This window comes from Carboxylicivirga fragile (assembly GCF_050589805.1).
Lineage (GTDB): Bacteria > Bacteroidota > Bacteroidia > Bacteroidales > Marinilabiliaceae > Carboxylicivirga > Carboxylicivirga fragile.
The window spans coordinates 1-57,671 of record NZ_JBNGOY010000009.1; the positions used below are offsets into that span (position 1 = coordinate 1).

47 protein-coding genes (1 of these 47 running past the window's edge) are annotated in these 57,671 nt (G+C 37.5%); 30 read left to right on the forward strand and 17 right to left on the reverse strand.

Features of this window, described 5'->3' with window-relative positions:
- The first annotated feature begins 165 nt into the window (after positions 1–165).
- Together ACRD7B_RS05075 and ACRD7B_RS05080 are read left to right on the forward strand one after the other, a co-directional pair.
- A complete protein-coding gene (locus ACRD7B_RS05075) occupies positions 166–1,278 on the forward strand; it encodes a C1 family peptidase (RefSeq protein ID WP_430823392.1) in 1,113 nt (370 codons plus the stop codon).
- A gap of 205 nt (positions 1,279–1,483) precedes the next feature.
- The gene (locus ACRD7B_RS05080; RefSeq protein ID WP_430823393.1) at positions 1,484–1,936 is read left to right on the forward strand and encodes a GNAT family N-acetyltransferase; all 453 of its coding nucleotides are present in this window, start codon (positions 1,484–1,486) and stop codon (positions 1,934–1,936) included.
- Positions 1,937–1,942: 6 nt separating this feature from the next.
- Here the strand turns inward: ACRD7B_RS05080 and ACRD7B_RS05085 are convergent, their stop codons facing one another.
- Complete coding sequence (locus ACRD7B_RS05085; protein WP_430823394.1) at positions 1,943–3,895, reverse strand: hypothetical protein; 1,953 nt, start codon at positions 3,893–3,895, stop codon at positions 1,943–1,945.
- Positions 3,896–4,123: 228 nt separating this feature from the next.
- On the opposite strand from ACRD7B_RS05085, the gene ACRD7B_RS05090 reads away from it, so the two are divergent.
- The 4 genes from ACRD7B_RS05090 (at position 4,124) to ACRD7B_RS05105 (ending at position 7,115) form a co-directional block, all read left to right on the forward strand.
- Positions 4,124–4,504 carry a DUF4890 domain-containing protein gene (locus tag ACRD7B_RS05090; protein ID WP_430823395.1) on the forward strand — a complete coding sequence of 127 codons (381 nt, stop codon included), beginning with the start codon at positions 4,124–4,126 and terminating at the stop codon, positions 4,502–4,504.
- 200 nt (positions 4,505–4,704) lie between these two features.
- Positions 4,705–5,043, forward strand: coding sequence for a 30S ribosome-binding factor RbfA (gene rbfA / locus ACRD7B_RS05095; protein WP_430823396.1), 339 nt, complete (start codon positions 4,705–4,707; stop codon positions 5,041–5,043).
- A gap of 5 nt (positions 5,044–5,048) precedes the next feature.
- Positions 5,049–5,870 carry a class I SAM-dependent methyltransferase gene (locus ACRD7B_RS05100; RefSeq protein ID WP_430823397.1) on the forward strand — a complete coding sequence of 274 codons (822 nt, stop codon included), beginning with the start codon at positions 5,049–5,051 and terminating at the stop codon, positions 5,868–5,870.
- Between the two features lie 9 nt (positions 5,871–5,879).
- A complete protein-coding gene (locus ACRD7B_RS05105; protein WP_430823398.1) occupies positions 5,880–7,115 on the forward strand; it encodes an FtsX-like permease family protein in 1,236 nt (411 codons plus the stop codon).
- Here ACRD7B_RS05105 and dusB read toward each other — a convergent pair.
- Entirely contained in the window at positions 7,112–8,089 is a 978-nt protein-coding gene (gene dusB, locus ACRD7B_RS05110) for a tRNA dihydrouridine synthase DusB (RefSeq protein ID WP_430823399.1), read from the reverse strand. The genes ACRD7B_RS05105 and dusB overlap by 4 nt on opposite strands.
- Positions 8,090–8,232: 143 nt before the next feature.
- Here dusB and ACRD7B_RS05115 point away from each other — a divergent pair, with 143 nt between their 5' ends.
- The 8 genes from ACRD7B_RS05115 to ACRD7B_RS05150 all read left to right on the forward strand — a co-directional run bounded on the left by ACRD7B_RS05115 (position 8,233) and on the right by ACRD7B_RS05150 (position 19,169).
- Complete coding sequence (locus ACRD7B_RS05115) at positions 8,233–10,173, forward strand: tetratricopeptide repeat-containing sensor histidine kinase (RefSeq protein WP_430823400.1); 1,941 nt, start codon at positions 8,233–8,235, stop codon at positions 10,171–10,173.
- Positions 10,170–10,925, forward strand: coding sequence for a LytR/AlgR family response regulator transcription factor (locus tag ACRD7B_RS05120; protein WP_430823401.1), 756 nt, complete (start codon positions 10,170–10,172; stop codon positions 10,923–10,925). Before ACRD7B_RS05115 ends, ACRD7B_RS05120 begins: the two co-directional genes overlap by 4 nt.
- Before the next feature lie 126 nt (positions 10,926–11,051).
- A complete protein-coding gene (locus ACRD7B_RS05125; protein ID WP_430823402.1) occupies positions 11,052–12,182 on the forward strand; it encodes a hypothetical protein in 1,131 nt (376 codons plus the stop codon).
- A gap of 174 nt (positions 12,183–12,356) precedes the next feature.
- Positions 12,357–13,001, forward strand: a complete 645-nt coding sequence (locus ACRD7B_RS05130) for a class I SAM-dependent methyltransferase (protein WP_430823403.1) — start codon at positions 12,357–12,359, stop codon at positions 12,999–13,001.
- A 118-nt stretch (positions 13,002–13,119) separates the two neighbouring features.
- On the forward strand, positions 13,120–13,902 hold the full coding sequence (locus ACRD7B_RS05135; protein ID WP_430823404.1) for a DUF3592 domain-containing protein: 783 nt from the start codon (positions 13,120–13,122) through the stop codon (positions 13,900–13,902).
- A 13-nt stretch (positions 13,903–13,915) separates the two neighbouring features.
- Positions 13,916–14,659, forward strand: a complete 744-nt coding sequence (locus tag ACRD7B_RS05140) for a S1 family peptidase (RefSeq protein WP_430823405.1) — start codon at positions 13,916–13,918, stop codon at positions 14,657–14,659.
- 335 nt (positions 14,660–14,994) lie between these two features.
- Entirely contained in the window at positions 14,995–18,240 is a 3,246-nt protein-coding gene (locus ACRD7B_RS05145) for a S41 family peptidase (protein ID WP_430823406.1), read from the forward strand.
- A gap of 476 nt (positions 18,241–18,716) precedes the next feature.
- Positions 18,717–19,169 (forward strand): hypothetical protein, encoded by a 453-nt coding sequence (locus ACRD7B_RS05150; RefSeq protein WP_430823407.1) that lies wholly within the window; start codon positions 18,717–18,719, stop codon positions 19,167–19,169.
- Positions 19,170–19,212: 43 nt separating this feature from the next.
- Here ACRD7B_RS05150 and ACRD7B_RS05155 read toward each other — a convergent pair whose 3' ends face one another.
- Positions 19,213–20,052 (reverse strand): hypothetical protein, encoded by an 840-nt coding sequence (locus ACRD7B_RS05155; RefSeq protein ID WP_430823408.1) that lies wholly within the window; start codon positions 20,050–20,052, stop codon positions 19,213–19,215.
- A gap of 113 nt (positions 20,053–20,165) precedes the next feature.
- On the opposite strand from ACRD7B_RS05155, the gene ACRD7B_RS05160 reads away from it, so the two are divergent.
- From ACRD7B_RS05160 to ACRD7B_RS05175, 4 genes are all read left to right on the forward strand, one after another.
- Positions 20,166–20,609 carry a hypothetical protein gene (locus ACRD7B_RS05160; RefSeq protein WP_430823409.1) on the forward strand — a complete coding sequence of 148 codons (444 nt, stop codon included), beginning with the start codon at positions 20,166–20,168 and terminating at the stop codon, positions 20,607–20,609.
- 62 nt (positions 20,610–20,671) lie between these two features.
- The gene (locus ACRD7B_RS05165; protein WP_430823410.1) at positions 20,672–21,442 is read left to right on the forward strand and encodes an HD domain-containing protein; all 771 of its coding nucleotides are present in this window, start codon (positions 20,672–20,674) and stop codon (positions 21,440–21,442) included.
- Between the two features lie 150 nt (positions 21,443–21,592).
- On the forward strand, positions 21,593–23,986 hold the full coding sequence (locus tag ACRD7B_RS05170) for a penicillin-binding protein 1A (RefSeq protein WP_430823411.1): 2,394 nt from the start codon (positions 21,593–21,595) through the stop codon (positions 23,984–23,986).
- A 5-nt stretch (positions 23,987–23,991) separates the two neighbouring features.
- The gene (locus ACRD7B_RS05175; RefSeq protein ID WP_430823412.1) at positions 23,992–24,750 is read left to right on the forward strand and encodes a DUF4846 domain-containing protein; all 759 of its coding nucleotides are present in this window, start codon (positions 23,992–23,994) and stop codon (positions 24,748–24,750) included.
- Here the strand turns inward: ACRD7B_RS05175 and ACRD7B_RS05180 are convergent.
- From ACRD7B_RS05180 to ACRD7B_RS05205, 6 genes are all read right to left on the reverse strand, one after another.
- Positions 24,719–25,102 carry a septal ring lytic transglycosylase RlpA family protein gene (locus tag ACRD7B_RS05180; protein ID WP_430823413.1) on the reverse strand — a complete coding sequence of 128 codons (384 nt, stop codon included), beginning with the start codon at positions 25,100–25,102 and terminating at the stop codon, positions 24,719–24,721. The genes ACRD7B_RS05175 and ACRD7B_RS05180 overlap by 32 nt on opposite strands.
- Before the next feature lie 13 nt (positions 25,103–25,115).
- Positions 25,116–25,697 carry a DUF502 domain-containing protein gene (locus tag ACRD7B_RS05185; RefSeq protein WP_430823414.1) on the reverse strand — a complete coding sequence of 194 codons (582 nt, stop codon included), beginning with the start codon at positions 25,695–25,697 and terminating at the stop codon, positions 25,116–25,118.
- A gap of 61 nt (positions 25,698–25,758) precedes the next feature.
- Positions 25,759–26,283, reverse strand: coding sequence for a dihydrofolate reductase family protein (locus ACRD7B_RS05190; protein WP_430823415.1), 525 nt, complete (start codon positions 26,281–26,283; stop codon positions 25,759–25,761).
- Between the two features lie 12 nt (positions 26,284–26,295).
- A complete protein-coding gene (locus tag ACRD7B_RS05195; RefSeq protein WP_430823416.1) occupies positions 26,296–26,646 on the reverse strand; it encodes an MmcQ/YjbR family DNA-binding protein in 351 nt (116 codons plus the stop codon).
- Positions 26,647–26,703: 57 nt separating this feature from the next.
- Entirely contained in the window at positions 26,704–27,066 is a 363-nt protein-coding gene (locus ACRD7B_RS05200; RefSeq protein WP_430823417.1) for a YraN family protein, read from the reverse strand.
- The gene (locus tag ACRD7B_RS05205) at positions 27,067–27,969 is read right to left on the reverse strand and encodes a S66 peptidase family protein (protein WP_430823418.1); all 903 of its coding nucleotides are present in this window, start codon (positions 27,967–27,969) and stop codon (positions 27,067–27,069) included.
- A 348-nt stretch (positions 27,970–28,317) separates the two neighbouring features.
- Between ACRD7B_RS05205 and metG the strand changes: the two genes are divergently transcribed.
- Positions 28,318–30,357, forward strand: a complete 2,040-nt coding sequence (metG, locus tag ACRD7B_RS05210; RefSeq protein WP_430823419.1) for a methionine--tRNA ligase — start codon at positions 28,318–28,320, stop codon at positions 30,355–30,357.
- 208 nt (positions 30,358–30,565) lie between these two features.
- On the opposite strand, the gene ACRD7B_RS05215 is transcribed toward metG, so the two are convergent.
- On the reverse strand, positions 30,566–31,495 hold the full coding sequence (locus ACRD7B_RS05215; RefSeq protein WP_430823420.1) for an HU domain-containing protein: 930 nt from the start codon (positions 31,493–31,495) through the stop codon (positions 30,566–30,568).
- A 234-nt stretch (positions 31,496–31,729) separates the two neighbouring features.
- Between ACRD7B_RS05215 and galE the strand changes: the two genes are divergently transcribed.
- The 3 genes from galE (at position 31,730) to rfbB (ending at position 34,439) form a co-directional block, all read left to right on the forward strand.
- A complete protein-coding gene (gene galE, locus ACRD7B_RS05220) occupies positions 31,730–32,752 on the forward strand; it encodes a UDP-glucose 4-epimerase GalE (RefSeq protein WP_430823421.1) in 1,023 nt (340 codons plus the stop codon).
- Positions 32,753–32,889: 137 nt separating this feature from the next.
- A complete protein-coding gene (locus ACRD7B_RS05225; protein ID WP_430823422.1) occupies positions 32,890–33,240 on the forward strand; it encodes a DUF5684 domain-containing protein in 351 nt (116 codons plus the stop codon).
- A gap of 146 nt (positions 33,241–33,386) precedes the next feature.
- Positions 33,387–34,439, forward strand: coding sequence for a dTDP-glucose 4,6-dehydratase (gene rfbB, locus ACRD7B_RS05230; RefSeq protein ID WP_430823423.1), 1,053 nt, complete (start codon positions 33,387–33,389; stop codon positions 34,437–34,439).
- Between the two features lie 240 nt (positions 34,440–34,679).
- Here the strand turns inward: rfbB and glmS are convergent, their stop codons facing one another.
- From glmS to ACRD7B_RS05255, 5 genes are all read right to left on the reverse strand, one after another.
- Complete coding sequence (gene glmS / locus ACRD7B_RS05235; RefSeq protein ID WP_430823424.1) at positions 34,680–36,515, reverse strand: glutamine--fructose-6-phosphate transaminase (isomerizing); 1,836 nt, start codon at positions 36,513–36,515, stop codon at positions 34,680–34,682.
- 118 nt (positions 36,516–36,633) lie between these two features.
- Positions 36,634–37,440 carry a glucosamine-6-phosphate deaminase gene (nagB, locus tag ACRD7B_RS05240; RefSeq protein ID WP_430823425.1) on the reverse strand — a complete coding sequence of 269 codons (807 nt, stop codon included), beginning with the start codon at positions 37,438–37,440 and terminating at the stop codon, positions 36,634–36,636.
- Between the two features lie 11 nt (positions 37,441–37,451).
- Positions 37,452–39,455 (reverse strand): DUF4954 family protein, encoded by a 2,004-nt coding sequence (locus ACRD7B_RS05245; protein ID WP_430823426.1) that lies wholly within the window; start codon positions 39,453–39,455, stop codon positions 37,452–37,454.
- Positions 39,456–39,670: 215 nt separating this feature from the next.
- A complete protein-coding gene (locus ACRD7B_RS05250) occupies positions 39,671–41,491 on the reverse strand; it encodes a DUF4270 family protein (protein ID WP_430823427.1) in 1,821 nt (606 codons plus the stop codon).
- A gap of 15 nt (positions 41,492–41,506) precedes the next feature.
- Entirely contained in the window at positions 41,507–42,313 is an 807-nt protein-coding gene (locus ACRD7B_RS05255) for a glycogen/starch synthase (RefSeq protein ID WP_430823428.1), read from the reverse strand.
- 274 nt (positions 42,314–42,587) lie between these two features.
- On the opposite strand from ACRD7B_RS05255, the gene panC reads away from it, so the two are divergent.
- The 4 genes from panC (at position 42,588) to radA (ending at position 45,767) form a co-directional block, all read left to right on the forward strand.
- Positions 42,588–43,448, forward strand: a complete 861-nt coding sequence (gene panC / locus ACRD7B_RS05260; protein ID WP_430823429.1) for a pantoate--beta-alanine ligase — start codon at positions 42,588–42,590, stop codon at positions 43,446–43,448.
- Positions 43,438–43,788: an aspartate 1-decarboxylase gene (panD, locus tag ACRD7B_RS05265; RefSeq protein WP_430823430.1), complete on the forward strand. Its 351-nt coding sequence runs from the start codon at positions 43,438–43,440 to the stop codon at positions 43,786–43,788. The genes panC and panD overlap by 11 nt, the downstream gene beginning before the upstream one ends.
- A 112-nt stretch (positions 43,789–43,900) precedes the next feature.
- Positions 43,901–44,395, forward strand: a complete 495-nt coding sequence (gene rfaE2 / locus ACRD7B_RS05270) for a D-glycero-beta-D-manno-heptose 1-phosphate adenylyltransferase (RefSeq protein ID WP_430823431.1) — start codon at positions 43,901–43,903, stop codon at positions 44,393–44,395.
- 1 nt (position 44,396) lies between these two features.
- Positions 44,397–45,767, forward strand: a complete 1,371-nt coding sequence (gene radA / locus ACRD7B_RS05275; protein ID WP_430823432.1) for a DNA repair protein RadA — start codon at positions 44,397–44,399, stop codon at positions 45,765–45,767.
- A 5-nt stretch (positions 45,768–45,772) separates the two neighbouring features.
- Here radA and ACRD7B_RS05280 read toward each other — a convergent pair whose 3' ends face one another.
- Positions 45,773–49,123 (reverse strand): ligand-binding sensor domain-containing protein, encoded by a 3,351-nt coding sequence (locus ACRD7B_RS05280; RefSeq protein ID WP_430823433.1) that lies wholly within the window; start codon positions 49,121–49,123, stop codon positions 45,773–45,775.
- Positions 49,124–49,297: 174 nt separating this feature from the next.
- On the reverse strand, positions 49,298–51,664 hold the full coding sequence (locus ACRD7B_RS05285; protein ID WP_430823434.1) for a penicillin-binding protein 1A: 2,367 nt from the start codon (positions 51,662–51,664) through the stop codon (positions 49,298–49,300).
- A gap of 156 nt (positions 51,665–51,820) precedes the next feature.
- Here ACRD7B_RS05285 and topA point away from each other — a divergent pair, with 156 nt between their 5' ends.
- The 4 genes from topA to porK form a co-directional block, all read left to right on the forward strand.
- Complete coding sequence (gene topA / locus ACRD7B_RS05290; RefSeq protein WP_430823435.1) at positions 51,821–54,307, forward strand: type I DNA topoisomerase; 2,487 nt, start codon at positions 51,821–51,823, stop codon at positions 54,305–54,307.
- Between the two features lie 3 nt (positions 54,308–54,310).
- Entirely contained in the window at positions 54,311–55,468 is a 1,158-nt protein-coding gene (locus tag ACRD7B_RS05295) for an arginase family protein (RefSeq protein ID WP_430823436.1), read from the forward strand.
- A gap of 114 nt (positions 55,469–55,582) precedes the next feature.
- Entirely contained in the window at positions 55,583–56,620 is a 1,038-nt protein-coding gene (locus tag ACRD7B_RS05300; RefSeq protein WP_430823437.1) for a PorP/SprF family type IX secretion system membrane protein, read from the forward strand.
- A 33-nt stretch (positions 56,621–56,653) separates the two neighbouring features.
- Positions 56,654–57,671 carry the 5' portion of a T9SS ring complex lipoprotein PorK/GldK gene (gene porK / locus ACRD7B_RS05305; protein ID WP_430823438.1) on the forward strand. It continues 311 nt past the right edge of the window, so the window shows 1,018 of its 1,329 coding nt (coding positions 1–1,018); the start codon lies at positions 56,654–56,656; its stop codon lies beyond the right edge, outside the window.

Below are 57,671 nucleotides of genomic sequence, written 5' to 3' on the forward strand. Positions count from 1 at the left end.
GTTTTACCCCTCCAAACCTCCCCTAAAGTGGAGGCTTAAGTGCGATAGCTATCGCACCCCTTTAGGGGATTTAGGGGTAGTAAAAAAGGATATTTTATTACATATTAAAAGTAAGCTAATTGTGATTTTTACTTTTTGGACACCCTCTTTATTAAATAATTAACCATGAGAATAAGAAATATTGCACTCGCTCTTTTGTCAGTGGCTTTTATTGGAGTTAACGGACAAGAAAAAGAAAAGGAAAAAAGCACCATTGAATTCACGCCGGTTCACGACATTAAAACCACTGAGGTAAAAAGTCAGGACAGAACAGGAACCTGTTGGTCATATGCCACCACTTCATTCCTTGAAACAGAAGTAATTCGCTTAGGTGGGCCTGAATTAGATTTATCTGAAATGTATTTTGTGCGTTATGCATACCCTGAAAAAGCGCGTAAGTACATTATGGTACACGGCAAAGGTAACTTTAGCGAAGGTGGACAAGCGCATGATGTAACAAACGTATTGCGAGACTATGGTATGGCTACCGAAGAAGCTTTTCCTGGTCGCTGTTGTGCCAAAACACCGCATAACCATTCAGAGTTAGTTTCAACTCAAAAAGCCGTACTTGATAATTACATGGGGCTTCGTAAAACCTCACCAAAACCAATTTGGTATGATGTTCAAAACGCAATCTTAGACTTGTATTTAGGAGAAGTTCCTGAAAAAGTAGAAGGTAAAACACCACAAGAATTTGCCGCTGATATGAAAATCAATGCTGACAACTACGTCGAATTAACATCATACTCAAACTATCCTTGGTACGCTAATGTTGATTTAGAGATTCCTGATAACTGGTCGCACGATTTGTATTATAACCTTCCTTTGGACGAATTCATGGAAGTGATGAACAACGCTTTAGAGAATGGTTATTCTTTTGTTTACGATGGCGATGTAAGTGAAAAATTCTTTAGCCACGGACAAGGTGCTGCTATTGTTCCTGTTGATGTAGAAAAAGGATTTGCCCCACAGGAAGAAAAAGAAATCACACAAGAGCTTCGTCAAGATGCTTTCATGTCGTGGCAATCAACTGATGATCACCTAATGCACATTACAGGTTTATCAAAAGATCAGGAAGGAACAAAATATTATAAAACTAAAAATAGCTGGGGAACAAAGCGTAGCGATCATGGAGGTTACCTGCATATGTCAGAGAGCTACATGCGCCTGCATACGGTAGCTATTATGGTTCATAAAGATGCGATACCGAAAGCCATTGCGAAAAAGATTTTTAAATAGGACTGCACAAGTCTTTTAAAAAGAGCTATTCGATAAACCTTTGTTCACTGAGCGGAGTCGAAGTGATTACACCCTGAAAATCAGGCTTGTTATTATTTCATCTCGACTGCGCTAGATGAGCGAGTTAAGTTTTTGAACAGCTCTTTTTTATATTAAAACACATTAGAAGCTATTATCTTTAAGCAATATTTTAAATAAGCACCCGATGCAAACCATTATTAAATCGTTTGAAGAATTAACAACAACGGAGTTATATGAGTTATTAAAACTTAGGGCTGAAATATTTGTTGTTGAACAAGACTGTGTTTATAACGATTTAGATAATAATGATCAGATTGCCCATCACCTCATGATTATTGAGGACGATTTAATTGTTGGCTATGCGCGGATGCTTAATGTCGGCACACGTTTTCCTAAGGCCTCTATTGGTCGATTAGTGGTAGCAAAAGAAGCTCGATTTAAGGGAATAGCACGCAAAGTTATGACTGAAGCTGCTAATTGGATGAAAGAAAACTGGGAGCTTGATTCTATTCACATAAGTGCTCAAAAATACTTAAAAGCTTTTTATGGTAGCTTGGGTTATGAGATTGTTACTGAAGAATATCTGGAAGATGGCATTCCTCATCTAGGTATGGATTTGTACCTAGGGAACAAGTAGTTGTTTCTATTTAATTTTCAAATCCTCAACATCTTCAAGTGAACGAACAAAGGAATCTTTGTATTTATCCTGGCGCATAAGCCGTTCGCGAGCTAACATGGCTGCCTCCTTATTGTTAAACGCGCCATAAACATATCGTGTATAACCATCAATGCACCGATACATTTGAATATCATCTTGTTTAAGCCCTTTCAAATGAACAAAGGCAAATAAGGGTTTGTACTTTAAGGCAAGTATCTGAATTGTGTAATAAGTTTCTTCCTTGATATTTCGCATCTCTTCTACGATCATATCCTCAATTTCCTTATTCTCTGATTCAAATGTTTTAGACGCTATAATTTGCTGCAATGGCGGTTCCATCCGGATTTCTTCGAACGAATAAACAGGCTCATCCTCGGCAAATGCCATCTGAGGACTTACTTCTAGTTTTGATTCCCGCTTCAGTTCATCTGCCTTCTTTTCCTCAATTTTATACTCGTGCCCTGTTTCAAGAAACATTGTGTATTTTCCCGTTTCAGTATCAGGGCGGTAATCACCTACCAGTCGTTCATCTTTTTTACGTGTAACCATAATATGAACGGAGCCTTCACTGAGTCCATCTTTGTCTAACACTTCTCCTTCAATAACCGCTAACTCTCCTTCAAATGCCTTATCAAATTCAACCCTGTAAACATCAGAACCACCAAAATTATCATCGAACCGTGCCGATGCGTAGTAGGCTTCACTTTTATTTATGGTTGGCAAAAAGAAAAAATCATCGTCGGGTGTATTAATCGGATATCCTAAATTAACAGGTGATAACCAAGTACTATCAGCTTGCATTTGAGTGTAAAATACATCCATGCGGCCCATACTATTATGGCCTTCTGAAGCAAAATACAAGGTATATCCATCGGGATGAATCATGGCCGTTTCTTCGTCGTAGCGAGTATTAACTTTTGATCCCATATTAATAGCATCTCCCCATTTACCACTGCTATTTTTTCTTATCAAATAAATATCCGTTCCACCCTGTCCTCCAGGTCTATCACTGGTAAAAAACAAAGTGCTCTTATCTGCCGATAAAGAAGCGTGTGTTTCATTAAACTCCGTATTTATTGGATATGGTAGCTTAACAGGTTCTTGCCATTCGTTGTTAATAAATTTACTCATGTAAATGCTCTTCCCATCCTCATCATTTCGATAAATAAATAACTCTTTACCATCGGCGGATAGAGAAAGTGCCGATTCATGCTCTATATTTCTAAAAAATTGCTTCAAGGATTTAGCTCTATCCCATTCATCCGTTTTCGATGAAAAATAAATTTTTTCGGGATACTGTCCATCGGTTAGTTTTGACAAACGACCTGAAGAACGACGCGAGGTAAAAATCAATAAATCCTCAACAGCGGATACCAATGGGCTGTGATCGTCGTATTTGCTATTAACTTCTTTCCCTAGGTTTGATATTGTTAATTCAATTGGGTTGGCAAGAAAAATCTTGGCATGTTCGCACATGCGTTTCTCTTTTTCAATCTCCTCTCTCAATTCAGGATATTTGTCACCAATTTCGTACTCTAAGGATTCATAAATATCTAACGCCAAATCTGAATTCAAAATTACTTGATACGATTTAGCTAAGGTCATTTGAAGTTCAAAACTAATATCCGAAAAACGTTCCTCCCTTTTTAGTTGAGAAAAACCACGTTCAAGAAAAACTATAGCAGTATCCGCTCCAACATTAGTATTCAAATAACATAAACCTAAATGTAAATAACCTTCAACAAAGTCGGGCGACTCATCAACAATTTCTTTGAAGATTTCAATGGCTTTGGGGAAGTTGTGAGCCTCGGCGTAGGCAAGTGCTTTATTGTAAGAACGCTTATTTATATGAGAGTAAGGTTTACTTTGCCCTTGCAAATTCGCACAAGAAGCCAACAGTAAAGAAATACTCAAAATCCAAATCTCAAATCTTATCATAAAGAATCCCAATTCCTTTATCTACCTACAAATAAAGTCAAAAAAATGTAAATGATTCTATTTCAGAGCTAAAAATGTTAATAAACTTTAATTATGAAATGCAAGTCATCTCCCGACAATTGTTTTTCTATTCATTATCAAGGCTTTGTGTGGCCATGTATTTTTCGACTCAAAAACGATGGATTCCTCCGTTTACGGCGTCTAATTAATAAATCAATATAAATAAACATGAGAATTAAAGACATCACACTAGGTTTGATACTTGTTTTATCAACGTCTTTGAGTGTTTTGGCGCAAAAAAAAGGCGACATAAATAATCGAATTGAGAAGGAAACAGAAATAATGGTTGAAGAGCTTCAATTAAACGATGAGCAAGCCAAACAGGTTCTGGATATTAATAAAAAATATGGACAACTAATGGCTGATGCCAGAAAAAGTGCTAATGGCAATCGTGATGAGGTGCGTTCTCAAATGAAACCACTTCGTAAGGAACACAACGATAGCTTAAAAAAGGTGCTTACGGATGAGCAATACCAAAAGTACCTTAAGATAGTTGAAGAAAGAAGAAATCAACGCAAACAAAAAAATCAAGGTGGTGGACGACGATAGCAAATAGTTTTTTCAATATAGATTAGTTTTGGGGAGCCAGCAATACTTATGTTGCTGGCTTTTTGCTTTTCAAATTCTCTAGGTCTTTTCTCCAAATTGCATGAAATCCTTTAATAAAAGAGTTGAGTGTCATATTTATAAACCCTAATGAATAAGATATCCATGGAAAAACCTTAATTTCGCAAATAGAAATTATTACAATGGATTCGACAAGACAAAAAAAGATATCTCGCTTACTTCAAAAAGAAATAAGCGAACTGTTTCAGAAGGAGATACGTGAAGTTGCGATGGGAACAATGATTACGGTAACTGCCGTGCGCATATCACCAGACTTAGCACAGGCTAAAGTGTACTTAAGTATTTTTCCTGGTGCCCAAAAAGATGAAGTACTTAAAAACATAGTTGAAAAATCGTCACAGATTAGATTCGCCTTAGGAAAACGCGTTGGAAAGCAAATGCGCATTATTCCTGACCTGCGCTTTTTCATGGACGACAGCTTGGATTATTTGGATAATATTGATCGACTCCTTAAAGATTAATTATTATGCAGTACGATCCAATCAAACGATCACTAGGCTCGGTTTTTAATCAAGCTCCTATTTTACGCAAGCTGTTTTATCGCTTATTAGATTTGTTGTTATTGCGTTCGTGGCACATTCGTCGTGAATTAAAACGAAAGGCAAAGCAGTCAAATGAAGAATTAAACGTATTAGATGCGGGCAGCGGTTTTGGGCAATACGATTATTTCATGTCGACGCTTGGTAAGAAATGGCAAATAACAGGTGTTGATGTAAAAGACGAACAAATTGCAGACTGTAATCAATTTTTCAGCAAAATAGGAAGAGGGGATAGGGTTAAGTTTCAAAAAGGAGATTTGACTAAATACATTAAGGAGAATGAGTATGACCTCGTGTTATCCGTTGATGTGATGGAGCATATTCTTGAAGACGAATTAGTGTTTAAGAATTTCCATGCCTCAATGAAAGAAGGTGGTACTTTGTTGATTTCAACACCTTCTGATATGGGTGGTTCCGATGCGCACCACCATCATGAAGAAGATGAAGTACATGGTTTTATTGATGAACATGTGCGCGACGGCTATAATGCAGAGGACATAAAAGAAAAGCTTACCAGAGCTGGTTTTTCGTCAATAAAGACAAATTACACCTACGGCAAGCCCGGAAATCTATCGTGGCGTTTATCGATGAAATATCCAATTTTAATGTTAAATGCTAGCAAATTATTCTTTATTCTATTGCCTTTCTATTATTTAATTACCTACCCATTTGCATTCTTACTGAATTGCTTAGATGTTAATCAGAAGCATGAAAAGGGAACAGGCATAATGGTAGTGGCTCAAAAATAGCTGAATACTATGAAACTTGCTTTAAGTATAGCCCGGCGTTATTTGCTGGCTAAGAAAACCCAAAATGTCATCAATATCATTTCAATGATATCGGCAGCTGGTGTTTTTACGGCAAGTATGGCCTTACTTATTGTGCTATCGGTATTCAACGGACTTCATGGATTTATAGGTGACCTATATGGTACTTTCGATCCCGACCTTAAATTAATTCCAGCTTCTGGTAAAGTTATTTCGCTTGATACCATCGATTATCAATCCATTGTGGACACTGAAGGTGTTGAAGTTATCTCGAAGAGCCTTGAAGACCGTGCCTTACTTAAGTTTAGCAAAAGAAGCGCACCCGGCTTAATCTTAGGTGTTGATAGTAGTTTTAATACAGTCAGCAATATCGATTCTATAATTGTAAATGGTGTTTTTCAGGTAAAGCATAAAAATGAAAACCGCGCTGTGATTGGAAGCATACTAGCTGATCAATTGGCACTTCGTTTAAATTTCGTCAGCCCTCTTTCTATTATAGCGCCTAAACGGACTAATCGAATACAATCGATGCCATCGCAAAATACTATTAATACGGAGTACGTTAATCCTACAGGTATTTTTTCGGTGCGCCAAAGTGAATACGATGGTCAATATGTTATCATTAACTTACAGCAAGCACAAAAGCTTTTTCAATACGACAGTACTGTTGTTTCAGCCCTCAACCTAAAAGTATCGACACATAATATTGATGAAGTGCAATCTCATTTACAACAAATTGTGGGTGATAAAATGATAGTGCAGAACAGGGAACAGCAACATGCAGCTTTTTTCAAAATGATGAAAATTGAGAAATTTGTTGCCTACCTCATTCTATCATTCATTATGATGATTGCTGCCTTTAATGTTATTGGAACAATTTCACTACTTATTTTTGAAAAGAAAGAAAGCATATTCACTCTTAAAAGTATGGGGGCGAGCCGTCAACTTGTGACGCGTATTTTCCTCTTTGAGGGATTACTTATTTCACTGCTAGGTGTTATCCTGGGCTTAATATTTGGTATATTGTTGGTAGCTGTCCAACAACATTTTGGGCTTATAAAATTTGGTAGTGGCGGCTCCTATTTAATCGAAGCCTATCCGGTAAAGCTTGTAGGAATCGACATTCTGTATGTACTATTAACCGTGACTAGCATAGCATTTATAGCTGCGTGGTATCCCGTTAGGGTAATCGTTCGCCGTTATTTTACCGAATCAGGGATGCCTTAGCTTGTGTATTTCTGACCAATTTCACTCAGAACATTAATCGTTCCGGCTTCTGTTTTATCTTGAAGTAATTTAATTTTCAGTGCTCTAAAATCAGGTAGATTCTTAAACGATGTTGCCAAATGGCGACGTGCATGCAAGATTCCTCTGCGCTCACCAATCATTGCAACCGAACGCTTAACCAATTCTTTCAACATCTCACTTTGTTCAAATACACTTGGCGCCGGCAATATCTCACCAGTATTAAGATAATGCTTAATCTCTCTAAAGATCCAAGGTCTGCCGATGCTTGGTCTGCCTATCATCAAAGCATCTACGCCATAACGTTTCAAGTATTGTTCCGCTTTTTCAGGTCCTGTTATATCTCCATTGCCGATGATTGGGATGTGCATTCGGGGATTGTTTTTTACCTTTCCAATTAATGTCCAATCTGCTTCTCCGTTGTACATCTGTTCGCGTGTTCTTCCATGAATGGTGAGGGCAGAAACACCTATGTCTTGTAACTGTTCAGCTAACTCTTCAATAACGTAGTTGTCACTATCCCAACCCAGGCGTGTTTTAACGGTGACGGGCAGTTTTACGGTATCGATAACTGCTTTAGTGATAGATAATAGTTTAGGAATATCCAATAACAGACCTGCACCACTACCTTTTGTAGCGATCTTTTTTACAGGACAACCAAAGTTCAAGTCAATTAATTCAGGTTTTGCCGCTTCAGCCATTCGAGCCGCTTCAATCATGGTTTCAACATTTTTTCCATAGAGCTGAATACCAACCGGTCTTTCTTCTTCTCCGATGTGCATTTTTCGAATGGATCGATTGACTTTACGCAATAAAGCATCTGCCGAAACAAATTCGGTATACATCATATCAGCTCCAAACTCCTTACACAAAGTACGAAAGGATGGATCTGTTACATCTTCCATCGGAGCCAAAAGCAAGGGGTGTTTGCCTAAATCGAGTTGACCTATTTTCACTTATTCTATTTTTTTGGCAAAGATACAATAATAAAGAAGTCCTGTAACATGCATAAACAGGAAGAAAATGTGAATATCTTATGCCGAAAAATTTTTACTTCCAATTGTTTTTTCATTACATTGTGGAAATGTTTAATTTGTGCATGAAAACTAGCATAGCTGTCTTTATTGTTTTTTTAACAAGCTTTTGTTCCTCTCCCTCTTCAGAACGAAATATAGTTTCATCGCTCAAAAATTCAAATGACCTAACACCTGATTCGTTAATTGTTGATCAATTGATTCAGAAATCAAAAGAAGCATACGAATTAAACGAATACCAGGTAGCTCCGCTTGATGATTTCCTAAAGGAGGCCATCGAATTGGCTGTTCAGCATAAATACCGTCATCAATTATTCAATATTTATAATCTTATTGGGAAACGCTACAGAAATAAATCGCTGTATGCTCAGTCAATGGAATATCTTCAAAAATCTCTATACATTGCTGAAGAGTTAGATGACCCTCATCAACTTTCAGAGATTTATAATCAGATTGGTACAGTATACCGTCGAATTGACGAAAACAGTAAGGCGCTTGAGATGCACATGAAAGCACTTACCATTGCTGAGAACATTAAGGATTCGTTTCTAATTAGTGTATCGATTAATGGAATGGGAAATGTTAGTAATAACCTTAACCGTTATTTATCAGCCATTGAATATTTTCAAAAATCCTTGGGCATCTCTAAAAAGATGAATAATAAGTTAGGCATTGCCATTAACACTAATAATATTGGAGATATCTATCAGAAGCTAAACAAACCAGATTCTGCTCTTTTTTATCATTTTGAAGCACTCGACTACAACTCGCAAATTAACAGTACCATTGGCCAATCTATTTGTTATAATAGCATAGGTAGTGTGTACACCACAAAAAAACAATACCGTTTGGCCTTGGAGTATCTATTTAAAGCCCTTGAAGTTAATTTGGAAGTTGAAGATGGTTTGTACATTGCTGTTAGTTATAATAGCATTGGCAAAACCTACCTTGAAGATAATCACCCACAGGATGCCCTGACCTACTTAAAAAAAGGCTTAGATGTGTCGCAAAAGATAGGTGCTAAATACACGGCGGAAGAAGCAGCTCGCCTAATGTCAGCAGCTTACGAAAAACAGCAAAATTATACCAAAGCACTAAAATTTCATAAACTCAGCGCTGTTTATAAGGACAGTATGATAAATGAAAAAAACATTTTTCATATTAGTACGGCAGAGGCTGATTACGAACGAAACCTAAGAACCAACCAGCTAAATACTTTAAGTGAAAAAAATGTTTTTCAGTCAGCATTATTAATCAAGCAAAGAATGTACTTACTCATTGCTGGCATTATGCTTTCTATTCTTTTGCTATTAATCATTCTTCTGATTTATCAAGCCAGGCTGCGAGGGCGCTACAGAACCCTGCGTTTTCAACAGCGTTTGTTGCGTTCTCAGATGAATCCGCACTTTATATTTAATGCTTTAAGTGCTATTCAGGTATTTATACTGGAGAATGACATGGCTAAATCGAGTCGTTTTTTATCTGATTTCTCAAAGCTCATGCGGCAAGTGTTGCGCAGTAGCAACTATGAATATATTACCATTAATGAAGAGGTTGAAATTCTTCAGTATTATTTAAATCTCCAACAATTACGCTTCACGCCTTCTTTCGAATATGAAATCGAAATTGATTCAACATTAAAAGAGAATAATATTTTGGTTCCGCCAATGCTTATTCAACCATTTGTTGAAAACGCCATAGAACATGGTTTAAAACCCATTGGTGAAGGTGGTGTTATACTTATTCGTTTTAATAAATCAACAACAGGAGTTGTGATTGAGGTTGATGATAATGGGCTTGGAATTGACTATTCGAATAGCATGAGTAAAAATGATAAGAAGCACGAATCCATGGCGCTGAAAATTACTAAAGAGCGTTTGGATATTCTGGAGAAGGACACCAAGAAAAAAACTATTTTTGAGGTGTTCGATAAAAAAAGAAGAAACCCAAATCATAAAGGAACCGTAGTACGCTTTACTATACCTCTTATCCGATACGAACAATGAAAAAAATTAAGTTACTAATAGTTGAGGATGATTTATACAATCAGCGTGCTGTTGAGAAGATAATTGTCAAGCATTTTTCGGAAATAGAAATAGTTGGATGCGCTACTGGCGTTAATGAAGCAATCGATAAAATAGAGAAGCTTCAACCGCAACTTTTGCTTCTTGATATTAACTTAAGTGATGGTACATCATTTGATGTTTTAAGAAAAAGTAAATTCAGAGATAGTAAAGTTGTATTCATGTCGGCTTATCATGAGTATGCTTTGGAAGCCCTTCAATTTTCTGCTGTGGAGTTTGTTTTTAAGCCATTTGACATAAATGAATTGATTGTTGCTATCGACAAAGCTTTGGAACAGTTACAGGATGATAACTATAGCTTACGTATTAATACTTTATTCGACAACATTGACAACACAAATAATAAAAAGGTAGTTTTACAAGGCCGCAGAAATATAAAAGTTTGTGATATAAATGATATTGTCTGGGGAAAAGCAATACCCGGAGGTGCCAATTTTTATTTTTCTGATGGCAGTTACTTTTTCACAACAACACCATTGCGAAGATACGAAGCCATTCTTCCTTCCGACACATTCTTTCGATGTCACCCACATTATTTAATAAATCTGAAACAAGTTAAAAAAATTGATAAAGATTTATTACGAATAAAATTATCGAACGATGATGAAGTTATATTTGAAGAACGCCGATATAACCTGATGAGTAGCAAATTGGAATTAAGTATGGTGATTTAGAAAGATTCTAAAGAGGAGCATTTCGATAAAAAAAAATCCAATAAACTATAACATTTTGACGAATCGCCAGTATTATTAGACGAACGGTTTAATATTTGGGGACAAATCAAAATTGAGGGTTGGAACATGCTTCGTTGGGGATTTTTATTGATAATTACTTTAAGCATTTGGGGAAGTGCTAAGGGGCAAATGGATCAGGTTTGGAAATACTACTATCCAGAATTTGTAAATTCATCAGAGAGTAATCTTTACTTTCGATTGGAGAATAATAACTTCCTAAAAAACAATGAATATTTTAGTGAATATACACAAGGCTATACCATGCTTGGGTATTCAATTCAGCCTTCATTTATGTATTATGCTGGCTCACGCTTAAGAGTAAAAGCAGGCGTACATATTCTTCAGTTTACAGGAATGAATGAGTTCACTGAAGTTCTGCCTACTTTTTCGATACACACTAAATTAGCCAAGAACTTTGACCTCATCATGGGAGGTTTAAAGGGTGATGTGCATCATAAATTAATTGAACCAATATTTAATCCTGAAAATCAATTTACCAGGCCTATAGAAAACGGGTTTCAATTCATCTACAATAACGATAAACTATGGTTTGATGGCTGGGTTGATTGGGAGCAATTCATCTTTTTAGGAGATGACAAACCTGAGAAGTTTACTGCAGGTATAAGTGCAGAGTATCAATTGCTAAATAGTGCAACAGGCTGGAATATAAGTGTCCCTGCTCAATTTGTTGCCACACATCTAGGTGGACAAATAAGCACCTATAAAGAGGCCATGCAATCATTGGCCAATATGGCTACAGGATTAAGCTTTCGCAAAGAAATTGGCACAGGATTCATACAGCACATAGGAACATCAACCTACTTAGCCTGGTACCAGGATTTAACGGAAAAATCGGGTTTGCCATTTACAAATGGTCACGCGATTTACCCAGTTGGTGAACTCGGTTATAAGTATGGTGAATTAATGATAGGGTATTGGTATGCCAACGATTTTGTTGCACCAAAAGGAAGCCCCATCTTTCAATCGGTTTCTGACTATCAGAATGATTACTACCAACAAGAAAGACATCTAGCAACTGCAAAGCTTAGTTTCACACGCACCTTCATGGAGCAAATTAAGTTTAGTGCGATGGTTGAAACTTACTTCGATATTCCCGCTTCTCATTTGGAATACTCATATGGTTTAAATTTAATTTTTACGCCTAACTTCTTTTTAAAGAAAGTTAATTTCCATTAGTACAGTGAGGTTAGGGCACAAGTCATCGATTCGTATAATTAAATAGTACCGAGAACAGAATTAGTTTGTAAGCTGCTATAAATAGCGTAAGTAGCTTCGGTATTCACCGCCATATCGTTGGTATCTGAACAACATGTTCATTTTAAAGGTTATTGATAAAAAGTGCTTAATAAGATGAATGAAGAGATAAGAAATAAATTGGGTGTAGAAGAAAACAAACCCAACGATTGGTTTGAGGTACTTTATTCTGAATCCAACGAGTCAGGCAATGGAGTGCCATGGGCTAATATGGCGCCGCATCCAGTATTTAAAAATTGGATAGACAAAACTTCTTCGCTAAAAAAAGAAAAGACTGCTTTGGTAGTTGGTTGTGGCTTGGGGGATGATGCCATTGAATTGGAGGCAAAAGGATATAAGGTAACGGCATTTGATGTTTCAGAAAGTGCCATTAAACTGTGTGAAAAAAGGTTTCCTGATGCTCGTACAGAATTTGTACAGGCCGATTTAATCCAAGGTGTTAAGCCTTGGTTTAAACAATTTGATTTGGTTCTCGAAATATTTACGATTCAAGCGCTTCCTCCTAAATATGAAAAAACCTTGATTCAAAATGTTTCTGATTTTGTGGCAGACGATGGAGAATTAATTGTTATCGCTGAAATTCAAAAAGAAAAGCGTAGCTATGAAAATGGTCCTCCTTGGTTGTTGAATAACGATTATATTCAGTCGTTTGAAGCTTGTGGATTAAAACAAGTATCTCTTCAAAGTAATAATGAAACAGAAGTAGGAGAAGAAATGCATTTGGCAATATTTAAAAGATAGTGGGAAGTATAACTTATTTTAAAAGACTGCTTGGCCCTTTTTATTAAATGAAAAGGTATGAATCATGAAGAAATAAATACCTTAGTGCTTTACCAAACCTATATTTAACCTGCCGAATATGAATAAGTATTTTAAAATAACTCCACCTTATAAATTAGTATCCTATATCTTTTTGCAAAATCACATGACTATTTTTGGCCTGGTTATTTTAATAATTGGGCAATTAATTTCGATTTTGGATGTATCGCGTTTCGATAAATCGTGTTTGCTATTCCCTTTTTCTGAAAGTATGGAAATCCAGGGTAAAGTAACTGCAGTGAATACAATACATTACACTTTCTCGAATCACTATACCTATGGTTACGATTATGAAGTGAACGATAGCAACTTGGGATATGCTTTTGGAGCATCATTCGACAAAAGAACTGATTTAAAAGAAGGAGATAAGGTTACTGTTGAATATGTAAAGAGTGATCCATCGATCCATCGAATTAAAGGGATGCGTAACTCTTTTGTCATTGATACCACGGTTATATATCTTTTAGTTTCCCTTGTTGGCTTTATATTTTTAGCTTATGGCCTTAGAAATACAAGGAAGTTCTTAAAAATGGTGAAGAATGGATATGTAACAACAGCAAGCTTATCCGAAAAACCAACGACTAATTTAATAGAAGGTAGTAGGTATATTGTATTAAAGTTCGCATTTATGACCAAAGGTGGACAGAGTGTTGAATTTGTCAAACAATTAACCAATGCTAAGAACATTCTGGATGATGAAGAAGAACTGATTGTTTACAACGAGAATGACCCATCGCAACATCAGTTTGTAGACAGACTACCAACACAACTTAAAGCCTATATTTATAGTGAAGTTGAATTTTATCAGAAGAACGCTCTTTAAAATTTAATGAAAGATGAAAGAAATTCGATTTATACTATTAGCACTCATCATAACGCAGCTTTGTTCATCGCAAGAATCATATAAAACCTGGCCTGCAATTGCTATGATAAATGATGTAACATTTAAGGATAGAAAGTTTGATAAACATAATATTGGTTGTGGATTTCTTTTAAAACATGAAAAAGATACGTTTGCCATAACTGCAAAACATATTATATGCGTTGCCAAGACGGATGTAATGAAAACAACCAACTTTGAAGGTGGCCTGAAACAATGGACAATGTACCCCAAAGACAAAAAGGATCAAACAGTAATAATGGGCAAACTTCTTAATGAGGATACAACTGATTCGTTGAGTTTTGATTTTATTAATCGGCATGATACCACCTATAATGATTTTCTGATTTTTAAGATAAAGCAGAATAATTCGAAGTTGGTTCCTTTAGAAATACGAAAGACCCAACTAAAGGAAGGTGAGATTCTTTACGCTATAGGTTGGACTTATAATGATACCGAAGGGTCACAGCGGATTTATAAATATTCGTATTACCAAGGCAAAGGAACACGTTTTAACATGAGATTGATTGATGCTCCGGCAAATGCTGGTGGTTTAAGCGGTTCGCCCGTAGTTGATACTGAAGGTTTATTAGTAGGGATTATTTCTGGAATGGATGAAGATCCAATAACTAAGGAAGCCTATTCGTCGCCTAGAAACATTAATTATCTGATAGACTTTTTTAATAATAGAAAGCATTAATATTACATAGGAAGAATGCACTTTAAGATTTTATCAGAATAGTGAAACAAGCGTAATCCTTTAATTTTACATGTTTACTGTTTGGCATGAAGCCTAAAGCCAAAAGAACAAGATCACTAAGTAGTTCTGAACTTACACCTCAATTAGTAAGATTAAGTTAAGGTGAAGATGGTAAGTCAATAAAACATTGAAAGCGTTTTTTAGGGTGTTAATTGATGTGTTAGGAGCATTAACCTGGTTAACTCATAATGTTTTATTGGCTCCAATGTTTCCATTCACAATTAATTTATCGAAATTACAGTTGATTATTATTTTAACCTAAATAAAACTGTGTAATGCATAAATTAATTACAACACTTGCACTACTAAGCTTATGGGCTTATGGTTCTGCTCAAATTGATGCTCGAATGTTTCGTTACCCCGATGTGAGTAACAAGCAAATTACCTTTACTTATGCCGGTGATATCTGGATAGTAAGTAAGGATGGAGGTACTGCTACTAAGTTAAGTTCACCTCAGGGCGAAGAATCGTATCCAAAGTTTTCGCCCGATGGCAATACCATAGCTTTCAGCGGCAACTACTCGGGCAATACCGATGTATATACCATTCCGGTTAACGGTGGTATTCCAACACGTCATACCTGGCATGGTTATAACGACAGGGTGGTTGACTGGCATCCTAATGGTAAACAGGTTTTGTTTGCTTCGTCTCGTAAAAGTGGTAAAGCGCGATGGAATCAGTTTTATTTAACTCAAACAGAGAATGGTTTACCTCAAAAATTACCATTGGAGCATGCCGAATTTGGTTCAATATCAGAAGATGGCAATACCATTGCTTTTACCGATAAAAGTCGATTGACACGTACTTGGAAAAGGTATCGCGGAGGAACAGCGCCTGACATCTGGTTGATGGATATGAATACCAAAAATGCAGAAAAGATAGCCCAAAACACGGCGAACAACGAATTGCCAATGATTAAAGGCAATGAGGTCTATTTTTTATCTGATAGGGGCGAAGCTAAGCGTTACAACCTTTGGAAATACGATATTACTACCAAAGAGGTTAAGCAGTTGACAAGTTTTACCGACTACGATGTGCATTATCCTTCCATGGGACCTGCCGATATAGTTTTCGAAGCAGCTGGGAAGCTTCATACCTATGCCTTAGCAACAGGTGCGCTTAACGAGGTTAAGGTGAATGTGATTACCGATCAGCAAAGTTTATTAAGCAGAGAAGTGAATTTAAAAGGTCAATTCAGTAATGCTTTTCTTTCGCACGATGCCAAGCGTGTTGTATTAGAGTCGCGAGGAGAAGTTTTTACTATACCTGAAGAACATGGCTACACCATTAATCTTACACAGACATCAGGTGCGGCAGAGCGATCACCAGCCTGGTCGCCAAATGGAAAATACATTGCCTATTGGAGTGATCAATCGGGAGAGTACCAATTGGTATTACGTGATATGGAAGATGGCAGTACAAAAAGCCTTACTTCATTTACCGATGGTTTTAGATACCACTTACATTGGTCGCCCGATAGTAAGAAGTTGGTTTTTATAGAGCAAAACATGGAAGTGAAGCTCTTGTTTGTGGATACAAAAGAGGTAATCACCATTGATAAACAACTCTATTATTTCCATGGCGGCTTAGATAATTTCAAAGTGTCATGGGATTGTAATAGCCAATGGGTAGCCTATGCCAAAGACACCGAAAAAAGAACCTCTGCTATTGCTTTGTTTGATGTAAATAACAGAAAAGCGCACCAGGTCACTAGTGCATATTATGCCGATTCAGAACCTGTTTTTGATGTTGAAGGCAAATGCCTTTATTTTACAACGATGCGCCATTTTAGTCCGCAGTACAGCGATTTCGACAACAGCTTTATCTATCCTAAATCAACCATGATAGCAGCTGTTCCTTTAACTAAAGATGGGGATTCACCTTTGGCCTTCCGTAACGATGGTGTTGAGGTTGTAAAAGAGGAAGATAAAGCAGAAGAAGGCAAGGATGAAAAGAAGAAAAAGGACAAGAAAGGTGATAAAGAAGATGACGAAGAAGAGAAAGTAACCCAAATTGATATTGACGGTTTCGAAAGCAGACTAGTCCTATTACCTATTAAGAATGGTGATTATAGATCCCTTACCTCGGCAGAAGGAAAGATCTTATACATGTCGCAAGGAGCGAAGGCTTGGGATTTAAAATATTATGACCTTAAAGAAAGAGAAGAGAAATCCATTGTTGCCGGTATTGATGATTACCAATTGGCTGCGAATGGGGAAAAAATACTTGTTCGTAAGAAGAATAGTTTGAATATCATTTCAGCCACAGCTGATCAAAAGCTGGATAAGCCATTAAATACCAAAGGTATGATGGCAAAGATTGATCCAAAGCAAGAATGGCTTCAGATATACCGGGATGCCTGGCGTCTGGAACGTGATTATTTCTATGATAAAAATATGCACGGTGTAGATTGGGATGCCGTATATCAGCAGTATTTACCATTGCTAGAGGAATGTGTTACACGTTGGGATGTTAATTTCGTATTAGGCGAAATGATTGGTGAGTTGAATGCATCTCATTCCTATAAAGGAGGAGGAGATACAGAGAAATCCAAAACATTAGCAGTTGCATATCTTGGCGCTGACTTTGCGGTTAAAGACAATAACTACATTATAAAGCACATAGTTAAAGGTGGTATTTGGGATGCTGAAGCTGTTTCGCCTCTGGCTACACTTGGTGTATCAGTTAAGGAGGGTGATTATTTATTTGCGGTGAATGGTACTCCGTTTGATATCAAAAAATCACCTTATGCAGCATTGCAAGGTTATGCAGGTAAAACCGTTGAATTAACTATAGGTAGTTCACCGGATATAAATCAAGCTAAAAAAGTAGTGCTTAAAACCATGAAGGATGAATACCGTTTACGTCATCTTGAGTGGATTGAAAACAAGAGAGCAAGGGTTGCAGAAGCTAGCAATAATCAAGTGGGTTATATCTATGTTCCTAGTACAGGTGTTGATGGGCAAAACGAGTTAATTCGTCAGTTCATGGGGCAATGGACCAAAGCTGCTCTAATTATTGATGAGCGATTTAATAATGGTGGTCAAATTCCGGATCGTTTTATTGAGTTATTAAACCGTAAGCCACTTGCTTTTTGGGCGGTGCGCGATGGTAAAGATTGGCAGTGGCCACCTGTTGCACATTTTGGACCTAAAGCTATGTTGATTAATGGCTGGAGTGGTTCTGGTGGTGATGCTTTTCCTGATTACTTTCGAAAGGCCGAATTAGGTAAGCTCGTGGGAACACGTACCTGGGGTGGTCTTATAGGTGTTTCAGGTGTACCTGCCCTGATTGATGGAGGAGTTGTTACTGCACCTACGTTCCGTATGTATGATCCTTATACCGGAGATTGGTTTAAAGAAGGACATGGAGTAGATCCTGATGTGGAAGTGGATGAAGACGCCGGTCAACTAGCTAAGGGGATTGATCCGCAATTGGAAAAAGCAATTGAAGTAATCCTCGAAAGTCTGAAGACGGATAAGTTCACCGAACCCGATCATCAGAAGTTTGAAGTTCGCTAGTATAACTACAGATAGAATAATAAAAGCTGCTATTTTTTTAGTAGCTTTTGTTGTTTTGGTTATTCAGTACTTTCACCGGTATTCTCAATGAGATTTACACTAATTGAGAAAACTAAGTTTCCAGGTTCCTGGAGTGACTATTTTTGTATTGCCTAATCATTAAATATTTATTAGTTATGAATGTAAATTTAAAGTGGTAATTCTTTTAGATACATGCAGAAAAGTATCAGACTAACAAGCAGAGTAAGGGACTGGATGGTTGTCGCAAGAAAAGGTACTTCACAAGAAAAAGTTGTAAGAAGCTTAATCGCTGATGTAAGAGTTGTTATCTTTCAATTTTAAAAGATTCCATTTCAGGCTGGAATAGAGCTAGCCGAACAGAAGATTAGTGAGTTAGAAAATGATATTAAAAGTTTTATTGAATATTTTGTGATAGATTAGAAAGAAATAATAAAATAACCCTGTATTAAGTCTAAATGGTTGCGAATAAAATTGACATAATTAAGATTAGTTTAAGGAATTTAATTAATGAAGTAGATAAATATTACGATAATGCTTTTGATATTCGAATTGTAAAAACAGTTTTTGAGATAGTTTCGGGAATTGAAAGATTAATTATAGAGAACTCTTTGAATGATGAGGGATTACATGCGTTTCAAGACAAACTGCCAAAGTTTAAACATCTTGACTTGTCTTTAATAGAAAAAACTTTTTGGGAAATAATTAGTGAGTATTCTCTTTTATTTGGTTCTCGAAATGGGCAATCAATTGAAGATTTAAAAAGTTATAATGAGGCAATGGGCTTCACTTATAGAAGTAAAAAACGAGAGCGCGTAAGAAATGAAGTGTCGGAAATAGTTTTTGAAATAGAAACCCGAGCAAAAAAGGCGCTTGATTACCTAGTCAACACTAGAGTAAACTGCAGATAGAATAATAAAAGCTGCTATTTTTTAGCAGCTTTTGTTGTTTTAATTATTCATTACTTTCATCGGTATTCTCAATGAGTGCTTGCAACTCGTTAGAAATATCTTTGTTTAAAATTGGTTCTAGTTTGTCTTCAGTAAACTTGTATTTCATTAGGTAAGAGGGTTCTTTGCTAGTGCTGTAGTTGCCATTTTTGTTACGATCCATACCAAAAGTAACAATGGCATCCATGGTATTATGTCGATACTTAAAATCGATTACGGTAGCATCATTTTGATTTAATATCCTTAATTTTTGTTCCTTGAAACTGTAGAGATAGAGGTTCTTGTGATCTTCTAATGTAACATGCCCGTCTTTATTACTATCAACATCGGCACCTACGAAACTGACAAGAATATCATCTTCAAAATAGGTATATTCCAACTTAGATGCGATCATTCGAGTTTTACAAATTGGTTTCATTTCGTTGGTCGTAAAATCCCAGTATACGAGATTGTTAAAATCACCGTAGAAACTGCTTCTTCTGTAGCGTTTCCCACTATACGACCCTGAGCCAAACATATCCATTAAAGCCTCGTGATCTTCGCTAATGCTCTCAGTTGTTTTAAGAGTCCTTACTATTATGGGGATTATGTACTTCTGTTGAAGTGTATCAATTAATATGGCATTGTTAAAAGATATGACTTGTTGACGCATGTTTTGCTGAGTCAATTGCTCCAGTTTTTCATCAGAAAGAAGCGCCGTTTCGTTTGTGTTGTCATTTGGGATTAAATCAGATATGGTAAAGATGAGTATGGAGATAATGCCAAAAATGGCCAACAGTAGGATGGTAGTTCCGAGCAAAGCCAATATCTTCTGATTGTAGTTTTTTATTTTATCAATATTCATGTTACAAGTTTAAGTTAGATGTTACAAGATAGTAAAATAGGCTTACTGATTTATATCATACAACTTTTACTCTTTTAAAAGCGTATAGTCTTAATTCACATTAAAACACTCATATGAAACGTTCAATATTGTTCACCATGTTGCTTGCCATTGGCTTATACGTCACAAGTCAATCCAATGCCGAGACTTTAAAAACATTCTTGTCTGATGTTATCTCTTTCGAAGAAGTAACATTAGATCCGAATCGTCCGATTTCTAAAATAAGACAAATGGCGTCGGTACAGGCCGATACTTTTTTTGTCCTTACAAAAGAAAATACTGCAGAAGTACTTAGGACTGCTAAGGCCTATCAACACTGTTTGGTTTTTACTGGTAGTCACACTATTGTTAAAGTTACTGATTTAAGTAACTGTATTCAATCCGGATCGTGGGGTGCTTGCATGCCAATGGGTGAAGGTTATATTCAGCGTGGAGAAATGGAAAAGAAGGCGGATTACATCAATAATATTATTGGTATGCCCGATATGCAAAAACGTGTACTGTTTCTCTTTAATTAACAAGGCTTATGTAATAGGCTTTTCCGAATGTAATAGAATCGGAAAGATAGAATAGAATAAGCATGGCGAAGAGCCGTGCTTATTTTGTTTTATGTAGTTTATTCACCAATATTTTCTGTCAAAATACAGGATGTAATGAATGGTTTAATACATGCTTTTTTATCTTTACAAGCAATCAATTTATATCTATACCCATGCAAAACCTTACCATTACTAATATTACATCCTGGGCTAAAGAAAAATTACAATCCGTTGACGCTGGTCACGATTGGTGGCACATAAAACGTACGCTGACCAATGCTAAAAAATTACATCAAACCGAAGGAGGCGATTGGCATGTAATTGAGTTAGCCGTATTGTTGCATGATGTGCCAGATCCTAAATTCTTTGATGAGGAAAAGATGTTGGTTGAGGTGGAGCAAAAAATGGAAAGTGAGGGTGTTTCTTTGAGTAAATGTGAGCATGTGATGCAAATTATCAAACACCTTTCTTTCTCGAAGCAATGGTCGGGTAAAGCTTTTGATTCGTTGGAATTTCGTATTGTTCAGGATGCTGATCGATTGGATGCTATTGGAGCCATTGGTATTGCCCGTGCCTTTAGTTACGGCGGACATAAAGGGCGTGATTTTTACGACCCGGAAGTTCCGGTGCAAAAATATGCCAATGCCGAAGCCTATCGTAAGAGTGATGCACCTACCATCAATCATTTCTACGAAAAACTATTGCTGTTGAAAGATTTAATGAAGACTGATTCAGGTAAAACAATGGCTCAACAACGCCATGATTACATGGAAGGATTCCTGAAGCAATTTTATAGTGAGGTGGAGCAGTGATGATATTAAAAATATTAGTGTAATTCGCGAATTGAAAATCAGCGAAGCTAAATTCGTGGATGAAATAATATTTGTAAACTATAGGTCTTTGTTCAAATTATATACTTCAAATACTTTTAGTATTTTTATCGGCACTCAAAGTTCTAATCAATGCCCGTGAAAAAAAATAATTCTGGTAAGCGCAAGCCTGCTCGAAAGAAAAGTACAAAGCAGTCAGGCAGTACCTGGAAAAAGAAACTGTTTATTCTTAGTCTTAAGGCTGCTGTTGCTGGGATAGCGGTTTTTGCAATATTCGTGTTCTTTGTTTATTTGGGATTATTTGGTCGTTTACCTTCCAATGCCGAACTGGCTAAGATCCAAAACCACACAGCATCCGAAGTCTTCTCATCTGATAAACAACTGATGGGACGTTACTTTGTTGAGCACCGACTAACCATTGATAATGGCGAGGTTTCGAAACATGTGGTCAATGCCTTGGTTGCAACCGAGGATAGTCGCTTCTTTGAGCACAACGGTTTGGATTTCATTAGCCTTGGAAGAGTAATGGTTCGAACCATAATCTTTAGAGATAAGGCGCAAGGTGGCGGTAGTACCATTAGTCAGCAATTGGCCAAAAACTTATACCCGCGAATGCGCTTGGGCTTTATGACCTTGCCAGTTGGTAAGGTGAAGGAGATTTTTACGGCTGCTCGCCTCGAAACGCTTTATTCTAAGGAAGATATTCTGACGCTCTATTTAAATACTGTACCATATGGTGAGGATATTTTTGGTATTGAAATGGCCTCGCGTCGTTTCTTTGGTAAGAAATCGAAACGTCTCGATCCTGCGGAAGCGGCTACGTTGGTAGGTATGTTGGCTGCTAACACAGCTTATAGTCCTCGCATTAATCCTGAGCGCAGTTTAAAGCGACGCAATGTCGTATTGAAACGTATGAAGGAGCAAGGTTTTTTATCTGATACGGAATATAAGAAATGGCAGCAAAGTAAGATTGTACTCAGATATAAGAAGATTGATCACAACACAGGGATAGCACCTTATTTTCGAGAAAAGATACGTGTGAAAGCTCAAAAAATACTGGAGGATGAATATGGTGATGAGTACGATATTTATTCAGATGGTTTGAGGATTTACACAAGTATTGACTCACGTTTGCAGAATTATGCCGAGCTGGCGGTTGATCAACAGATGACCCGTTTGCAAGGTGAGTTTGATCGCCATTGGAAGGGACGTGACCCGTGGGAGAAACATCCGAATATCTACATCGATGCACTGCGTAAATCGAAACGATATACCAAACTAGCAGCAGCTGGTTGGAACGAGGAGAAGATTTTCAAACACATGGAACAGAAGGTTCCGATGACGATATTTACTCATGCTGGTGAGAAGAAGGTGAATATGAGTCCTGCGGATTCGGTGAAGCATCGTTTGAAATTATTGAATACAGGGTTTCTAGCCATGAACCCAAATAATGGCCATGTATTGGCTTGGGTTGGAGGCATCGATCATAAAAGTGTTCAGTACGATCATGTCACTTCGGAACGCCCTGTAGGCTCTACCTTTAAACCAATTGTATATACGGCGGCCCTTATGGAAGGTAATGAGCCCTGCGATTGGATTTCGAACGAGCAGCAGGTTTACGAAGATTATAATGATTGGAATCCGTCAAATAGCAATGGGAAACACGAAGGTTATTATACCATAAAGGGTGGTTTGGCATCTTCGGTAAATACCATAAGTGCCAAACTTATTACGCGTGTGGGTATTGGCGATGTGATTGATGTGGCTCGCGATATGGGTATTGAAGGTGGCATTCCTAAAGTGCCATCAATCGCTTTGGGAACAGCAGAATTGTCATTGTTAGAAATGGTTTCTGCGTATACCACATTTCCTAATTATGGGCGACCTGTTGAGCCAGTTGACTTATTGCGCATTGAAGACAGGTATGGGAATGTGTTGTATCAGTACGATGAGGAACAGGATAGTGACCAAGTGTACGGTGAGGAGGTTTCGCATTTTATTATTGATATGATGCGAGGAGTGGTAGAAAACGGTACAGGAAGCACACTTCGCACATTATTTCACTTAGATAGTGAGCTAGCTGGTAAAACCGGCACAACGCAGGATAACTCAGATGGCTGGTTCATTGGCTATACACCTGGTATTGTTGCAGGTGCCTGGGTTGGTAATGATCAGCCTAAAATTCATTTTCGATCAACAGCTTTGGGTAGTGGTGGACATACAGCCTTGCCAATTTTTGCACGTTTTATGCAGCGAGTCGAGAATGATCCAAAAATGTATGAGTATTACGCTAAATCCTTCTATGAAATACCAGAAGATTTGCAAAGGCGTTTGGAATGTGATAATTTTTCGATGGATGATCCGGATGCGGATATTTTTGATCGTTTCTTTGATGGCTTTGATCGCCCCGATTCTACCAAAATAAGAAAACAGCAAGAACGCCAAGCTAAGAAAGATGCTCGCAAAAAGAAGGATCACAAGAGTGTACTTGACCGCATGAAAGAGCTTTTTAAGAAGAAAAAGTAAGTAGGATGATAAGAATTTTATTGTTGTTTATAGCTTTTAATCTAGGTGTTTTAGGTGATATTCAAGCTCAATCAGAGAAAGGGATATTAAGTGAGCGCTTTGAGCCACCTGTTAATTATCAGAGGCCAAACTGTGATAGCAAATCCTTTGTTTATTTTTTGCAACATTTGCCACTTAAACCTGAGGGGAGTGTGGTTAAATATTATAATGGAGCAAGTAAGAACACGCCAGAGGTATATTGTGCAGTTGTCGATTTGGAGGTTGGTAATCGCGATTTATTGCAATGTGCCGATGCTTGTATGCTGCTATATGCCGAGTATCTTTTTAAACAGAAACGTTACGATGAGATAGCTTTTGACTTTGTATCGGATGGTAAACCTCGCTATTATAACGATTACACGGATGAGCGAACGTATAAATCGTTTCGTAAGTACATGAATTATATTTTTGCCTATGCCAATACACGTTCCTTATATAATCAGCTGAAACCTGTTTCTTCAATAATGCAATTAAAGGCGGGTGATGTGTTTATTCAAACCGGTAATCCATATGGCCATGCCGTAATGGTGGTTGATGTAGCCATAAATGCAGCTTCTGGCAAGAAAGTGTATTTGCTAGCCCAAAGTTACATGCCAGCTCAAGAGATCCAGATTCTTATCAATCCGATGAATTCATCTTTGTCACCTTGGTACGAACTAAATGAGCTCCCTATTCAAACGCCTGAATGGAAGTTTATTCCTGCTGACTTGAGGAGGTTTGAGTAGCCTTATTATTTATCTCAATTCGAACATTTGCAATGCCTTGTTGAATAAAATTTAATTCGTTGGCGGCTGCCTGACTCAAATCGATAATACGTCCTTTAATAAATGGTCCTCTGTCGTTAATGCGAACAGTTATGCTTTTCTTATTGTCGAGGTTAATGACTTTAACTTTTGTTCCAAATGGTAAAGTTTTATGGGCAGCAGTTAATGAATCGTTTGAAAACACCTCACCATTGGCTGTTAAGCGGCCTTCAAACTTTGCAGCATAATACGATGCTTTCCCTTCTAAGACAAGTTCTTGAGCAAAGCAACTTAAGCTAATCACTGAAACTATAAAAAGTACGGCCGCTCGCATTTTTAACTGGTTATTATTTCACCTTTGTAACGCCACCTGATACAATGAATTTCATGACATCGGCAGAGTTGGCATCAATCGGTTTAACGTTTTCAGAAGGCACAATGTATAACTCACCTAATACACCATAAGAGCTTGGTAAATAAACGGCAATTTTTTCCTCAATGCCCAAATCTGCAAGATCAGTTGCTGTAATAAAGCCCAATCGCTCCAATATGCCTTCCTTATCTAAAGTAACCAGAACGGGTTTCTCAAATTTTCGTTCCTTACCCACGAAAGCAGATAACAAATCCTTAACCGATGAATAGATTACCTTAATTAATGGAGCACGTTTCAATAAGCGTTCGAAAGCATTTGATATTGGGGTAGTAATAAAACGCTGACCAAGAAAGCCAACTATGGTGATGGTGATTACAATGATTAATAATCCAATGCCAGGAAAGCTATACTCTGAGAAGGGACCTTTTTTAAATATTTCTAGATTACGCAATAAGCCATCTAACCAAATAAAAGCTACAACAAATACATAGATAGTAACCGCGATGGGGGCAATGTATAAAATACCTTGTAGAAAGTAACGAATCAGTTTTTTCATAAAATTGTGCCTGCTTAGGTGTATCTATGTTTCTACGCTATTATGGTTTAAATGTTCCGAATTACAAGTTGTAAATCATTTCAACCACACCAGTGGGGTATGTCTGACTACTTTTTAAGGTCAGATGGGTCATGTCAGGAATTGCTTCAAATAGCTCAATACCTTCAGAAAGAACTATTGGCATTACAAATACAAAGATCTCATCAATGAGTTTGGCATTTAAAAGCATGGTGTTTACTTGTCCGCCCCCTATTAACCAGATATCTCCACCAGATTGCTTCTTTAGTTCTTGTATGAATTCAATCTGATTATCAGAAATAAACTCAACATGTTCCGTGTTTTCATGCTTTGTTCGGCTCAGTACGTAGTTTTGTTTGCCAGCATATGGAAAGTCAATGCCCCAGCTTAATATTTGTTGGTAGGTGCTGTTGCCTTGAATGGTAGCATCAACTGATTTGTAGAAATCAGCGTAGCCATAATCCAGCGCATCTGGATTAGGAATAGATTCAAGCCAATCAACGGCGCCATCTTTTGACGCTATTTTACCATTAAGGCTCGTGGCAATGTAAAGTTTTATTTTTCGCATGTAGGGTGTTCTTTATTTCTCGAATTGAATTCGAAGTTTCTTAGGCAGACCGGCAACCACCAAGTCATAGGAATGATTAATCCATTCGATCAATAACTCATCTGACACTGACCCATCTATATTAATGGTATTCCAATGCTTTTTGTTCATGTGGTAGCCTGGTAATACCGCATGGTGTTTTTCACGTAATTCAATGGCCTTTTCAGGATCGCACTTGAGGTTGATGCTAAAATCGCCTTCCACATTGGTGAGCGCAAACATTTTGCCAGCCACCTTAAATACCAATGTGTTTTGGTCAAAGGGAAATTCCTCCGTTACCAAGTGCTTTTTTATGCAGTATTCTCTAAATTCTTCTATGTTCATATTTTTAAGCTGATAGCTGACAGCCATTAGCTATCAGCCCCCGATAGCTATCGGGGTTTATAATGTTGGATGAAATGCTTCTTCGATGTGTTCTATTTTCCAATCTGCTCCATTTGGAATGAGAGTCACCACGTCAAAACGAACTTCTTCTTCAATGTCGTATTCCATAATATAAGCCTCAGTCGCTTCCACAATAAAGCGGATTTTTCCAGGAGTGATTGCTTCCTTGGGGTTTTCCCAGCCATCTGTTGTACGTGTTTTAACCTCAATTACCACAAAGTAGTTTTTATGTCTGGCAATCAAATCTAGTTCCTTTTGTTTGTAGCGCCAGTTACGTTCAATTATGTCAAATCCTTTTTCTTCAAGGAATTTGGCAGCAACAGCTTCACCCGTTTTGCCCAGTTCGTTATGGTCGGCCATTTAAAAATATACCTTTGAGTTACAATTAGAAACATCAATACTCACCCGTTTACCCATTATTAATGGCATGTTGATATTACCATGTCCTGCCGGGAATCCAAAAATAACTGGATAGTCATATTCCGAAATAGCTTCCTTTATAATCTCATAAGCATTAAGTCCGTATTTTACATCGTTATCTTTCATGTTGGTGAATTGCCCTACAATAATGCCACTTAACTGTTTTAGAAAACCGCTTAGTTTTAGGTTTTGCATCATCCTATCCAGATGATAGAGGTATTCCGATAAATCTTCGATGAATAATATTTTACCATGAGGGTTAGGATCGTAAGGAGTGGATCTTAATGCGTAAATCAAGGACAGATTACCGCCAATTAATAAACCTTCTGCCTCTCCATTTCTATTTAGTAGATGAGGTGCTATTTTGTATTTTGGCAATTCTCCATGTAGGATATTGAACAAGCTTAGCATGTCATCGTCATCCTTCGACTTATCAGGAAAATTTTTAGGCATTGGTCCATGTATGCTGGCGACTTTGTGTTTATGATGCAGACAAGTGTGTAAAACTGTAATATCGCTATAGCCAATTATCCATTTGGGGTTTTCCAAAAAGTGAGTGAAATCTATTTCTTCAATAATACGAATAGTACCATAACCACCTCGAGCGCAAAATATGGCATCCACATCAGATCTATTAAGCATTAACTGTAAATCTGATGCACGGTGTTCGTCGTTACCAGCATACTGATGAAAAGTATTGGTGGCGTTATTACCTACCGTTACCTGGTAACCCATGCTGTGTAAATACTTTTCAGCGAAATGAATGGTTTCTGCATCTATTCTGCCAGCTGGAGAAACAATACCAATGGTTGAGTTTTTGGAGAGTGATTTTGGAAATATCATGGCTTTAGTTTTATAGTTTGTAGGCAGAAGCCAGTAGTTATTCTTATAATGCTTTAAATAACAAGAATAGAGTTAATTCAGTATTAAAATGATTTACAACTTTAATTCCGTTTTACCCCTCCAACCTCCCCTAAAGCGGGAGGCTAAAGTCCCCTTTAGGGGATTTAGGGGTTCTTAAACCTTAAGTTAACTATAATTCTTAAATTAATATCTATTTGTACACCCTCTTATTCTTGCTACTATTATTAAATACTTTGCATATCTTTGTGAAGTTAATAAAAAGCCCCGAATGCTGTGGGCTTTTATTTTGATTTTTATAGTACCCAACCATAAAACAAATTCATACAAATGAAAACGGGAAATTTCAAGCGAACGCTAGTAACTACTGCTTTACCATATGCCAATGGGCCTGTTCACATTGGTCACCTTGCCGGAGTTTATGTTCCAGCCGATATTTATGTACGTTATTTACGCCTAAAACACGAAGATGTTGTGCTTATTGGAGGTTCTGATGAACATGGTGTGCCAATTACCTTAAAGGCAAAAAATGAAGGTGTTACACCTCAGGATATTGTTGATAAATACCATGGCATTATAAAAGATTCGTTTGAGAAGTTTGGTGTCTCTTTTGATGTGTATTCGCGTACTTCATCTAAGATGCATCACGAAACAGCCAGTGATTTTTTCAAAACCTTGTATGATAAGGGTGAATTTGTTGAGAAGGAGTCGGAGCAATATTACGACGAAGAAGCCAATCAGTTTTTGGCTGATCGTTACATTACGGGTACTTGTCCGCATTGTAAGAGCGAAGGTGCCTATGGCGATCAGTGCGAGAGCTGCGGAACATCTTTGAATGCAACAGACCTAATTAACCCTCAATCGGTGGTGTCAGGCAGTAAACCAGTGGTGCGTAAAACAAAGCATTGGTATTTGCCACTCGATAAGCATGAGCCATTTTTGAAAGAATGGATATTAGATGGACACAAGGAGTGGAAACCAAATGTATACGGTCAGTGTAAGTCGTGGATTGATTTAGGTTTACAACCACGTGCGGTAAGTCGCGACTTGAATTGGGGTGTGCCTGTTCCTGTGGAAGGAGCAGATGGCAAAGTGCTTTATGTATGGTTTGATGCACCTATCGGATATATTTCGGCTACAAAGGAATTAACCCCTGAGTGGGAAAAATATTGGAAGAGTGACGATTCACGCATGTTACATTTTATTGGTAAAGACAATATCGTATTTCACTGTATTGTATTTCCATCAATGTTAAAAGCCGAAGGTAGTTATATACTACCTGAGAATGTGCCTGCCAACGAATTCTTAAATCTTGAGGGAGATAAGATTTCTACTTCCCGTAATTGGGCGGTTTGGTTACACGAGTACTTAGTTGATTTTAAAGACAAACAGGATGTATTGCGCTATGTATTAACGGCCAACGCACCTGAAACAAAAGATAACGATTTTACCTGGAAGGATTTCCAAGCTAGAAACAACAATGAGTTGGTTGCTATCTTAGGAAATTTTGTGAATAGGGCAGTAGTCCTCACTCATAAGTATTACGATGGAGCCGTACCGGCTGCAGGTGAATTGACCGACTATGATAAGGAGACTTTAAATGAGATTCCTGCTATAGTGAAACGTGTTGAAGACGCCTTGGATATATTCCGTTTCCGTGAAGCGGTACGTGAGGCCATTAACCTTTCGCGTTTAGGTAATAAATATTTGGCTGATTGTGAGCCTTGGAAACTTGCTAAGACAGATCCAGAGCGTGTTAAGACCATCATGAACATTGCCTTACAAATAACGGCCAATGTTTCGATTCTTATTGAGCCATTCTTACCTTTCACTGCCAAGAAAATGCAAGACATGCTTAATCTGGAGAACTTAGATTGGAGCTCTTGTGGTAATTTAGAATTGTTGTCAGCTGGAAGTTTGATTAATAAGCCAGAGTTGTTATTCGAAAAGATTGAAGATGCGACTATTCAGGAGCAATTGGATCGCTTGCAGCAAACGAAGGTTGATAATGAGGCTGCCAATAAAGTGGCTGCTCCTGCAAAGGATAACATCGAGTTTGATGATTTTACCAAGATGGATATCCGTGTTGGTACTATTGTGGAGGCTGAAAAAGTGGCTAAGACTAAAAAGCTACTCCAATTGAAAGTAGATACAGGAATTGATCAGCGTATTGTTGTTTCAGGTATTGCGGAGTTCTTCAAACCAGAAGAGATCATTGGAAAACACGTTAGTATTTTGGTTAATCTGGCTCCTCGTAAAATTCGTGGCATCGAATCGCAAGGTATGATTTTGATGGCAGAAGATGCTAGTGGTAAACTGGAATTTGTTGCGCCAGCAAGTGATGTTAAGCCAGGTTCAGAGATTAGGTAGGTACAATATGAGCATGTCTAATAATTTGGTTCGGTCATCGAGATGAATTCTTATTAGTTGAGTATTGATCACTTCGACTTAGCTCAGTGAACAGTCTATTAGAATATTTAGGATGACATCTATCAGAAAGATGTCATCCGTAAGTTAAAATAGAAAAAGGTCAGCAAGCGCTGACCTTTTTTAGTATTGTTGTGTTTGTGTGTTGAAACTATTGTTTCATCACCCAAACTGTTTTAAAATCTTTTTGTTTGCGATAATTGAGCATCGATTTAACAGCCACATCTTTTTCGCTGAAGCCATTCAAGGCTATTCTAAAGCGATTATTTGGACTATGAAGTACAAAAGCTTGCTCTTCCCCAATATTGTGAATTTGTTTTAAAAAACGCTGGGCTTGTTGCTCATTTTTGAAACTACCTGCAATAATATAAAACTGATCTTCATTAAACGAAGTTGTGTTTGTGTTTTCATTTGCCGCTGTATCTTCTACTTTGAAAGTTGCAGCTTCGCTCACATATGTTACCTGATTAGAGTTATTGCTTGAGCTACTGAAATCAATTGTGCTAGCCGTATTCATTGTGTTGGCATCGTACTCGTTATTCACATCAGGCGATATTACAAATAAACCAACCAAGAGAGCAACGGTTGCGGCAATGTGTTTCTGAGTTAATGGTTTTAATAAGCGTCTTACCTGTAAACTTTCGTTTGATGGTTTTAATTGAATGTCAGGTGCAAAATGAAACGAACCTAGTCCAAATGAATCAGTGCAGAAGTTATCTGAGTTACTTGCTGTAAATTGTAGGTTGCCGTTAGCATCAGCTTTCAAGCGACCAATACCTTCAATGTTTACTTCTTTACCAGCGTCAAGCTCATCTTTAAGATTAGCGGTGTAATTTTCAATGTTTATTTTAGAATGACCATATGACAACATATTTTCTTGAGCAAAAGTACTAATCAACAATCCATCGTTATGAATAAGGCTTCTGTTAAAGCCTATTTCCTTTGAAGGTGGTATAAATATGTTTTTCTCATTATCAATTTTTGCACTCGTTGGTGTTGCTACGAAAGCTCCGAATTGTGGTATAATAACACATTCGTGTGTGAAAAGAAGTTGGTATATGTGTTGGTCAATTGCTGTCATATTCGCAAATTTACAAAAAAGTAGATTCAATGTAACAACTTTATATCAACACCTGTTGGTAACCTGTTGATAAGTGAATCAAACCCTTTGTGTAACAACTATTATACAGTGGTTTATTGGCTAAGTTACTAAATCTGGAATAAAAGTCAATTAAAATAAAAAGTATTTATTACTTTTATACATGGAAATGATAATGTAATACACAAGAAAACATACATAATAAAAGACCGAACGATGCAAATTTTAGTGACAGGAGGAACCGGATACATTGGTTCGCATACAGTAGTTGAGCTTCAGAATAAAGGCTATGAAGTAGTAATAGTAGATAACCTTTCTAATTCTCAAATTGAGGTATTAGATAATATTGAGAAAATATCAGGCATTCGTCCTGCATTTGAACAGTTTGATTTGTCGGAGCGTGATCTTACGGATGCTTTCTTTCAAAAGTATTCTGGTATTTCGGCCATTATTCATTTTGCTGCTTTTAAAGCGGTAGGAGAGTCTGTTTCAAAATCATTAGAATACTACCGTAACAACTTAGTTTCGCTTATGAATCTGCTTGAAGGGATGAAAAAGTATAAAATTCCTAATATGGTTTTTTCATCATCTTGCACTGTTTATGGTCAGCCGGATGTATTGCCAGTTACTGAGGAAACACCCCGAAAAGAAGCGGAGTCGCCTTATGGTAATACTAAAGCTATTTGCGAAGATATTATGCGTGATTACTGTAAATCGCATGAAGAAGATATTAATTGCATCGCTTTGCGTTATTTTAATCCAATTGGAGCGCACGAAACTGGATTGATTGGCGAATTGCCTGTAGGTGTTCCAAATAACCTGGTACCATTTATTACACAAACAGCGGCTGGTCTGCGCGATGAGTTAAGTATTTTTGGTGAGGATTATGATACGCCGGATGGCACAGCTATACGCGATTACATTAATGTGGTAGATTTAGCTCAAGCGCACGTAGTTGCCATCGACCGCATGTTGACTAAAAAGTCAAAAGCTAATTACGAATATTTCAATGTTGGTACTGGTGAAGGCTATTCGGTTATGCAATTGGTAAAAGCATTCATCGAGGTGACAGGCGTAGATTTAAAATATAAAGTTGTAGAACGCAGAGCTGGCGATATTGAAAAAATTTGGGCCGATACAAGTTTTGGTAATGCTGAGCTAGGATGGAAAGCTCAAAAATCATTGGAAGAAACGTTGGCTTCAGCCTGGAAATGGGAAAAGAAAGTTAGGGGACTGTAAAGATCTTCATAAAAGAATATTAGGGATGCGATATTCTGCAGCAACACTGCTGCATAGATCGCATCTTTTTTTATTTCTAAAATTAATTGAGTAATATTGATATACATTTAATTCTAATCTAAAAAAAAAATACATTTATGGAGTCAATTGGAGTATTTGGGGGAATAGCATATTTAGCATTTGCCATTTTAATGATCGTATCAGGGTGGAAGATTTTTGAAAAGGCAGGTAAACCAGGTTGGGCATGCCTAATTCCAATTTATAACACCTTAGTTTTATTAGAAATTGTTGGCAAGCCTTGGTATTGGTTATTATTAATGATGATTCCTGGTGTAGGAGCTATCTTTGCTATTTGGTCTATAAATTTATTATCAAAAAGCTTCGGTTATGGTACAGGTTTCACTTTGGGACTGATATTCCTATCACCAATTTTCTATCCTATTTTAGGTTTAGGTGATGCAAAATATAATGGACCTGCTGGTTCATAAATATTTGTAATAGCTCAGAAGAAAGATCCATTTTATAAATAAAAATATTGGATTCGTCCAAAAAAGCTCCTTAAAGGGGCTTTTTTTATTTCTTTGATGTAGTTTTACGTTTCAAAATCAAAGAAATAATATAATACTCTATAGAGATGAAAAAGCTTTTAATTACTGGTGGAGCCGGATTTATTGGTTCTCATGTTGTTCGCTTGTTTGTAAATAACTATCCCGATTACCATATTTACAACTTGGATGTTTTAACCTATGCAGGTAATCTTGAGAATCTGAAAGACATCGAGAATAAGTCGAACTATACTTTTATCAAGGCTGATATTACAGATGAAGCTTTAATGAGCGAATTGTTTGAAAAGCATCAATTTGACAGTGTTATTCATTTGGCTGCAGAGTCGCATGTTGACCGTTCTATAAGCGATCCTTTGGCTTTTATTAAAACTAATATTCTGGGCACGGTTAATCTATTAAACGCAGCTCGAAATAGTTGGAAGAACCAAATGGAAGGTAAATTATTTTATCATATTTCTACCGATGAGGTGTATGGTTCATTAGGTGCCGAAGGTTTATTTACTGAAACAACGGCTTACGATCCACGTAGTCCATATTCATCATCAAAAGCCAGTTCTGACCATTTGGTACGTGCTTATTTCCATACTTATGGAATGCCTGTTGTGATTTCAAACTGTTCAAACAACTATGGCCCAAACCAATTTCCAGAAAAATTGATACCTCTATCAATAAATAATATAAAGAATAATAAACCTATTCCAATTTATGGTAAAGGCGAGAATGTTCGCGATTGGTTATATGTAATTGATCATGCCAGTGCCATCGATAAGATCTTCCATGAAGGAACCAATGGAGAGACTTATAACATTGGTGGTATTAATGAGTGGACCAATATTGATTTGATTCACAAGTTATGCGAAGTGATGGATGAGCAGTTGGGACGCGAAAAAGGTGAGTCGGCAAAGTTGATAACCTTTGTTAAAGATAGAGCTGGTCATGATATGCGTTATGCTATTGATTCTTCAAAATTAATGAATGAACTGGGGTGGAAACCATCTTTACAATTTGAAGAAGGCATTGTTAAAACAGTTGAATGGTATTTGAGTAATAGTGATTGGTCAGACAATATTATGTCGGGCGATTACGAGAAGTATTACGAACAACAATACGAAAAGCGATAAGCTTTTATCTATTAAATATGCTACAGCGCGAGTCCTCTCGCGTTGTAAAATTTAAAGCTCACGATAAAATTTTGTGAAAGTAAAAAATACTATTGACCCAAAACGTTTCGATGTTTTGGTTTTTTTTTATTGGCCTAAAAATAGTAATGCCCGTAAGACGTTTCAAACGGGCATTTACTGAGAGATAAACCTTAAAAGTATTACATTATGAACGGCTCACGAAAGAGCAACTCATAATCTTTATTCAACCGTGACTGACTTAGCCAGATTTCGCGGTTGATCAACATTACAGCCACGCATGACAGCAATGTGATACGATATAAATTGAAGAGGTATTACTGTTAAAAGTGGTGCAACAGCTTCGTGACAATCCGGGACTTCAATAACGTGGTCAGCCATTTTTTTAATGACATCATCGCCTTCAGTAACGATGGCAATCACTTTTCCGTTACGCGCTTTTACCTCTTGAATATTACTTACAATTTTTTCATACGACTTATCCTTGGTTGCAATAACAAAAACTGGCATGTTCTCATCAATGAGAGCAATTGGGCCATGTTTCATTTCAGCAGCTGGATAACCCTCGGCATGAATATACGATATTTCTTTTAGTTTTAAAGCACCTTCTAATGCGACCGGAAACAGATATCCTCTTCCGAGATATAGTGCATTGTTGGCGTCCTTATAAGTTTCAGCAATCGTTTTTATTTCTGCTTCAGATTGTAAAATGGTTTTAATTTTATCTGGTACCTCAGTCATCTGTTTGATGAGGTGCTGATATTCGTTAGGCGATAATTCGCCCTTTGTTTTACCAAGTAACATGGCCATCATCGTCAAAACAGTTACTTGCGATGAAAAGGCTTTGGTTGACGCAACACCAATTTCAGGGCCGGCGTGTGTATAAACGCCAGCATCTGTCTCGCGCGGAATTGAAGCACCAGCTACGTTACATATACCAATGATTAAAGCACCTTGCTCTTTGGCCATTTTTATGGCAGCCAATGTATCGGCTGTTTCACCACTCTGCGATATGGCTATTATTACATCATCCTTATTAATTACAGGGTTACGGTAACGGAATTCACTCGCATATTCCACTTCCACAGGTGTACGTGCAAATTCTTCGAATAAATACTCACCTACCAAGCCTGCGTGCCAAGAGGTTCCGCAAGCGACGATGATAATGCGTTTGGCTTCCGATAAACGTGGTAATACATCAATAATACCACCAAGGAATATTTTTGAATGATCCATGGATATTCTTCCACGAAAAGTATCCTCAATAGATAAAGGTTGCTCGTATATTTCCTTAAGCATGAAGTGATCATAGTTGCCTTTGTCAATTTCTTCAATGCTGAGGCTTATTTTTTGTATTTTCGGCTTTTTAGCATCATTGTGGATGCTCTTTAGTGTTAGCTTATCTTTTTTGATAACCGCCACTTCTTCGTCGTTCATGTAGATTACCTGATCGGTATATTCTACAATTGGAGTAGCATCCGAAGCTAAGAAGTATTCTTTCTCACCAACACCAATTACCAATGGGCTACCTTTTCTGGCTGCAATCAATTGATCATCTTCGTCGGTACAAGTAACCACTAAGCCATAGGCACCAATTACTTTTGTTAAGGCAGAACGCACTGCAATCTCGGCATCTACCTTTTCTTCGATATAAATATTCTCGATAAGATTGGCCAATACTTCAGTATCCGTTTCACTCTGGAAAGTGTAACCACGGTTGATTAATTCCTTTTTTAGGTGAGCGTAATTCTCGATAATACCATTGTGTACTACAATGAATTTACCGTTTTCAGAAACATGTGGATGCGCATTGTTATCGCTTGGAACACCATGGGTTGCCCAGCGTGTATGCCCAATACCAATACTTCCAGATATTGATTTACCCTTGGCATGTTCTTCCAAGTCTTTTACCTTGCCCTTACATTTGTATACATGAACACCATCGTTAACCAAAGCTAAACCAGCTGAGTCGTATCCTCTGTATTCAAGTCGTTGCAGACCTTTTACAATAATTGGGTAGGCTGTTCTTTCTCCTACATATGCTACAATTCCGCACATTCTATTTTGTTTTTTTGTTATCGTTCAATGTGCTGTTGATACGAAAAAAGAGGAAAACCCATAGGAATTCCTCTCTCAGCAATGTGGTATAATGTAAAAGGTAAACTAACCTTTCGTGTTATTTTAATAGACTCTTAGGATCTAAATTGTCTTTTTCAATATCCTTGAAATAACGATAAGTACCTACTTTTAATTCATAAGTAGATGCTTCGTCACAAACAATTAAACCTTTAGGATGCATTTGTAATGCACTAATGGTCCACATGTGATTTATTCCTTCTTCAACAGCATGTTGTAAAGCTCTCGCTTTATTATGTCCATTTACAATAATCAATATTTCTTTGGCGTCTAATACAGTTCCAACACCAACTGTTAAAGCTGTTTTTGGTACCTGATCAGGATCGTGATTAAAGAAACGTGAATTTGCTAAAATGGTATCATAGGTTAACGTTTTAACCCTTGTACGGGAGTTAAGTGATGAACCAGGTTCGTTAAAGGCAAGGTGACCATCAGGGCCAATTCCACCTAAAAACAAGTCGATTCCACCAACTTCCTTAATTTTATCTTCGTAACGTTGACATTCTGCTTCAGCATCTTCTGCCTTACCATCTAATAAGTTGGTGTTTTCAGCTTTAATGTCGATGTGACTGAAAAAATTCTCCCACATGAATGTGTAATAACTTTGAGGATGTTCGCGAGGAATCTCTCTGTATTCATCCATGTTGAAGGTGATTACATTTTTGAAAGATACTTTTCCTTCTTTGTGTAATCGAATCAGTTCTTTGTAAGTGCCCATTGGTGACGAACCCGTTGGTAATCCCAATACTATTGGACGCTCTTCTTTGTGATTGTTAATTTTTTGTGCAACATAGGCAGCTGCCCATTCCGACGCTACCTGATAATCTGGTTCAACAATTAATCGCATTATACTCTATTTTAAGGTTTATCTCTTTTTTTACAAAGGATAAGCCTTTCTTTTAGCTCCTCGGCTAGTCTACTTTTTTCCCGAATGTGCTTATGAATATCTTGTACTGCCGGATGGCTTTCAAACTCGCCGCGAACTTGTTCAAAGTCCATGCTACGTGTTTCTTCTGAGCCATCAATGCCAAAACCTGTTTGAGTATTTAATGTAAACTCTTTGCGGGCATCGGCATAAACCATGTTATCTAAATCAATTACGTTTTTCTTCCAGTCGTCGATGAAGCTTAATAGTTGATCAATTTCAACCTGAGCTAAATCCAAATCAAATTCGTCTTTAAAGACTTTAAGACACCAGTTCCATGCGTAATCAAAATAGCTATCATGCAACAATCTATATCGTTCATTTAGTTGATCTAAATCCGATATAGTATTGTTTTCAAGATCATCCAAAAGGGTCATTACCCGTTCGTTCGGTACTAAAAGACCAGCCATGTCTATCCATTCATCTTGCCCATGGGGCGATGTTGGAGAAAGGCTTTTCTTCAATTCTTCCGAATTAACAAAGGTAATGCCTTCGAGCTTTTTTATAAGCGCATTTCCTAAAAATTTTATGATGCCTACGTTATATAGTTTTATTCCACGTTCCAACGATGTGTTTGAAATCTTCACATTGTTGTACATGTAATAGTCTGATGTCGCGCCAGATGAGGCTTTGAGCTGTTTTAAGACGGCTTTACCACCCAACATTTTTTGAATGGTGAACGGACTTAATAAGTTGAAATTAATGAAGTCAAGCAGCTTTTTATCTGTTCTTTTATCGCGTTTTGGCCATTTTCTGGCGTCACGAATGGTTCCAACACTGCGTAAATTGACCCCAGGAGCTAACAAACTCTCATCTTTATTCTCGATTAAATATGAAAATGGAAGTAAAGATGTGTCTGGGTTACGATAATGACGCCCCATAACCAATGAGAAGGCTCCGATTCGAGCAGGCCAAAGTAAGTAGGAATCACTCGTTGTTTTCGATCCACGCTCAAGTACGCCTTGATGAATAGGCCCTAGCTTGTACATGTGGTTACTTTGGTTCGAACCACTACCGGCATTCATGAATGAGAAATAACCAGCAATTAATAAGGTTGATTTATGATGAGTTACCGTATATGGCCCTGCAAATATGGAACAAGCTTCGCCATGAAACCCCTGACTATTGGCGAAAAAAACAGAATTCTCAGCCGAATATTGTTTGCTTAATTCACACCCCTGTCCAATAAAACATTTTGATACCAACGCACCATCGCTTACCGTACAGCCTGATGCAGCTACAAAATCTTCAGCAATAATACCAGGGCCAAAATAACTTGGTGCTTCAGGGGAACTATTGATTGTACCTTCCTGTAAACGGTAAATGCCTTCAACTACCGCACTTTCACCAATGTTAGTATTTATTATTGTTCGACAATTGATGAGTTTGGCATTTTTCTCAATGGTGCCTTTGTCACTGCAAATATCTTTCTTGTATTGATCAATTAGTTTTTGCAGTTGCCCTATCACCTTAGGGCGGTGACGATACAGAGCCATTATATAGCCCGTATGAGCAGATAATTCGTTGTATATTGATATTTCGCGGCCACCTGCTTCGTTTAATGCAGATACTTGAATGCCGTTGCCAAAACAACTATTGCCTTCGCAAGTGATAGAATCTACATTTTCAATTATAACCCCTGATTTGATGTGGTAATTGGCAATGTGATTCTTAACTTGATTAATGTAGGCATCCGATTCAATGATGCAATTGTGAATGCAAGCATTCGATATTCCAGCAGATTTTTCAACTCCGCCAGCAAATGAGAATATTTTATCAAAAGATCCCAAGCAAACATCGCCAGAAAAAGCTGTATTACGAATGCTTTTTGTTGTGAAGCTATCAGCAACACTTACTCTACTCCAATCAGTAGAAGTACAGCTTTGCTGCTCTAGGGTTTTTATTTCTTTTTGGGTTAAGGAACGGTATCCTTTCATTTCGTTATGAATATGTGCTTCTTTGAGACATCTAAAGTAGAAAAGATACGTACTTAAAAATAGTATTGGAACTAAAAGAAAGTGTTTTGTAAGTATAAAGTAAAAGGCAGCTTCTAAAAATAAGGTTTAGAAAGGAATCTGGTGCTGATTTGCAAAGTATACCAAATAAAAAAGGATGCCGAAGCATCCTTTTAAAATAATATAATCAGTGTAAATTATCTCGGAATATAATGGAAATATTTGATGTTCATTTCCATTGGTTTTTCTTTATTAGCACCACCAAATAAAGTCACTCGTTTGAAGTTAGCCGTGCTATTATCACTTGGACCAATAAAGAATTGCTTCTCATTTAAACTGGCACCATCTTCATTTCGCATCACATAATTAAAGAAATCAGCTCGCATGATGAAATAATAAAGGTATTCCGTCCGGAGATAATTGTTGTCATCATCATAAATGTGTCGAGGTAGTAACTCACCAGTTCCACTGCGATTTCCATTTTGATCTGCATTACTTCCAAATAAAGGTGTTGTAAATTTTTGGCCACCAACAATAATACTATAAGTTGGTGTTACAAATTCACCTTTATCATCCTGCCAAACAATGCTCAGGTTTTGAGGAATTGGGTATCGCTGTATCGCTCTTACTTTATCAGGGTCGCTATCAATAGGATGATCGTAATCATCTGAAACAAGTGACATGGTGTCTATTTCCATGAAAAACTCAATGTTACTAACCGAAATGTAAGGGTCGGTATTTTCAAGTGAATCAACCCAATTTATTATTTCATCTGGGAATTCCATCTGAGTATAGCTGCCAGCCATTCCTTGTAAATAGAGCGTTTCTGGTTCAGGTTCATCCGTAACAATGTCATTTATATCAGGATGCTTATATTTGTTAAACCTAACGTTTTCGACATTGATGGGAAAAATGTAAGGAAACTGCTTGCTTGTATCACGCACTTCTTCAGCATCGTTTATGTATTTATAATTACGTGTATAATAAAGCGTAAGTCTTGTGCCGTAATTTGAACTAGAATATGTGGGTAAGTTGATTTTTGTTAAAGCACCTTCTTCTGTGCTGTTATCATCTGAATCTATATATAAACCATTAAAAACCCCTTTAAATGCACTTGTGTTTAATAATTCATCTTCACTTAAATTAAAGAAACGATCGGTGATTTCATCATTTAATTTGAAATTCCAGTATTTGGTTGTTGTTGTATGACCAGTAAAACCAGTGTCAAGCCACCCACTATCGATGTCATTGCTAACTTTAAACTGATCCCAAAGGTATTCAGGGCGATTCAATAAACTGTCTGGATATTTCCAAAGATTAGTGCTCCACCACTCTGATTTAAGTGAATCCGGCACATCATCGTTAGGGTGAACCAATTTACTTGCAATTGGAGTTGTGTTGTGCCCTGGTATAGGAGAGTTGTGATAGTACTTGGTACTCGAACTACCAAGTCCTTCTGTTAATTCATAGACACTAATCTTCTGCTTGTCAAGCATATCACCATACCAATCATTAAACTGGTATTGTAGCGATAGTACTAAGCTGTCAACAGTCCATACTTCTGAATAGGGCTTCCATTTTTCATGATCATACCAGTCTGTTGGAGTTTCAATGGTTATGTTATTGTTGTCGAATTTGTTATTAAGTTCAACATCTTCGAGAATTCTGGTTGAATCTGAATCAATTTTATAAAAAAGCACATCAACAGAGGGTTGAACTTTGGCTCCGATTGAAAAATCAGTTACAAAACTGCCTTCAGACTTTCCAAAAACAGGATCGTTAAATGTACCTAAAACTCCACTTGTGGCTTGACTTGTTTGAATGGCATCACGAGTTGTGTTTATGGTTGCTAATACATGTTCGTTGTAGTTCAGTCCTTGCAGAACTTCTCCTTCGGGTAGTACATTGCCTGTTAATCGAACAGGTTCATCTTTACAAGCCGATAAAGAAAGAAGGCCAATTAATAAAAATTGGCCTGTTGTGCGTGAAAATATATTTTTCAATGAAATGATCTTCATAAGTATACGGGGTTGTTAGTCAAGTAAAGAGTCGTAAAAGCCATTATAAGCACTCACATAAGTTTCCTCATCGTGGTAACCTAAAAATGGTTTGCCTGATTCTTCAATGAATTTACTTAATTCAGGATTAATGGTTTCACTACCTTGGATTATACCATCTGACATAGAAATTGCCAGTTTCATTAGGCTTACATAATCGTTCTTTTCAAGAATATCGAGATCGCTAGCTTCAACACCATCAATGATTAATTTCTCCTTGAAATTCTCAGCCCATTCCTGAGAAAACTCATTGTTGTAAATGGTGTACACTACTTTCGTGTTTTCGAAATGTGGATCCTCGTTCATGGCTTTCTTAATGTACAAAGGAGCCAAGGCAGTAATCCAACCATTGCAATGAACAACATCAGGAGCCCATCTTAACTTTTTTGTGGTTTCAAGTGCACCGCGAGCAAAGAAGATGGTTCTTTCATCGTTATCATCAAATTCTTTTCCGTCAGCATCGGTTAAAGTATGCTTTCTCTGAAAATAATCTTCATTATCGATAAAATACACCTGCATACGAGCTGCCTGAATCGATGCTACTTTGATGATTAATGGATGATCTGTATCGTCAATAATAAGGTTCATTCCGGACAAACGGATAACCTCATGAAGTTGATTTCTACGTTCATTAATGCATCCGAAACGCGGCATGAAGGTTCTAATTTCTTTTCCAAGTTCTTGAATGCCTTGGGGTAAAAAACGACCTACTTTCGACATTTCGCTTTCTGGTAGATACGGTGTAATTTCCTGGGAGATGAATAAGACTTTAGCTTTTTCCATTTCTATTATTGGTAGTAGTGTAATTTTGCAAATGCAAAAGTACGAAAAATAAACCACCCAACAAATTAATGGTGTTCAAGCAATCTCTCTTTTTGTGTTTACTACTTTATGTAAGTTTTGGTAATTGGTGGAGGAATTGAGTGTATTTTTTGGAACATATAGTAAAAGTGTGCTTCATATTTTATTACTTTGCCGCGCAAATTTTTTAAAACCAATGAAGGTGTATTCATGTTGTTGTTATGACAATTGATGAAGAATCGAGTTTTTAGTTGATATGAAAATTGTTAAAACTGTTGCGGAGTTAAGTGGTCAGCTTGCTAGCTACCGTAAAGAAAATAGAAAAATTGGTTTTGTGCCTACCATGGGTGCTCTGCATCAGGGGCATCTGTCTTTGGTTAAGGAAGCTGCGTCACAGGCGGATGTAGTGGTGGCAAGTGTTTTTGTGAATCCGAACCAGTTTAATAATGCCGATGATTTAAAGCGTTATCCACGTGACTTGTCGAAAGATGCAGCTATGCTAGAGGCTGTAAAATGTGAGCTTTTGTTTGCGCCTGATGTGAATGAGGTTTACCCTGAGGAAGATAAGCGTGTTTTTGATTTTGGATCGCTCGAAACGGTGATGGAGGGCAAATACAGACCTGGTCATTTTAATGGCGTAGCGCAAGTGGTAAGTCGATTGTTTGATATGGTTAAGCCAGATAAAGCATTTTTTGGTTTAAAGGATTTTCAGCAATTAGCAGTTATCCAAAACTTGGTTCAGCAATTGAACTTAAAGGTTGAAATTGTACCATGTGCTATTATTCGCGAAGATGACGGCTTGGCTATGAGTTCAAGAAATGCTTTATTGACCGAAGAGCAACGAAAAAATGCACCTGAGATTGCACGTACTTTATTTGATTCTTGTAACTTTGTGCCTGAATTAACAATTGAAGCGCTGAAAAAGAAGGTGCATGATGAAATTAATAAATCATCAGAACTGGAAGTTGAATATTTTGAAATTGTTGATGGATATACCTTGCAAGCAGTTGACAATTGGACTGACAGTAATTACATTGTTGGTTGTATTGCAGTGTTTGCAAATAAAATAAGATTGATAGATAACGTGACTTACAAAAATAAGGATCATGAATATTGAGTTAGTCAAATCAAAATTACACAATGTTTCGGTTACCGAAGCAAACCTGAATTATGTTGGTAGCATTACCATAGACGAGGATCTGATGGATGCGGCAAATATCATCGAGAACGAAAAAGTTCAAGTGGTGAACAACAACAATGGTGAGCGAATTGAGACCTATGTAATCAGAGGCGAGAGAGGTTCGGGCGTCATTTGCTTGAATGGAGCAGCGGCACGTAAAGTTGCCGTAGGTGATGTTGTAATTATTATTACCTATTGTAGCATGGAGGTGGAAGAGGCAAAACAATTTAAGCCGACTTTCATTTTTCCTGATACGGCTACTAATTTGCTTGTATAGAGCAAATAGTAGTGCTTTCAAAAATTTTAGATACCTCGGCTACAACCGGGGTATTACTATTTTTATACCTTTGATCTACTAATTTTTGTAAACAATTTGCAAGAACTGTTCAATGAAAGAACTCGAAAAGATTTACCTGAAGATAAAAAGTCGCGATGAGGCCAAAAGTTTGGTTGAAAAATGGAATGCGAACGGTGAAAAGATTGTTTTCACCAATGGTTGTTTTGACATAGTTCATCGCGGTCATATTGATTATTTATCCAAGGCAAAAGATTTAGGAACAAGGTTAGTATTGGGTCTAAATACGGATGCTTCGGTTCAACGATTAAAGGGTCCAGAGCGCCCTGTAGTGGATGAACAATCAAGAGCTATATTATTGGCTTCGATGCAGTTTATCGATTTAGTAGTTTATTTCGATGAGGACACACCTTACGAACTAATTAGGACACTTCAGCCAGATGTGTTGGTAAAAGGTAGTGACTATAAGGCTTCTGATATTGTGGGTTACGATGTGGTGACGGGTAAGGGTGGATCTGTTGAAACCATTGATTTTGTGGAAGGCTTTTCAACAAGCTCAATTGTTGAAAAAATAAAACAATTGATGTAAAATGGCTAAAACTAAATCCGTTTTTGTATGTCAGAATTGTGGTTCCGAGTCACCCAAATGGGTTGGGAAATGCTACTCATGTAATGAGTGGAATACTTTAGTTGAGGAAACAAAGATAACGGGCAAGGCTGCGAAAAACAGTCGACCAGGCTCGGTTTTATCCGAGCGAACAAAACCAATCCCTGTTTCGCAGGTTTCAGTCGAAGACTTACCTCGCTTAGATACCGGTAATAATGAGTTAAATAGAGTGCTAGGAGGCGGATTAGTTCCCGGGGCGATGGTTTTAATAGGTGGAGAGCCTGGAATTGGAAAATCAACCTTGGTGCTGCAAACTGCCTTGAATTTACCAAATGTTAAGGTGCTTTATGTATCGGGAGAGGAAAGCCCTCAGCAAATTAAATTAAGAGCCGATCGTGTGGCGAAAACTGCGGACGACAATTGTCATGTGGTTAGCGAGGTTTCTGTTGAGCACATTTTAAACCACATTGAGAATACTAATCCGGATGTTTTGGTAATCGATAGCGTTCAAACATTAGAGACTGAGCGAATCGAATCAGCACCTGGAAGTGTATCGCAAATTAGAGAATGTACAGCTACAATATTGCGTGTTTGTAAGGAAAAGAACTTACCTGTATTTTTAATTGGTCACATCACCAAAGAAGGAAGTTTGGCTGGGCCAAAAGTGTTGGAGCACATGGTTGATGTGGTTCTTCAATTTGAAGGCGACAGGCATCATATGTATCGCATTCTGCGATCCATTAAAAACCGCTTTGGCTCAACCAATGAGATTGGTATATATGAAATGCTGGGAAGTGGTCTTCGCGAAGTGAGTAATCCCTCAGAATTGTTATTGGCAACCCAACAGAAACAAATGAGTGGAGTTGCTATTTCTGCTGCATTAGAAGGGTTGCGACCGTTTTTAATCGAGGTGCAAGCTTTGGCAAGTACAGCAGCTTATGGTAACCCACAGCGCTCAGTTACCGGCTTTGATTTACGACGCTTAAATATGTTATTGGCCGTGCTCGAAAAACGTGCAGGCTTTAAATTAGCTGCGAAAGATGTTTTCTTAAATATTGCAGGAGGCTTAAAAGTGAATGATCCGGCCATTGACTTGGCCGTAATAACAGCCGTATTATCCTCGAATATGGACATGGCAGTTTCGCCTGATGTTTGTATGTGTGGAGAGGTAGGTTTATCAGGGGAGATTCGCCCGGTAACCAGATTAGAGCAACGTATTAGTGAGGCTGCTAAACTTGGGTTTAAATCGATTATTATACCCGCTTATACCAAAGGCGTGGAATTAGGTAAATTTGATATTCAGATTGTAAAAGCAAATAAGATCGAAGAAGCGTTTAAATTCTTATTCGCCTAATGGTTTTACTTTTTAATATCTACCGTAAAAAAGAAGGTTGATCCTAAGCCAACTTCACTTTCTACCCATATTTCACCACCCAATAGCTTTACTAATTCTCGTGTTATGGCTAAGCCAAGACCTGTTCCGCGGTAGATTTTTTCTGAGCCACCATCAAGTTTTCTGAAACGGCTAAAAATGTTTTTAATTTCATGGGCGGGGATACCAATGCCTGAGTCTTGCACCGAGCAAATTAGTTGACCCGCATCATTAATTTTGTAGTTCACCACGATCTGCCCTTTTTCGGTGAACTTTTGAGCATTGTTAATAAGGTTAACAATGATTTGTTTTAACCTTAATGGATCGGTGTGAATATTTAATGCTTCACCTTCGTTATTAAATACGAATTTAACTTGTGGATTTTGTGAAATGATCTTTTCGCTATAAATAGCACAAATGTCGTTGATTTCGTTAGTGAAATTAAAGTCTTGTTTTTTTATGGTGAAATTACCAGATTCTATTCTTGCCAAGTCCATGATATCATCAATCAAACTTAGCAGTGTTAAGCTATTTGATTGTACCAACTCTCTATAGTAGTCGTTGTCTTCTTCGCTATTCCCAGGTATATTTAAAAGTTGAACGAAGCCTAGTATGGCATTCATAGGTGTTCTTATCTCATGACTCATGTTGGCTAGAAAGGCCGTTTTAAGCGCATCTGCTCTTTCAGCTTTATCTTTTGCTTTAACAAGGTCTGTTGTTCGTTTGTCAACAATTACTTCCAGGTTGTTACGGTGCTCCTCAAGTTCATTGTAGGCTTTTTTTAATGCTTTGGTTTTTTCTTTAACCAGACGTTGTAATTCTTCTTTTTGTCGGCGAGCATTAAAGTTTTTTAGACGATAAAGAATCCAAGCTATTATAATGCTTAGTATTATTAAAAATGCGATAAAGTATTTGTTGCCATACAAAGGTGGCCTGATAGTAATTTTTAGCGTATTTGTTTCTCCATAATTATCAGTGCCAGGGCTGTATGATCGAATATTAAGAATGTACTTGTCGGGCGATAAATTATGGAATGATAAACTGTTCTCATTAGCTAAACTTATCCAGTCGTCATGGAGTTGTTCAATCTTGTATTGGTAATGAACTTGCTTCGAAGTTTTATATTCTAAAGTGGAATAATTAAGCGTGAAAAGTTTATCGCGATACTTTAAATCTAGTTCCTTAGTTTCGTGAATTGGCCCATCGTGTATTGTGCGCCCATCTTCCGATTTTCCTGCATCGATTCTTGTGTTAAAAATAGAAGCATCAGTGAAATAAACTTTAGGTGGTGTTTTTTCTTTCCCGTTTTTTTTAGGATCGAGTAGGCTAAGTCCATTTGTTCCGCCAAAAACCAGTTTACCATTTTTCAGAATGCAACTGGAATTGTATAAAAAAACGTTCGCTTGTAAGCCATCTTCTTTGAAGTAGTTGCTAAATGTCTTGTTTCTAATATTATATCTCGATAGGCCATTTGCTGTAGTAATCCAAAGGTTCTTGTCTGCATCTTCAATAATGCCTACTATTGAATTGTGAGGTAAACCATCTTCAATGAAAAAGTGGCTGAACGTTGAATCTTTTGCATTGTATTTATTTAAGCCCGAATTTGTGCCAATCCATATGGTTCCATCACTGTCAATAAATTGGCAAATTACCTGGTCATTAGATAAGGAATTGGGCTTGTTTGCATCATGTTTGTGGTAAATGAAATTATCCTCACTTCTATCGTAAATATTTACACCACCACCATAGGTGGCCAGCCAAATGTCGGCGTTCTTATCTTCAATAATTGACATTATATTGCTGCTGGTTAGGTGTATGAACTCATTGTGTGTGTTTGGGTAGTTTTTAAATTGTTTGGTTTGAGGATTGTAAACATCAACACCTCCTCTAATAGTTCCAATCCACATTAATCCTTGGGAATCTTCATAAATACTTCGAATAAAGTCGCTAGAGATGGTATTGCTGTCGTTGGGGTTGTGACGAAGACTTTTGAAGCTCTTTTGTTTTGGATCGTAAATATTTATACCTCCAGTGTAGGTTCCTATCCAAATTTCTCCATTCGATATTTCCTTAATCGTTAAGCAAACATTGTCAGAAAGGCCATCGTTTAAAACGTATTTTTCAAATAAAGAAAACCTCGAATCCGTTACATTTAGTCCCATTTCAGTTCCAATCCAAATATTTTCTTTGCTGTCTTGAAAAATGCAATTCACATTTTTATCAGAGATGGATCGAGAACTGTTGTCGGTATGTGTTATATGTACTAGGTTTTTCTGATTAAGATTACTGATGCAAATGCCTTTGTCGTATGTTCCAGTCCAAAGCAGATTATTGTCGTCAATTAAAAGCTTAGAAAGGGCATTGGAATGTAGACTTTCTTTTATGCTTGGATTGTTAAGATAATAGTGAAATTCATTCGTTTTTTTATCATAGTAGTATAAACCACCTCTGTCCGTGGAAATCCAAATGCGATGGTCTTTGTCTTCTTTAATGTCAACAGGAAAGCTGTTGTTTATAAAGTTAAATGTGTTTCCTTGTTTTTGGAAAGATGAAAAACTTTGAGTGTTGGGGTTAAATAAGTTTAAGCCACCCTTTTCGGTTGCTATCCATATAAGTCCATCCGTATCCCTATGGATATCAAGGATGTGATCGTCGCTCAATTTACTGTTTTTGGAGTTGTAATGCTTAAATGTATCGGTTTTTAAATTCAGGACACTAATTCCATCTCCATAGGTGCCAATCCATAGTTCATCATCATTATTTAATGCCAAACTAAAAACATTATCACCAGAGATACCATCCGGTTCTGTTTCCTGATAGTTGTAATGTTTAAAAGTATTGTTTTCCGGATTATAATGGTTTAGACCACTACCGCCCCCAATCCATAAAGTGCCATCCTTATCTTCAACAATATCAAATATGTGATTTGAATTGATGCCTTTATCTTGTAATGAATCTTCAGAGAAATGAATGAAGGTATTTGATCGTTCGTTATAGCGGCTAAGGCCACTGCCCATGGTGCCAATCCATAGATTTTCCTTAGAATCTTCAAACAGACAATTAATTATTTCTTTATCTATTTTACTCTGAGAATTGGCCTTGTTTTTTAGCAGTTTAAATTCATAGCCATCGTATTTGTTTAATCCGTTAGTTGTGCCTATCCACATAAAGCCATTGGAGCTTTTATGTATTGCCGTAATGCAATTATTTGATAAGCCATGGTCGATGGTGATGTTTCTAAATTTTAAATCATTTTCTTGCGAATTCGCAGGTAATGTTATTAGAAAAATACCAAAAACTAAGATAAGTAAGTTTAATGTAGTGTATTTTATTGCCATAGACATGTGCTAACTGCCTATGAATGTACAAAAAATAATCTGAACTAAGTTGTTTGTTGTGAGCGTGATTTGGCCAATTGCTAACTATTGGTTGTGAATGATCTGTTATTAGAAATAAAAAAAGGAGATACTTTGACATCTCCTTTGTATTTTACGATGATTTATTCATACTGATTAAAAGAACTCTTCTACACTTTTAACCGTCTGGTCATCTTCATTTTCTGTATCGGAGTTTTTATCGGCTGATATGTGCTCATCATTACATACTAAATCGATGTTGAAATTTAAAGGCGCTTCAAACTCATCTTCAATAGTTACGTTAATTTCTTCATTGGCATAAACATCTTGCATATAAAGCGCAAATACCGGCAAAGCCATGTTGGCTCCTTGACCAAGCGTAATGTTATCGAAATGAATATCTCGATCTTCACCGCCAACCCATACACCAGTTACTAAATTAGGCGTTACGCCCATGAACCATCCATCGGAATGATTCTGAGTTGTACCTGTTTTACCACCAATCTGATTGAACATCTGATAGGTATAACGAAGACGAACCCCAGTCCCTTGATTAACTACTCCTTGAAGTAAATTAAGCATCAAAAAGGCGGTGGATTCACTAATGGCTTCTCGTTTTTGAGGATGAAAATCGGTGATAACATTGCCAAAGCGATCTTCAATACGAGTTACTAGTAATGGTTCGGTATGTACACCCTTGTTTGCAAATGTGCAATAGGCACTGGTCATTTCAACCAAACCAAAATCGGGTGTTCCCAAACACAAAGCAGGAACAGCATCCATCGGACTTTTTATTCCAAGTTCATGAATGGTTGATGCAATGGCCTCTGGGTTATATTGTTTCATTACCCAGGCTGTTATGTTGTTGTTAGAGTTGGCCAATCCCCATTTAAGTGATACCATTTCGCCTGCTCGCTTGTCGCCGCTGTTTCGTGGAGTCCATGTTTTACCAGTTGGCAGGTAAAAAGTTTGTGAGATGTTTGGAACCAAATCGCAAGGCGTATGCCCCTCTTGCATGGCAAGTGTATATACAAATGGCTTAATGGTGGAACCAACTTGTCTTTTGCCCTGGCCAGCCATATCATACATAAAGTGTTTGAAGTTTGGCCCTCCCACATAGGCTTTAACATGCCCCGATTGTGGATCCATGGAAACCATGCCGGCACGTAAAAACGACTTGTAGTGCTTGATCGAATCCATTGGAGTCATAATAGTATCGCGTTCACCATCCCAGGTAAAAACAGTCATGGCATATTCCGAATCAAACACACGTTTAATACTATCTGAATCTGCTCCATTTCGTTTAAGATCGCGGTAGCGATCAGTATTGAGCATGGCGCGGTTTAAGATGCTCTCGTACTGATCTTTTGAAATTTTATTTGTAAAAGGAGCTCTTGTTCTGCCTTTTTTCTCTCTGAAGAATTTTGGCTGTAGATCCTCGCTTAGGTGTGTCCTTACAGCTTTTTCGGCATAGCTTTGCATGCGCGAATCAACTGTTGTGTATATTTTTAAACCATCCTTGTAGAGGTCATATTTAGTGCCATCGGGGCGAAGGTTTTTGTTAATCCAACCGTACATCGGATTATTGATCCATTCAACACTATCTTCCAGAAATTTTTGATTTTGCCACGATGCATAATTTTCACGCAGCGGTTCTTTTGCTGATAAAGTTAACCTTAAAAATTCTCTGAAATATGGGGCAGGGCCATCTTTGTGATCAGCACGATTGAATTTTAATTCCATTGGAACAACAGATAGCGAGTCATATTCTTCTTGAGAAATGAACTTCGCTTTACGCATTTGGTTTAATACAACATTTCTGCGTTGTTGAGTCAGCTCTGGACGACGCACAGGGTTGTACAATGCAGGGTTTTTTAACATCCCAATTATCACTGCTGCATTTTCAGTTTTAATGGAATCGGTTGTTTCGTCAAAAAATGTTTTCGCAGCTGATTTAATACCATAAGCATCGTAAATAAATTCAGCTTTATTCAGATACATGGTTAAAATTTCATCTTTGGTATAGCTGCGCTCTAATTTTACAGCGATAACCCATTCTTTTAACTTCTGAAAACCACGTTCAACAATACTGGCAGCTCTGCCATGAAATAATAATTTAGCCAATTGTTGAGTAATTGTACTTCCTCCACCAGAACTTTGATCTTGCATGATGATGGTGCGAAAAACAACACGAGCTAATCCACGTGGGTCAATACCCGAATGATCATGAAAACGAACATCCTCTGTTGCAATAAGTGCATTGACAATATTTGGCGAAAGTTGCTCATAAGTCACAAAACTTCGGTTCTCGCGATAAAAATTACCTAATAATTCTTGATCGCTTGAAATTATTTCTGTGGCAAGATTAGTTTTAGGATTTTCCAATTCCTCAAACGAAGGCATGAAGCCAATTAATCCATACGATATAAGCATGAAAAGGAGCGATACAAGCAGGATACCCGCACCTAGTGCGCCCCATAACCAAGTCAGAAATTTTTTATATGTATTTGTCGTTGAATCCATCTTAATAGGTCATATTTTGATGCAAAAATAGTAATTTTTAATAGACGTGAGTGGAATTTCGTTTGCGTAAAGCATTTTCATTTTTTAACATTGCACGGATATTTTCTAATTTTGGAGCTTTATAAAAGCAAATTGCTTTTTGAAAGAAATACACAGATGGGTAAAAAAACGACGGTTAAAGAAGGGAATTTGGTGATAGTTGAGTCACCTGCAAAGGCTAAAACCATTGAGAAATTTTTGGGGGAAGATTTTGTGGTGAAATCAAGTTATGGTCATATAAGGGATTTATCAAAAACTGATTTTGGTGTTGATAAAGAGAATAACTATGAACCCGATTATATTATTTCAAAAGATAAGAAAGAAGTCGTTAAAGAATTAAAAAGTCTTGCGAAGAAATCAAAGATGGTTTGGCTCGCTTCCGATGAAGACCGCGAGGGAGAGGCTATTGCTTGGCATTTATATGAAGTCTTAGGTCTGAAAGAAGAAAATACAAGACGAATTGTTTTTCATGAAATTACCAAGGAGGCAATTCAAAATGCTGTTAAGAATCCACGGAGCATTGACTACAATTTGGTTAACGCGCAGCAGGCTCGTCGTATATTGGACCGATTGGTTGGTTTTGAATTGTCACCTGTGCTTTGGCGTAAAGTAAAACCTTCTTTATCAGCAGGGCGTGTGCAGTCTGTGGCTGTACGTGTGCTTGTTGATAGAGAACGCGAAATATTTGCATTTAAACCAACCTCTTCGTATCGTGTTACGGCATTGTTCGAAGTGAAGGATGAAAAGGGTAAGGTAACTGAATTAAAAGCTGAATTAAGCAAGCGTTTTGATACACTTGAGGAGACGAAAGTATTTTTGGAGCAATGTACTGATGCTGCTTTTAACGTTAATAAGGTTGAGAAAAAACCAGTAAAGAAATCACCGGCAGCTCCTTTTACAACATCAACGTTACAACAGGAGGCTTCGCGCAAATTAGGGTATTCGGTGTCACAAACCATGTCGGTTGCCCAAAAGCTATACGAAGCAGGAAAGATCACATACATGCGTACCGATTCCGTGAACTTATCGGATATGGCACTCAGCATGGCATCCAATATGATTACTGAGAAGATGGGTGAACAATATGTGAAAATTAGAAAATATAAAACAAAGGCCAAAGGTGCTCAGGAGGCACATGAGGCCATTCGTCCTACCTATTTAAATAACGAATCGGTTAGTGGTTCGTCTCAGGAGCAAAAATTATATGAATTAATTTGGAAACGTACCATTGCCTCGCAGATGAGCGATGCACAGTTGGAAAAAACCGTTATACATATTAATGCTGGCACAACAGGTGAAAAATTCATGGCAACCGGAGAGATCATTAAATTTGATGGTTTCCTGAAGGTTTACATCGAATCAACAGATGCCGAAGGTGAGCAGGATGACGATAAGGGAGGTGTTTTGTTGCCACCAATGAGCGAGGGCGATGTACTTGATATGTTACACATCGATGCACGTCAGAGATGGAGTTTGAAACCGCCACGATATACTGAGGCTAGCTTGGTTCGTAAGTTAGAAGAATTAGGTATTGGACGACCGTCAACATATGCCCCAACAATTTCGACCATCCAAAACAGAGGTTACGTTGTGAAAGAGGAGCGCGAAGGTGTTGAACGTGTTTACAAGCATTTGATGCTTGTGAATGGTGGAAGTGTTGAAGTAAGTGATAAAAAGGAAATAAGCGGAGCCGAAAGAAATAAATTGTTCCCAACCGATATTGGTATGGTGGTGAACGACTTTTTGGTGAAGTATTTCGATAATATTGTATCCTTCGATTTTACGGCCAAGGTTGAGAAGGACTTTGATGAGATTGCACTTGGTAATGTAGCATGGAATAAATCCATTGATGAATTTTATAAACCTTTCCACTTAAAAGTAGAAGAAACTCTGGAGAATTCTGAAAAGAGTTCAGGAGAACGTATTTTAGGGGAAGATCCTGCAACAGGCAAACCTGTTTCAGTGCGTATTGGTCGCTTCGGACCCTTGGCTCAAATTGGAGAGTCATCAGAAGATGAAGAAGACAAACCTAAGTTTGCATCGCTTCGTAAAGGTCAACATCTTGAAACGATTACGCTTGAAGAGGCGCTTGATTTATTTAAGTTGCCACGTACGGTCGGTGAGTTCGAAAATAAGGTGGTTGTAATCGGCATTGGTCGTTTTGGCCCTTATATTCGTCACGATGGTAAATTTGTATCCCTTAAAAAGGATGTGGATGATCCTATGGAGATTGATTTGGAAACGTCCATTGAACGAATCAAAACAAAGCGTGAAGAGGATGCTAAAAAATTAATCAAAGAGTTTCCTGAGGACGAAGAATTAAGAATTTTAATTGGCCGATGGGGGCCTTTCATTAAGCACGGAAAGAATAATATTAAGATACCAAAGGATAAAGTTGCAGAAGATTTAACTTTTGAGGAGTGTATGGCATTGGTTGAAGCTAGTCCGGTAAAAAAAGGTAAGGCAGCTGCAAAGAAAACAACCGCCAAAAAGGCGACAGCTAAAAAAACGACGGCAAAGAAAACTGCAGCGAAGAAAACAACTGCTAAAAAGTCGACAGCCAAAAAGAAAACAAGCACAGCAAAAACAAAGAAAAAAGATTAGTAGGTGATTGAAGATTGGATACACTATTTCTCAGAAACTGATCGTTCGATAACACCTTCCTTTGAGGGAGGTGACGAAGAGCGACTCATTCATCAGGTGTCTTATTTTCATGATCAATCTAATATAGATGTCTCGGGTTTTGATGTCGCTATTATTGGAGTGCCCGATGCTCGCCATTCGGTGAGGAAAGGTGCTTCTGAGTTGCCTGATATTGCACGTACTTATTTATACGGCTTACGCCAACTTAGTAAGTCGATGAAGATACTTGATTTAGGGAATCTTCTGGGTAAGACAGTTGATGACAGGTACAGTGCATTGCAGGATGTTGTAGCTGAATTGTGTCGGTTAAATGTTTTTCCTCTTGTTATTGGTGGAGGGCAGGATTACACCATCCCAATGTCGAAAGCCATTAAGCGAATAAATCAAAATTTTCGATTGGCTATTATTGATTCAAAAATTGATTGGGTAGCATCGGTAAATGATTTTTCTTCTGATGGATTTTTGTCTTTTTTATGCAACAATGAAGAGCGTATTCCGCAGGATATATCTGTAATAGGTGTTCAAAAATACCTCTTGGGTCAGAAACAAGAAGATTTTATTAAACAATATTCTTTTGACTTTTTACGTTTAGGAGAAATAAGACGAAAAGGGATTTGTTGTGCTGAACCTTGGTTACGTGATGCAGATTTGGTAAGTTTGGATATGACATCGGTTAAACAAGGCGATCAACCAGCACATGTTTCACCAATGCCAAACGGTTTTCGCAGTGAAGATGTTTGTCAATTGGCTTGGTATTCAGGATTAAGCGACAAGTTGATGGCTTTTGGTCTGTTTGAATTGGATGTGCAAAAAGATAATCAATCGCAAGGCGTTGCATTGAGTGCACAAGTTATATGGCATTTGTTAGAGGGAATTTCTTTGCGATATAACGATTATCCAAAAAAAGAAATTGATGAATATAAACAGTTCATCGTTCACTTGGAGGATTATGAACAGGACATTAAATTTTACCAGAATCAGAATAATGATAGATGGTGGGTTGAGGTTCCTGTAAGTCATGACCAAACCGAAATTGTGGCTTGTGATAAGTCTGATTTTGAAAAGGCATCGCAAAATGATATTCCAGAACGATGGTTTCGATTCATCAGGAAAATGAAGTGATAAATCAAAGGATTGAATATTTTAACGAATATATCAACTCGAAAATGAAACCTTTGATTAAAAATACAAGTATATATCCCCAGCATTTTGTCAGCTGGAATTAATTAAGTTGATGTGCTCGTAAAAAGGGACAATTTTGAAAAAGATGGCGAAAGCCACAATATTTATTGCCAGCTTTTTTTGGGCATAGCTAGGAGAATATTAATTTTTCTGTTACTTTGCATTGCTACAATTGCATCAGGGCAGCAGTATCCGCAGTTTAGTCAGAATATGTTTAATCAACTGACTGTGAATCCGGGATTTGCCGGAAATAGTGGAATGATTAATGTTGCTCTTGGTAACAGACAGCAATGGATGGGAGGATTTGATGGGATGGCGCCTAAGACAACGGTTTTTGGAGCAGATGCAAATTTAAACATATTGGGATGGGAAAGCGGAGTCGGTTTATCTATGATGAACGACGAAATCGGCGGATGGACAAATTTATATTTGTCGCTAGCGTATGCAAAACGCTGGGAGACTGATTTTGGAAAGCTTGGTGTTGGAATGTCTTTAGGTATGATTAATCAATCATTTAATCCTGAAGGGATTTCTTTTTTGCCGGAAAATGGTTATGGAGATTTTTCTGGATCAAGTGACTATCATACAGAGGAATCTCTACCACAAGATCAAGGATCGGCGTTCGATTTAGGCTTTGGAGCCTACCTTGAGCATAAAATGTACTACCTTGGTATATCGGTGGCACATTTAAACCGACCGGAACCTAAATTCAAGGATTCTTATCAATCGTATCTGGAAAGAACATTGTTCATTACAGGAGGATATAAGTTGCAGATGAAAAATAGGCCGATTATTATAGTCCCTTCATTATTTATGAAAACGAATATGTCCAGTTATCAGGTTGATGTTAATGTTAACGGAATATTAAAAGATAAATATTGGGGAGGATTAACGTATCGTTATCAAGATGCCATCGTAGTATTAGGTGGCGTCGAATTAAATAACGGTTTACGCATCGGATACAGTTACGATATAAGCATATCCCAATTGAGCGCAACTCGAAACGGATCACATGAATTAATGTTAGGTTACAGTTTCGATATGAGCTTAGAAAAACGAAAGAAGCAATACAAGAGTGTAAGATATTTATAGAATAAGAATAAGTAATTCAGATATAAGGCTATTATGAAGAAAGTACTTGCCCTAAGTGTCATTTTAATTACCATCCTTACAGGATGTGGACAGAGTGGTGGTGGAGAATTAGTCGGGGTTGCCCGTCGAGGTTCTTTTTACGAACCAGATCCATATGGAATGTTATTTATTCCGCAAGGAAGTTTTAACATGGGTCCCAATGACCAGGACATTGCCTCGGCAATGACATCTCAATCAAAAACAGTTTCGATTCGTTCATTTTGGATGGATGAAACAGAAATTACAAACAGCGAATATCGTCAGTTTGTATATTGGGTGAAAGACTCAATGGCACGCCGCTTATTAGGTGAGCAGTTTGAGGAATTCCTGATTGCTGAAGATTACCTTGGTAACGAAATTGATCCTCCTTTTGTTAATTGGGACGAACCAATTGATTGGGAGAATGAGGAATATGCTGAGATTTTGGACGAGATGTACTTGCCAGAAAACGAGCGTTTCTTCCGCCGTAAAGAAATTGACACTCGAAAGTTAAATTACGAATACGAATGGGTTGACCTTCTTCAGGCAGCTAAGAAAAGTAATCGTTATAACTTCGAAACAAAATCATACGAAGGTGTTGTTTACGATCAAGAAGGAAAAGAACGTGAAATTCGTGATCGCTCTGCCTTTATCATGAAAGATGAAGTAAACGTTTATCCTGATACCTTATGTTGGATCGCTGATTTCACCTATTCGTTTAATGAGCCTTGGACTGAAAAGTATTTTTGGCACCCTGGTTTCGACGAATATCCTGTAGTTGGTGTTAATTGGAAACAAGCTACTGCCTTTAGTATTTGGCGTACGCAATTACTTAACAACTACCTACGTTTAAAAGGTGAGCCTGAAGTAATGCAATATCGATTACCGACTGAAGCTGAGTGGGAATATGCTGCTCGTGGAGGACTGGAGCATTCAATTTATCCTTGGGGTGGTTTATACACACGTAACGATAAAGGATGTTTCTTGGCTAACTTTAAGCCGCTTCGTGGCCGCTATGGCGATGATGGAGGTA

Bases quoted from the DNA above. Each gene is read 5' to 3' on its own strand.
- ACRD7B_RS05075 (WP_430823392.1), top strand. From the start codon at position 166: ATGAGAATAAGAAATATTGCACTCGCTCTTTTGTCAGTGGCTTTTATT.
- ACRD7B_RS05080 (WP_430823393.1), top strand. From the start codon at position 1,484: ATGCAAACCATTATTAAATCGTTTGAAGAATTAACAACAACGGAGTTA.
- ACRD7B_RS05085 (WP_430823394.1), bottom strand. From the start codon at position 3,895: ATGATAAGATTTGAGATTTGGATTTTGAGTATTTCTTTACTGTTGGCT.
- ACRD7B_RS05090 (WP_430823395.1), top strand. From the start codon at position 4,124: ATGAGAATTAAAGACATCACACTAGGTTTGATACTTGTTTTATCAACG.
- rbfA (WP_430823396.1), top strand. From the start codon at position 4,705: ATGGATTCGACAAGACAAAAAAAGATATCTCGCTTACTTCAAAAAGAA.
- ACRD7B_RS05100 (WP_430823397.1), top strand. From the start codon at position 5,049: ATGCAGTACGATCCAATCAAACGATCACTAGGCTCGGTTTTTAATCAA.
- ACRD7B_RS05105 (WP_430823398.1), top strand. From the start codon at position 5,880: ATGAAACTTGCTTTAAGTATAGCCCGGCGTTATTTGCTGGCTAAGAAA.
- ACRD7B_RS05115 (WP_430823400.1), top strand. From the start codon at position 8,233: ATGAAAACTAGCATAGCTGTCTTTATTGTTTTTTTAACAAGCTTTTGT.
- ACRD7B_RS05120 (WP_430823401.1), top strand. From the start codon at position 10,170: ATGAAAAAAATTAAGTTACTAATAGTTGAGGATGATTTATACAATCAG.
- ACRD7B_RS05125 (WP_430823402.1), top strand. From the start codon at position 11,052: ATGCTTCGTTGGGGATTTTTATTGATAATTACTTTAAGCATTTGGGGA.
- ACRD7B_RS05130 (WP_430823403.1), top strand. From the start codon at position 12,357: ATGAATGAAGAGATAAGAAATAAATTGGGTGTAGAAGAAAACAAACCC.
- ACRD7B_RS05135 (WP_430823404.1), top strand. From the start codon at position 13,120: ATGAATAAGTATTTTAAAATAACTCCACCTTATAAATTAGTATCCTAT.
- ACRD7B_RS05140 (WP_430823405.1), top strand. From the start codon at position 13,916: ATGAAAGAAATTCGATTTATACTATTAGCACTCATCATAACGCAGCTT.
- ACRD7B_RS05145 (WP_430823406.1), top strand. From the start codon at position 14,995: ATGCATAAATTAATTACAACACTTGCACTACTAAGCTTATGGGCTTAT.
- ACRD7B_RS05150 (WP_430823407.1), top strand. From the start codon at position 18,717: ATGGTTGCGAATAAAATTGACATAATTAAGATTAGTTTAAGGAATTTA.
- ACRD7B_RS05155 (WP_430823408.1), bottom strand. From the start codon at position 20,052: ATGAATATTGATAAAATAAAAAACTACAATCAGAAGATATTGGCTTTG.
- ACRD7B_RS05160 (WP_430823409.1), top strand. From the start codon at position 20,166: ATGAAACGTTCAATATTGTTCACCATGTTGCTTGCCATTGGCTTATAC.
- ACRD7B_RS05165 (WP_430823410.1), top strand. From the start codon at position 20,672: ATGGCGAAGAGCCGTGCTTATTTTGTTTTATGTAGTTTATTCACCAAT.
- ACRD7B_RS05170 (WP_430823411.1), top strand. From the start codon at position 21,593: ATGCCCGTGAAAAAAAATAATTCTGGTAAGCGCAAGCCTGCTCGAAAG.
- ACRD7B_RS05175 (WP_430823412.1), top strand. From the start codon at position 23,992: ATGATAAGAATTTTATTGTTGTTTATAGCTTTTAATCTAGGTGTTTTA.
- ACRD7B_RS05180 (WP_430823413.1), bottom strand. From the start codon at position 25,102: ATGCGAGCGGCCGTACTTTTTATAGTTTCAGTGATTAGCTTAAGTTGC.
- ACRD7B_RS05185 (WP_430823414.1), bottom strand. From the start codon at position 25,697: ATGAAAAAACTGATTCGTTACTTTCTACAAGGTATTTTATACATTGCC.
- ACRD7B_RS05190 (WP_430823415.1), bottom strand. From the start codon at position 26,283: ATGCGAAAAATAAAACTTTACATTGCCACGAGCCTTAATGGTAAAATA.
- ACRD7B_RS05195 (WP_430823416.1), bottom strand. From the start codon at position 26,646: ATGAACATAGAAGAATTTAGAGAATACTGCATAAAAAAGCACTTGGTA.
- ACRD7B_RS05200 (WP_430823417.1), bottom strand. From the start codon at position 27,066: ATGGCCGACCATAACGAACTGGGCAAAACGGGTGAAGCTGTTGCTGCC.
- ACRD7B_RS05205 (WP_430823418.1), bottom strand. From the start codon at position 27,969: ATGATATTTCCAAAATCACTCTCCAAAAACTCAACCATTGGTATTGTT.
- metG (WP_430823419.1), top strand. From the start codon at position 28,318: ATGAAAACGGGAAATTTCAAGCGAACGCTAGTAACTACTGCTTTACCA.
- ACRD7B_RS05215 (WP_430823420.1), bottom strand. From the start codon at position 31,495: ATGACAGCAATTGACCAACACATATACCAACTTCTTTTCACACACGAA.
- galE (WP_430823421.1), top strand. From the start codon at position 31,730: ATGCAAATTTTAGTGACAGGAGGAACCGGATACATTGGTTCGCATACA.
- ACRD7B_RS05225 (WP_430823422.1), top strand. From the start codon at position 32,890: ATGGAGTCAATTGGAGTATTTGGGGGAATAGCATATTTAGCATTTGCC.
- rfbB (WP_430823423.1), top strand. From the start codon at position 33,387: ATGAAAAAGCTTTTAATTACTGGTGGAGCCGGATTTATTGGTTCTCAT.
- glmS (WP_430823424.1), bottom strand. From the start codon at position 36,515: ATGTGCGGAATTGTAGCATATGTAGGAGAAAGAACAGCCTACCCAATT.
- nagB (WP_430823425.1), bottom strand. From the start codon at position 37,440: ATGCGATTAATTGTTGAACCAGATTATCAGGTAGCGTCGGAATGGGCA.
- ACRD7B_RS05245 (WP_430823426.1), bottom strand. From the start codon at position 39,455: ATGAAAGGATACCGTTCCTTAACCCAAAAAGAAATAAAAACCCTAGAG.
- ACRD7B_RS05250 (WP_430823427.1), bottom strand. From the start codon at position 41,491: ATGAAGATCATTTCATTGAAAAATATATTTTCACGCACAACAGGCCAA.
- ACRD7B_RS05255 (WP_430823428.1), bottom strand. From the start codon at position 42,313: ATGGAAAAAGCTAAAGTCTTATTCATCTCCCAGGAAATTACACCGTAT.
- panC (WP_430823429.1), top strand. From the start codon at position 42,588: ATGAAAATTGTTAAAACTGTTGCGGAGTTAAGTGGTCAGCTTGCTAGC.
- panD (WP_430823430.1), top strand. From the start codon at position 43,438: ATGAATATTGAGTTAGTCAAATCAAAATTACACAATGTTTCGGTTACC.
- rfaE2 (WP_430823431.1), top strand. From the start codon at position 43,901: ATGAAAGAACTCGAAAAGATTTACCTGAAGATAAAAAGTCGCGATGAG.
- radA (WP_430823432.1), top strand. From the start codon at position 44,397: ATGGCTAAAACTAAATCCGTTTTTGTATGTCAGAATTGTGGTTCCGAG.
- ACRD7B_RS05280 (WP_430823433.1), bottom strand. From the start codon at position 49,123: ATGGCAATAAAATACACTACATTAAACTTACTTATCTTAGTTTTTGGT.
- ACRD7B_RS05285 (WP_430823434.1), bottom strand. From the start codon at position 51,664: ATGGATTCAACGACAAATACATATAAAAAATTTCTGACTTGGTTATGG.
- topA (WP_430823435.1), top strand. From the start codon at position 51,821: ATGGGTAAAAAAACGACGGTTAAAGAAGGGAATTTGGTGATAGTTGAG.